Raw genomic sequence first — 47,255 nt, forward strand, 5'->3', positions numbered from 1 at the left:
CAAATAACACAACAAATATTAACAATATACAAGGTGATGTGACCAACATTAAACAGAATGTAACCAATATTCAGGGAGATATTACTAATATCAAGCAGGATGTAACCAATATGGGGCGGAATGTAGCTCGTCTCGATAAAAAGGTTAACAAATCTGTGGCCGGAGCGGCCGCACTTGCCGCTTTGCATCCATTGGATTTCGATCCTGATGCAAAATGGGACTTTGCTGCTGGTTATGGACACTACCATGATGGCAACGCCGCTGCATTGGGGGCTTTCTACAGACCGAATGAGGACTTGCAATTTAGTGTAGGATCTACTGTTGGTAATGGCGAAACTGTTGTGAATGCTGGTATGTCTGTGAAAGTAGGTGCTCACAGTAATGTATCTCGTTCTCGTGTAGCCATCAGTAAGGAAGTTTTGGAACTTAAGAAAACTGTAGCGGTACAAAATGCACAGATTCAAAAGTTGACGGCTCTTTTGAATGGATTGGCCGGGACTAATATGAAAGCAGACCGCAGCACATTATTCCCTGATGTGCCGAATAATCACTGGGCATATGCGGCAGTTAGTGATCTATCTCGACGTGGTCTTGTAGAAGGATATCCTGATGGTACATTCGGAGGGGATCGTATGATGACCCGTTATGAATTTGCTCAAATTGTGTACCGTGCTATTCAAAATGGTGTTGTCGTCGATGATCGACTCGTATCTGAATTTGGTCCTGAAATGGCGTTATTCCGTGTGGATACCATTGCCAAGAATCATGAAGGGCAACCAACTATTGAACGTGTAAGGGTCAATAAAAAATAGAATACTTTTATATATGGTTTATATTGTGAATGCCGAGGCTCTTTAGGGCCTCGGCTTTTGTCGTGTACGTGTAGATGATAATTTTTCTGTATATAAAATTATCTTATCTATGAAAGTACTAAACTGAAGAGTCTAAAAATATGAAATTGATTAAGTATTTACAATAATCGTTATATTCCGATATGTGGATTTATCGTAATAAATGATAGGAAAGATGAAGATTCTATTTCCTAAAATTAAAAAGTATTAAATTAGAAATAAATAAACGATAAAAGTGAAGAAAAGATGAAAAAGTTGTTTACAAGATAGAAATTTTTTGATATTGTATTGCCGTGGGTGAGTATATGATGAAGAATCATGAATAATTATAGTATTCAGATCGTAATTTGGAATACTAATATTTGGTGTAAGAAGTGTAGATGATAATTAATCGTTATACTTCTTCTTTTTATTATCTTTGCAATATTATGCAACACAAGTGGTGTGTTTTACTGAGTTTTCGGTAAGAAAGGATAATTATGAATCGAATTTATAATGTTATTTGGAGTAAAACAAAAAAATGCTACGTTGTAGTATCTGAAATTGTAAAAACAGGTGGCGGTAAGGTGAAATCCGTACAAAGCGGTACAACCTGGGCTCGTATGAGTGCGATTATGGCGGTGGCTGCATTATTAATGGGTGGTAATATTACTACAGTTAATGCTGCTACATATACTGCTATGACGATTAATGATGTAAATGGCGCTGGTTATGCTACTGGTAATGTAGTTTATAGTGAAGGTAGTTATTTATATAATTATCAAAACCCTGGGAACCTGACACCATTTGATAATAGTCATTTGTACAATGGTACAGATAGAGGTAACTATACAGAAAATAGTTTTGCCGGCATTGCTATCGGTAAAAATACAAATATTCAGGAAACTGGTAATCCAACTTATTATTCCGGTTTAGCTATCGGTAACTATGCTCAGGCCACAGGTGGTATTGCTTTTGCTTTAGGTCATTATGCTCAGGCTTTATCACCATCTGCTATGGCTCTTGGTACAGCTACAAAGGCGAGCGGATTTAACTCTTTGGCTATGATGCGTCAATCCGCTGCAGAAGGTGAGTTCTCCACAGCATTGGGTACTGCATCCTGGGCAAAGGGTAATGGTAGTTTTGCCATGGGTTACTCCGCTACAGCAAAAGCGGATCAATCCATTGCAATCGGTGCGGCAGAAACTATAAAATTACCTGGTCAACAACATGGTACTCCAAGTGCTAAATATAATGGCGATGGTAATACCGTAACAGAAGGGGCTCGTTCTCTTGCTTTCGGTACAAAAGCTCGTACTGCAGTTGGTGCAGATGATTCTATGGCATTCGGTTCTTCATCCAGTACTGGTGGCGCTAATGCGGTAGCTATGGGTTATAGTGCTAATGCTAGTGCAGAGAATGCCTTTGCTATCGGTAATACGGCGCAATCATCCGCACAAAATGCGGTAGCGATGGGTAAAAGTGCAAATGCAAGTGGTGTAAGCAGCTTTGCCATGGGTAGTAGCTCTAATGCTGCTGGTGCTGATGCTATCGCTATGGGTAGTTCTTCCCAAGCCAAATTATCCAACTCTATCGCATTAGGTGGTAATGCAAAATCCTTGGGTGCTGATGCGCTTGCACTTGGCGGTGCGGCTAATGCATCTAAAGATGGTGCCATTGCAATCGGTAAAGAAGCGAAAGCAAACAATACTAATACGACAGCTATCGGTCTTGGTGCTACTGTTACAGGTACTAACTCCATGGCTATCGGTACAAATGCTGTTGCAGAATCCAATAATTCCTTGGCATTGGGTACTGGTACGGAAGTAAGAGGTGCCTTGGTTAATGGATACTCTGCTTTCACTAATCAACAAAACAACAATGTTGCAAACGGTGTTGTTGCGGTAGGTAACGTAGGTTCTGAACGCCGTATCATCAACGTAGCAGGTGGTGAAAACGATACTGACGCAACAAATGTAAAACAATTAAAATTTGTAAACAGTAACTTGGCAAAATCCATCGCAGGTCCTACATATACGGGCTATGAAGCGAATGGTTCTACATATAAAGCGCCTGATTTCAATATCAAGAACAGCACGTATCATACGGTAAAAGAAGCTGTTGAAGCGGCGCAAACGAATTTCTTCAGTGCTAAAGGCACATCTGCCGATGCGAACTACGATAACACAGGTGCTACAGGCAATAATGCGACAGCAGCTGGTGTACGTACTTCCGCAGCAGGTAATTTCGCGACAGCTGTCGGTGCTGATGCGACTGCAGCTAATACGAACAGTACGGCTATCGGTTATAAAGCTAAATCCAGTGTAGATGATGGCGTTGCATTGGGTGCAAACTCCGTTGCTTCCGTTGCAGCAGGTACAGCAGGCTATAATGTGAAAACTGCAGACAGCCGTACAAACGGCTATAGCGGATTGACAGGCGCTGCGTTGACTTCCACTATGGGTGCGGTGTCCGTAGGTGACGGCGGTACAAAAACTCGTCAAATCACTAATGTGGCTGCAGGTACAGCTGATACTGACGCTGTTAACGTGGCACAATTGCGCAATGTTAATTTGAAAGTAGCTGGTAACACTGGCAAAAATGACGTTTTATTGGATAACCAAACATTGACTGTAAAAGGCGATGGTTCTTATGTTACGACATCTGTTAACAACCAAACAATCGATGTAGCGTTGACTGATGCTACTAAGAATAAAATCGACAATGCGGCAAATAAAGACTTGTCCAATATTACAGACGGCGGTAAATCCGTTATTCGTGATGAAGCACAAAAAGCCGTAAAAGTTGTAGCTGGTAAAAATACAACGATTACAGAAGGTACTGACGGTACATATAAAACATATAAAGTTGACGTAGATGCTCCTGACTATCAATTAGTTGAAAATAGCAGTGCTGCTGATAAAGCATACACTGTATCTGGCAATAAAGTTGACTTAACTGTACAAGATGCTAAAAACCCTGCGAATAAGAAAACTGTAACTATCAAGGATATTGCATCTAAAACAGAACTTGATGATACAAAAACGGAGCTTATCAATAAAGGCTTGAAATTCGATGCTGATAATGGCGGCGAAAAAACAAATAAATTAGGCTCCAAGGTAACAGTAGCTGGTGATGGTACTAACATCGACACTACAATTACACAAACTGGCGACGATACAACAATTAAGGTTGCATTGGGTCAAGACATCAATGTTAATACAGTAACTGCTACAAAAACTGTAAAAGCTGGTACTGCTACTATGGGTAACCAAGCTGTAACAGACAATAAGTCAGCTACTCAAAATGGTAACTTTGTATCCGGTTTGGACAATAAAAATTGGACATTAACTGATCCTGCCTTCGTGTCCGGACGTGCGGCAACAGAAGATCAACTTAAAATTGTCAGCGATGCTGTGAAAGCGGCTAACTCAAGTGCTACGGACTATCGTTTAATCGCTAATCCGAACAATGCGGCAGATGGCTCTTATAAAGTTGATAATAATAAAGTTGATCTACAAGTGAAGGACGATAAATCCGGTACAGTTAATACTGTGACAATTAAGGATATCGCGTCTAAAACTGAACTTGATAAAGTAAAAGATCGTTCTGTGAAATACGATGGTAATACAGGTCATGACACAGTAACATTAGAAGGTGCTAATGGTACAAAAATTACCAACTTGAAAGATGGTAACGTAGCGGCTGGCTCTAAAGATGCTGTAAACGGCGGTCAATTACATCAAGTTAAGCAGGATCTTGGTGACCAAATCACAAATACTAAAAATGATTTAAACAATAAGATTGATACAACTAAACAAGATCTTATTGATAAGGGTCTTAAATTCGACGCTAATAATGGCGGTGAAAAAACAAATAAATTGGGCTCCAAAGTAGCAGTTAAAGGTGATAACTCCAATATCATTACGGAAATCTCTCAAGACGCTAACGGTGACAGCACAATTAATGTGAAACTCGGAAAAGACCTCAATGTAGAAACAATTACTGCAACTGGTGCAAATGGTAAAGACGGTAAAATCGGCATCAACGGTAAAGACGGTGTAACAACTAACATTTCCGTTACTCGTGACGGTCAACCCGGTGTAGATGGTGCTCCTGGCGCGACTACAACTCGTATTATGTACCAAAAACCTGACGGCACGAACGAAGAAGTGGCAACTTTGAACGACGGTCTTAAATTCAAAGGCGACATGGGTGCTACATCTAATGTTAAACTTAACAAACAAGTGGACATCAACGGTGGTGTAACAAGCGCTTCTGATCTTGCGACAGGCAATAATATCGGTGTTACTTCTGCGGCTGTTGGCGCTGATGGCAATGCAAAATTACAATTGCAATTGGCGAAAAACTTGACTGGCTTGCAATCCGTAACGGCATCCGACACTGTGAAAGCAGGCACTGCCACTGTAGGTAATCATACGGTAGCGGATAAAAAAGGTGGCAACCAAACTGGTAATTTTGTAACAGGCTTAGATAATAGAGCTTGGGACATTTCAGATCCTACGTATGTAGAAGGACGCGCAGCGACAGAAGACCAACTTAAGAAGGTTAGCGATGCATTGAAAGCGTCTAATGCAAGTGCTACAGATTACCGCTTAATTGCTAATCCGAACAACGTGGCAGATGGTTCCTATAAGGTTGAAAACAATCAAGTAGACTTGAAAGTAAAAGACGAAAAATCCAGTGACGTTAAAACTGTAACGATTAAGGATATTGCGTCTAAAACTGAACTAGATAATGTAAAAGATCGTTCCGTAAAATATGACGGTAACACAGGCCATGACACAGTAACATTGGAAGGCCCGGACGGCACAAAGATTACCAACTTGAAAGACGGTAATGTAGCGGCTGGTTCTAAAGATGCTGTAAACGGCGGTCAATTACATGATGCTAAAAATGAACTTATCAATACAGGTCTTAAATTTGATGCCAATGTAGGTGGCGTAAAAACTAACAAATTAGGCTCCACGGTTACAATTCAAGGTGAAGGTACTGCAGCTGACGCTGATTATAGCGGTGAAAACCTTAAAACTTTCATCAATCAAGATGCGGCAACAGGTAACACGACGATTGACGTGAAGATGAACAAAAACCTTAAAGCTGAATCTGTGAAGGTTGGCAAAAATGGTAAGGACGGCGTAGCTATTACAGGTCCTGACACAGCGAACGGTACAGATGGCAAGGTAGCTGTGACTGATAAAAACGGTAAAGAAGCAGTTTCTATTTCCGGTAAGGACGGCGTAGGCCACATCGGCTTGACAGGTCCTGCTGGAACGAACGGCGTGAATGGTACTAATGGTATCGACTTGTCCGTGAAACCTGGTTACGACGATCCTATGACAGGCGTTAAAGGCGAAAAAGGCGTTGATGGTACAAATGGTCTTACACGTATCGTTTACAAAGACGGCAATGGCGAACACCAAGTTGCGACTATGGAGGACGGTTTACAATTCACTGGTAACAACATTGGTACCGTGAATAAACAAAAATTGAACTCCTTGGTGAAAGTACAAGGTGAAGGCGTAACTGAAGCTGAATCCGCTGCATTCAAGAGCGCATCCGGCAACATCAACGTAAAAGCTGATGGCACTGACAAATTGGAACTTCAATTGGCGAAAGACCTTAAAAATCTTGATTCCGTAACAGCCGCTAAGACTGTGAAAGCAGGCGACGCTACTATGGGTAGGCAAACTGTTAACAACGCAGCTGGCGATAGCGAAACAGGCAATTATGTAACAGGCCTTGATAATAAAGATTGGGATGCAAATAAGATTGTATCCGGTCGTGCTGCAACAGAAGATCAATTGAAAAAAGCATTGGATGCTCAAAGTGCTAACTCCACTGATTATCGTTTGATTAGAAATCAAGCGGCAGGCTCTAATGGAGACTACACTGTAGATGCAAACGGTGATGTAGCGTTGACTGTACAAGATAAGAATCATCCAGATCAAACAGAAACCGTTACAATCAAAGACGTTGCTTCTAAATCCAAACTTGATAAATTGAATGATCGTGCTGTTAAATATGATTTGGATCCTAACGGAACACCTGATAAATCCAAGGTAACTTACGAAGGCCCTACATACAATAACAAACAAGGTGGGACTCACGTAACGAATGTAGCATATGCTACAGGCAACGATGGCAGCGAAGCGGTTAATGTGGACTACTTGAATGACAAAATCAAGGATAGTGCGGACGCATTGACTAATAAAGGTTTGAAATTCAATGCTAATGTAGGCGGCGAACAAACTAATAAACTTGGTTCTACTATCACTGTTCAAGGTGAAGGTAAAGCTGATGATGCTGACTACAGCGGTGAAAATATTAAAACTTTCATCAACCAAGACAATAAAGGTAACACGACTATCGACGTGAAGATGAATAAAAACCTTAAGGCTGAATCCGTGAAGGTTGGCAAAGACGGTAAGGACGGCGTGTCCATTACAGGTCCTGACAACGGTACAGACGGCAAGGTAGCTGTGACTGGTAAGGACGGAAAAGAAGCTGTATCTATTTCTGGTAAAGACGGCGTAGGTCACATCGGACTTAACGGTAAAGACGGCCGTAGCGCTGATATTTCTGTTGAAAAAGGTGATCCGGACCTCAACGGTAACGAAATCACTCGTATTAAATACACTGATGAAAATGGTAAGACACATCAAGTGGCAACCAAGGATGATGGTATGGCATACGGTGGTGACTCCGGTAATGTGATTAAGAAAAAACTTAATGAACAATTGGACATTAAGGGTGGCGTAACAAACGAAGATGATTTGACTGAAAACAATATTGGCGTTATCAGCAAAAATAATATCCTCAATGTTCGTTTGGCAAAAGACCTTAAAGACTTGAACTCCATTACTTTCAACAATGGAGCTAATGGTGCAAATGGTAAAACTGTTGTAAACGGCGCAGGCATGACTATCAATGATGCAGCTGGTAATCCGTTGACAGCTGTTACAAAAGACGGCGTGAAGATTACCGATGGTCCATCTATGACGAAGGACGGCATCGATGCAGCAGGCAAGAAGGTTACTAATGTTCAAAACGGTACGGTTGCCAAAGATAGCAAAGACGCTGTAAACGGTGGTCAATTGCATGACGCTGTTGAAAGCCTTAAAACTAAAGGCTTTGGTCTTGAAGCGGAAGACGGTCAATCCGTGAAGAAACCTCTTGGTGAAACTGTTAAAGTTAAAGGTGATGGCACGAATATCAAAACATCCGTAGACGGCGGTGCTGTTAAGGTAGAATTGAAAAAAGACATCACTGTAGACACTGTAACAACAGGCGATACTAAGATGGATACAAACGGCGTAACTATCAAGGACGGCGCTAATGAAGCGACTAAGTTGACTAAAGACGGCTTGCAAATCAATGATGGTGGCAACAAAGCTGTTACTATCAACAAAGATGGCTTAACAATCGAAAACGGTCCTAAGGTAACAAAAGACGGTATCGATGCGGCTGATAAGAAGATCACTAATGTGGCTGATGGCACTATTGGCGCTGGTAGCAAGGACGCTGTAAACGGCGGTCAATTGCATACAGCTATCGAAGACATCAAATCCACAGGCTTTGGCCTTAAAGCGGAAGACGGTCGATCCGTGAAGAAACCTCTTGGCGAAACAATCGACTTGAAAGGTGACGGCAATATCAAAACTTCCGTGGACAACGGCGCTATCAAAATGGCATTAAATGATAAGATTACTCTTGGTCAAGATCCAGCAAAACAAGTTAACATTGACGGTTCTGCAGGTACAATTACAGCTGGCAATGGCGGTAATCAAGTTAAGATTGACGGCAATGACGGTTCCGTAACGGCAAATACTGTGAAAGCTGGCGATGTAGTTGTAGGCAAGCAAACTTCTGACGGTAAAGAAGGCAACTTCGTAACAGGTTTGGATAACAAAACTTGGAATCCTGAAAACCCTGTAGCAGTTCCTGGTCGTGCCGCAACAGAAGACCAATTGAAAGCTGTTAATGACGACTTCAATAATAAAGCAAGAACAGGCCGTGTATTCCAAGGTGACCAACCTGGCGATAGCGGTAAAGTGGTTCGTGGTTTGGGAGATACTATGAACCTTACTGGTGGTGCTGATGTGAACCGTTTGGCAGACAACAATATCGGTGTTGTGAAAAACGCTGCTGGTGATGGTTATAACATCAAGTTGGCGAAAGACTTGAAAGGTCTTGAGTCCGTAACTACTACAGATGCTGCTGGTAATACGACTGTTATGAACGGTGGCGGCATGACAATTACACCTGCTCAAGGTAATGCTGTAAGCCTTACTAAAGACGGCCTCAATAACGGTGGTAATAGAATTACTAATGTAGGCCCTGGTGTAGATGGCACTGATGCGGTTAATGTAAATCAATTGAGTAGTGCTATGCGTAGTGTGGATGGTAAAATCGCTGATGTAGGTGCTACTAGTGCAGCTATTTCCGGCCTCAAACCTTTACAATATGATCCATTGGAACCAACTCAAGTATTGGCTGCTGTAGGCCACTACAAAGGCAGCACAGCTGCTGCTGTAGGCGTAGCGCACTATACTAATGAATCTACAATGTTCCATATGGGCGTATCTCTTGGCGGTCATGACAACATGATTAATGCGGGCGTATCCTACAAATTTGGTACATCCGATGCTAAGAAAGCTATTCCAGCACGCTATAAAGCAGGCCCTATCAGCTCTGCGTATGTATTGCAAGATGAAGTGACTGCGTTAAAAGCTGAAAATGAACGCATGAAACAACATGACTTAGAGTTAACTGCTAAATACGATCAAGTACAACGCGATAATGAAGAAATGAAAGCTCAAATCGCATTGTTGATGCAACAAGTAGGACTTTCCAAATAAAAAGAATTCTTAGTCTTGTTATGTAAGGAATATGAAAGCCGCCCTTCTAGGGCGGCTCATCATAAGGAGGAAGTATGAAATTCAAAACATTTATACCTGTATTGGCACTGGCTTGTGTATGCGCGGTAGGCCAAGCGGATGCGGCTCAAGATCGATTGATGATGCCAGAACAACCAGCTGAACCATTGAATGTGCTTGAAACAGAAGTGGCACTTTCCGTACCTAGCGAAGAAGTTCGTGACGTTGTTAACGCTTTCACACAATTCCAATTGGACCAAAAGGGCAAACGTATCATGGATGATTCCCGCGTTATGACCGGTCAAGAGCGTTACCGTAACAATGTATTGTACTACATGAACGTTCGTCGCAGCTGGTACATCGTGAGCCATCGTTATAAAAACGATAGCTATGGGCGTTTGGCATTAGATCGTTTGTACAACGATTACAAACAGTTCTTCACAGAACATGCGACTGTATCTGAAGACGCTAAATTGGACTATGCGCAACAAATCATCGATATCTTGGATCGCAATACGGCCAATGTACATGATGATGAATTGCGTTTCTATATGAATGAAATGGTGATCTTCAGCTTGAACGAAGCCATGAAAGACGGCAATAATCGTGTAAAACCTGTAGATGAAAAAGTAGCTCCTGCGATGGACGAACTTCACACAGTGGACCTTCGCAAAGCGATTAATGCACCTACAATTCAATAAAATTTAGACTATATCATATGATGAAAGCCGAGGCACAAATTGCCTCGGCTTTTGTCATACATAGAGTAAATCTTTTATATATAAATATGTAAATTTAATTCCATAAATATATAGAAAAGATGAAGAATTTTTATCTTATTTTTTAAATCTATTAAATAAACTATAAAAATGAATGAAACATGAAAAAGTTGTTTACAATATTGAATATTTTTGATATAGTAGTCGCTAGAGTGAGTATCTTATAGGAAAAGATATACGTAATAGTACTTAAACTATAGTATTGAGTACTATTGTTTTATGTTAGAAGTGTAGATGATTTTTTATATCTATTACTTCTTCTTTTATTTTACTTTTTTATATGAGGCTATAAACATAATGCGTAACCGGCAAGTCCGGTAATTCGGTGAGAAAGGAATAACATGAATCGAATTTATAATGTAATTTGGAGTAAAGCTAAAAATTGCTACGTTGTAGTATCTGAGTTAGTTAAGAGCGGTGGCGGTAAAGCTAGTGTGAATTCTGCAAGAACGAGCATTACTTTTCGTGCGGCTTTATGCGCGTTTGCTATTACGGGTTGTTTAGTATCGGGAATTGCAGAAGCAAATGTAATACAAGGCCCTGGCGCTGCTGCTACTGGTAGCAATAGCGTGGCAGTCGGCGATAATGCAAAATCCGCAGGTGCTAAGTCTGTGGCGATAGGTAATGACGCGGCTACATTAGCAACAAGTGAAAATGGTATTGCCATCGGTAATGGTGCGAAGGCTGAAGGTCAACAACGAGTGAAGGTTCCATATCCTGCGGGTACTATTGCTATCGGTCAAGGGTCAGTAGCTAAGGAAAATGGCGATATTGTAATAGGTCGTCAAGCGAAGAGCACGATTTCCAAGTATCATCAACAACCTGGATCCGGTGCAGTTGTAATGGGTGCAGAAGCCGCTTCTTACGGTTCTCGAGGTGACGTAGTCATCGGTGCTGCAGCGGAAGCTAATATAATTAGAAAGAATGCTACTGTTGATGGTGACGGACAGCTGTTTTCACAATCTGTAGCTATCGGTAGCGTAGCGAAGGTATATGGCACACAATCTGTGGCTATCGGTGGTGATGTAAGATCTATTGGTCAGTCTTCTATCGCTATCGGCGGTGATGATATCGATCAGGCAAAGCCTGATTTATATAAGGCCATTCCTGATTTATCGGTGCCAGGTACGCAAAAAAACTTTAACCGTGAAGTGGCTGCATTATATCCAAGTGGATTGGGTACAGCAGGGCTTAATGATAGTAAGAACTATGTAAATACTGCTTCTATCGGAAATGCAAGCCTTGCTATTGGTATGATGACACAGTCTTTAGGCACAGGCTCTAATGCTATCGGTGCTAACTCCTTGTCAAAAGGTGTGGCTAGCTCCGCTATTGGTGCTATGGCTCGTAGCTGGGGGAATAACTCTCTTGCTATCGGTAGCCAAGCCGGTGCATATGGTGAGAAATCCACATCCCTCGGCGATGCGAATACAGTAGGCTTTGATATGACAAATGCTACTCTATCTGGTTCAGCTGCAGGCGCTCTTGGTAGAGGCAATAAGGTATATGGTAATAATGCATATGCTATCGGCAGCGAAAATACTGTAGGGTCGGCTACTGTTACAGAAACTACAGAGTCTAATGGCGATAAAATTAAAAAGGTTACTGCTGGTACAGTTAAAGGTAATAAAGCTGGTGCATTCGGTTACAAGAATACTATTACAACGGATAATTCCTATGTAGTAGGTAGTAACTCTACTATTTCCGCAGATAATGGCATGGTTTTAGGTAACAGTGCTACTGTGACAGGGGCTAACGGTTTAGCTCTTGGTAATAATACGAAAGTAGCTAATGACAATGCCGTAGCTATCGGTAATGGCTCTGAAACAGCAGCAGCTGTGGCTACTCCTTCTGCTACAATCAATGGGGTAACTCATAACTTTGCAGGCACAAACCCTGCTTCCACAGTAAGCGTAGGCAAAGCAGGTATGGAACGGACTGTTACTAATGTAGCGGCTGGTCGTATTTCTGCTACCTCCACTGATGTTATCAATGGTAGCCAATTGTTTGCAGTTAAAACGGAAGTAGAAAAAGGCGTATCTTATGCAGGCGATGTAAAAGCTGCAGCAGCTGCAGATAATAAATTCACTCATAAATTAGGCGAACAAACTAATGTTGTGGGCGGCGTGACTGATGTAACTAAATTGACAGATAACAATATCGGTGTTGTTTCCAATGGCACTGATACATTAAATATTAAATTGGCTAAAACATTGACTGGTTTGGACAGTGTTACAGCTGGCGGTACTACTATCAATAACGGCGGTTTGACCGTAGATGGTAAAAACTATGTATCTCCAAACGGTATCAATGCGAATAACCAAAAGATCACCAATGTAGCTGATGGTACTAACTCTAATGATGCGGTTAACTATGGTCAATTACAAAATGTGATTAACTCTATCGATAAAGCGCCTACTGTGAAAGCAAAAGATGCAAATGTAACTGTAACAGAAGGTACAAATGCAGCAGGTGGTAAGGAATATATTGTTGGATTAGGCAATACAATCAATGTTGGTGCTGCACATCCTGTAACTGTAGATGGTAATGCAGGACATGTAACAGGCCTTCAAAATACAGATTGGAGTGTAGACAATCCTGTTGCTGTTCCTGGTCGCGCGGCTACAGAAGATCAGTTGAAAAAGGTTAACGATACAGTTAATGCCAATAAGGATCAAATCGATAAAAATAAACAAGCTATCGCAGATAACAAACAAAATATCACAACAAATGCCGGTAATATTGCTAATAATACGCAAAATATCGCAAAGAACGCTGGCGATATCGTTACAATCAATAAAACTATTGAAAAAGGGTTGAACTTTGACGGTGACTCCGGTGCAACAATCAATAAGAAATTGGGTGATACTGTTGCCGTTAAAGGCGGTGCTACAGGCACATTGTCTGATAACAATATCGGTGTTGTATCCGATGGTACTGGCACATTGAATGTGAAATTGGCTAAAACATTGACTGGTTTGGATAGCGTTACTGCTGGTGATACTACCATCAATAACGGCGGTTTGACCGTAGGTGGTAAGAATTATGTATCTCCAAACGGTATCAATGCAAATGACCAAAAGGTAACAAATGTTGCTAATGGTGATGTGGCTCCAAACTCTAAAGATGCAGTAAACGGCAGTCAATTACATCAAGTTAAGCAAGATCTTGGTGACCAAATTACGAATACCAAGAATGATTTAAATGATAAAATTGATACTACTAAAACTGACCTTATCAATAAAGGCCTTCGTTTTAACGCGGATAATGACGATGAAAAAACGAATAAATTAGGCTCTAAAGTAACGGTAAACGGCGATGATAACATCACTACAGAAATTACTGAAACTGGTGATGATACTAAGATTGCTCTTAAATTAAAGAAAGATCTTAATGTTAGAACTGTTACGGCTACGGACACTGTGAAAGCAGGCGACGTAACAATGGGTAAACAAGCTGATGGTGCGAATCCTGGTAATACAGGCAACTATATTACAGGTCTTGATAATAAGACTTGGGATCCAGGTAATGTTGTATCTGGTCGTGCCGCAACAGAAGACCAATTGAAACAAGCTTTGGCAAATCAAACTGCAACAGGCCTTAAATTTGATGCCAATGTAGGCGGTGTACAAACTAGTAAATTAGGTTCTACAGTAATCGTACAAGGCGAAGGTAAAGCTGCTGATAGTGACTATAGCGGTGAAAATATCAAGACTTTCATCAAACAAGATGCAGCAACAGGCAACACGACCATTGACGTGAAGATGAGCAAAAATCTTAAAGCTGAATCTGTAAAAGTTGGCAAAGGTGATAATAAGGATGGTGTATCTATCACAGGTCCAGATGGTGCGAACGGAACAGATGGCAAGGTAGGCATTACTGGTAAAGACGGTAAAGATGCTGTATCCATGTCCGGCAAAGACGGTGTAGGTCACATCGGTTTAAGTGGTAAAGACGGCCGTAGTGCGGATATTACTGCTGAAAAAGGCGACCCTGATATTGAAGGCAACGAAATCACGCGTATTAAATACCAAGACGAAAATGGTAAAACACACCAAGTGGCAACCAAAGACGATGGTATGAAATACGGTGGCGATAGCGGTGCCGTAATCAACAAAAAGCTTAATGAGCAAGTAAACGTAATCGGTGGTATTACTGATGTTAGCAAGTTGACTACTGAAGATAATTTAGGTGTCGTATCCGATGGTAGCAATAACCTCAAGGTTCGTATGGCAAAAGACTTAAAAGGTCTTGAAACAGTAACAACTAAAGATACTGCAGGTAACACTACAGTTGTAAATGGCGGCGGCATGAAGATTACACCTGCTAGCGGTAACCCTGTGAGCTTAACTAAAGATGGTTTGGATAATGGTGGCAATAAGATTACGAATGTAGCTGCTGGTACAGCTCCAACTGATGCAGTCAATAAATCCCAATTGGATCAAGCTGCAGCTGCTGCGACTACAACGGTAACAGCGGGCGATAATATTAAGGTTACGCCAAGCGACAATCCGAATGGTTCCAAAAACTATGAAGTAAGTCTTAAAGACCAAGTAACATTGGGCTCCGATCCGAAGAAACAAATCGCTATCGATGGCAATGCAGGCACAATCAAAGCTGGCGACAAGGTTGAAATCGACGGCGATAAAGGGACTATTAAAGTTGGTAAAGATGGTCAAGATGGCGTATCCATCACAGGCCCAGATACGGCGAACGGCACAGACGGCAAGGTAGGCGTTACTGGTAAAGACGGTAAAGATGCTGTATCCATGTCTGGTAAAGACGGTGTAGGTCACATCGGTCTTAATGGTAAGGACGGTCGTAGTGCTGATATTTCTGTTGAAAAAGGCGACCCTGATATCGAAGGCAACGAAATCACGCGTATTAAGTACCAAGACGAAAATGGTAAAACCCATCAAGTGGCAACTAAAGACGATGGTATGAAATACGGTGGCGATAGCGGTGCCGTGATTAACAAAAAGCTTAATGAACAAGTAAACGTTATCGGCGGTATTACTGATGCTAGCAAGTTGACTACAGAAGATAATTTAGGTGTCGTATCCGACGGTACTGGTAACCTCAAGGTTCGTATGGCTAAAGACTTGAAAGGTCTTGAATCCGTAACCACTAAGGACGCTGCGGGCAACACCACAGTTGTGAACGGTGGCGGTGTAACCATTACACCTGCTAGCGGTAATGCAGTAAGCCTTACTAAAGATGGCCTTAACAACGGTGGTAATACAATTACCAATGTTGCGGCTGGTGTAAACGGCACTGATGCGGTTAACGTAAATCAATTAAAAGGTGCAACAGATAAGATGGCGAATGCAATCGATGCTGTAGCGGGCGAAACACAACGTGTAGGCGCTCATGCAGCGGCTATGGCTGCGTTGAAACCAATTCAATACGATCCATTGGAGCCAACTCAAGTAATGGCTGGTGTTGGTAATTACAGAGGTGAAACTGCGGCGGCATTAGGTGTTGCACATTACTCTGCAGAAGATACTATGTTCCATTTGGGTGTATCTGTTGGTGGTCATCACAATATGGTGAATGCTGGTGTAACTCACAAATTCGGTAACTCCGATGCGAAGAAAGCGATTCCAGAACGTTATAAAGGTGGCCCTATCAGCTCTGTTTATGTGTTGCAAGATGAGGTAACAGCATTGAAAGCTGAAAATGCACGCATGCAAGAAAGCCTTAACGAATTGTCTTCTGTGAAGGCTGATAATGCACGTATGCAACAACGTATTGATGAATTATCCTCTGTGAAGGAAGATAATGAACAAATGAAGGCTCAAATTGCATTGTTGATGCAACAAGCAGGGCTTACAAAGTAAATTTGACTTGATTAAATGGGTTATTTAGTATACTCTAGTCATGTAAGAATCATGTAAGGAATATGAAAGCCGCCCTTTGAGGGGCGGCTCGTCATTAGGAGGATTTATGAAATTCAAAACATTTATGCCTGTATTGGCACTTGCTTGTGTGTGTGCAGTAGGTCAAGCGGATGCGGCTCAAGATCGATTGATGATGCCAGAACAACCGGCTGAACCATTGAATGTGATTGAAGCGGAAGTTGCAGTTCCTGTACCTAGCGAAGAAGTTCGCGATGTAGTGAATGCTTTCACACAATTCCAATTGGACCAAAAGGGCAAACGTATCATGGATGATTCCCGCATTATGACCGGTCAAGAACGGTACCGTAACAATGTGTTGTACTACATGAACGTTCGTCGCAGCTGGTACATTGTGAGTCATCGTTACAAAAACGACAGCTATGCGCGCATGGCGTTAGATCGTTTGTATAACGATTATAAACAGTTCTTTACAGAACATGCGACTGTATCTGAAGATGCTAAATTGGACTATGCGCAACAAATCATCGATATCTTGGATCGCAATACAGCCAATGTACATGATGATGAATTGCGTTTCTACATGAACGAAATGGTCATCTTCAGTTTGAATGAAGCTATGAAAGACGGCAATAATCGCGTGAAACCTGTGGATGAAAAAGCAGCTCCTGCAATGGACGAACTTCACACAGTGGACCTTCGCAAAGCGATTAATGCGCCCACAATTCAATAATTTTAGATGATTCAATTATAAGAATTAAGTGTTGTTGTGTTGTATTTCTTATAATTGTATGACCGATAAAAAATATCGGGGTGTTGTTTGTATTAACAATACCCCGATATTTTTATGCATATAATTTTGCAATCAATGTGATTCGCTGACCTTGAATCACCTTATATGTAATTTTTTTTACGATGGCCGTAAAGTTGTGATGCAGAAATTGTAACTGATCGTTAGGTTGAACGTCCGCATCATATGTGAATACGCCTTCTTCCCCATTAAAGCGACCTTTGATTGTGAAAGTTTGATTATCTCGTGTAACTACGATATCTTCTTCTGTAACCGTATTTGGTTTATCTATATTTTGTTGTAAGATATTGAGTTCTGACATAGATTTCTTCCTCCTTTCTGCTTTCAGTATAACAATAAAAATTAAAAAACACATGGAGTAATCGTATAAATTGTTTTTATACACATATGCTCTATTTCTATAAAGCCTATAAAGCCCGCCAATACGCCTTTAGAGTGCCTTAGAATAAAAAAGGAATGACGGCGATTTGAATTTCACCTGTCATTCCTTTTACTATATAATAAAATGCTACCTTTATTGATTGTGCAATAGTTAATTGGCTTAAGTAGGTATGTAGTAATTGTGTACGTACATTGAGTCAAAATGGCAGAAACACTGTACGATATCTGTTTATGCAAAGATATCATTCTATTATATGGTTCATCATAAATCAGAATGATGAAGAGAAAATAAATTGATTATATATGAAGTGATATTGGTACATAATTATGGAGCATATTAGTATTATTTATGAAAGTTGGTGAATAATAGTAAAAAAATACAGCATTTATGTAGAATATTCAGTATATTTAATTTTATCGAAATTATTAATATCTTAAACACAAAAGTTTTATGAAAATAAAATGAAAAAAAGTTTACAATTCCTGTAATATGTGGTATTTTAGATATACACATTCAAGAATGTCGATGAATTCTCAATACATCATCGATCCATCATTGTTATTTCATTAAATATATAGGATAGTTAGTAAGTTTTATAAGTTTTATAGGAGAAAGATTAATGAATCGAGTATTTAAAGTGATTTGGAATCGCACAAAGGGCTGCTATGTCGTTGTGGCAGAAACAGCAAAGAACATGACGAAACGTTCTTCTTTGTCGGTTGTATTCTCTAAAATGGTAGGTGCTACAGCAGTTGCCGTTATGCTGACAGGCGTTATGATGCCTACCGATGCCTTAGGGGCACCTATTACAAGAGGTAACGGTGCACAAGCTGAAAATGACGGTGGTATTGCTATCGGTGATAATACGGCATCTAAGGGTGACTATAGTATTTCAATCGGTACTAATGCATCTGTAGGTAGAGGTGATACTGATGAAGGTAAAACACAGAGCGGTATTGCTATCGGACAAGGTGCAACTGTAACTGTTGATGTTGCCAAAGGGGCAGATGTTCCAGCAGATCAAAGAACAGGTGGTATCGCCATCGGTCAAGGTGCAACGACCAAGGTTGTTAATGCAATTGCTGTTGGTTCCGGTACTAGTGCTGATGGTGCACAAGCTGTAACTATCGGTCATAACTCTCGTTCGATTACCAATAACAGTGTAGCATTAGGTAATGAAACACGCGTGGCATCTCTTAATGGTTTTGCTCTTGGTAATAATGCCCGTGCCGGCTATGATGAAACCAATAAATTGATAGGTCTTCCTAATGACCAAGCCTTCGGTTCCAATGCACGTGCTTATGGTGGTTCTTCCATGGCGTTCGGTAATGATGCGAAATCCAGTGGTGGTGGTGCGGTTTCTATAGGTAACGGTTCTCAATCTAGAGGTGATTGGGCGGTAGCTATCGGTAATGGCTCTAAAGCTTTGAAACAGGGCTCTTCTGCATTGGGGACGAATGCTACAACTAATAGCTCTCACTCTACTGCACTCGGTTGGGGTAGTACTACAAATGGCTACGCTGATATCGCGGCTGGTGATGGTTCTGTTGCATCTGGTGGTAATTCCCTAGCAATAGGTGTGCAATCTTCTACATCTACTGGTGCGGTAGGTGCTGTAGCATTAGGTTTAAGCAGTAAAGCTGAGCAAACAAACTCTATGGCATTAGGTGTATCTGCTAATGCTGCACATGAACGTTCCGTTGCACTAGGTGCTAACTCCAAGACTGATGCTACAGTAAGCACACCAAATCAATTGGTAAATGGTTTATGGTATAAAAACTATGCCGGCGGTTCTGCTGATTCCACAATCAGTGTAGGTAGTGATACGGTAAAACGTACCATTACAAATGTAGCTGCCGGTCGTGTGAATGCACAATCTACAGATGCAATCAACGGTAGCCAATTATATGGTGTTGCTAATACTTTAGGTAATTTGGCAAGTACTACAAAAGGCATTTTAGGTGGCAATGCAGCGCTTGACCCTGATACGGGTAACTTGTCGATGAGCAATATCGGTAACACAGGTAAAGGCACGATTCACGATGCTATTAAATTCAATAAAGACACAATAGATAAAGGCCTTAACTTTGATGCTAATACAGGTGGCACGAAAAATAATCTATTAGGTTCTAAAGTTACCATCAAAGGTGACGGCAACAATATTAATGCCGCAATTACACAAGCTAATGGTGATACAACTATCAACATGACTTTGGGTAATACTATTAAAGTAGGTACAGCAAACCCTGTAACGATTGACGGTACTACAGGTCATGTAACAGGCCTTCAAAATAAAGACTGGAATGTAGATAACCCTGTGGCTGTATCTGGCCGCGCTGCTACAGAAGATCAGTTGAAAAAGGTTAATGATAAAGTTAACACTAATAAGGCTCAAATTGACAAGAATAAACAAGATATCGCTGATAATAAGCAAAATATCACAAACAATGCCAACAATATCGCTCAAAATAAGCAAGATATCTCTAATATTAATACAAAAATTAATAAAGGCTTGAACTTTGCTGGCGATACGGGTGCTGTAAGCAACAGACAATTAGGTGATACTGTAACTGTTAAAGGCGGTGCAACAGGCACATTATCTGACGGTAATATCGGTGTTGTATCCGATGGCAATGGCACATTAAATGTGAAATTAGCTAAAACATTGACAGGTTTAGATAGCGTTACAGCTGGTAATACTAAGATTGATAATGGTGGCTTGACTGTAGGTGGTAAGAACTATGTATCTACAACAGGTCTCAATGCGAATAATCAAAAGATTACTAATGTTGCTAATGGTAGCGACCCTAATGATGCAGTTAACTATAGTCAATTACAGGCTGCTATCGGCGGTACAGCCAAAGCATCCACTGTAAAAGCAAAGGATGCGAATGTAACTGTAACAGAAAGTACAAACGCAGCAGGTGGTAAGGAATATACTGTTGGTTTAGGTAATAAAATTACCGTAGGTACAGCATATCCTGTAACTGTAGACGGTGATGCTGGTCATGTAACAGGACTTACAAATACAGATTGGGATGTAGATCATCCTGCGGCTGTATCTGGTCGTGGTGCTACTGAAGATCAGTTGAAAAAAGTTAACGATAAAGTTAACACTAATAAGACTCAAATCGACAAGAATAAACAAGATATCGCTGATAATAAGCAAAATATCACAAACAATGCCGGCAATATTGCTCAAAACAAACAAGATATTTCCAACATTAATACAAAGATTAATAAAGGCTTGAACTTTGCCGGTGATACAGGTACTGTAAGTAACAGACAATTAGGCGATACTGTAACTGTTAAAGGTGGTGCTACAGGCACATTATCCGACGGTAATATCGGAGTTGAATCCGACGGCAATGGCACATTGAATGTGAAATTAGCTAAAACATTGACTGGATTGGATAGTGTTACAGCTGGTAATACTAAGATTGATAACAGCGGTTTGACTGTAGGCGGTAAAACATATGTATCTCCAACAGGTCTTAATGCGAATGACCAAAAGGTAACAAATGTTGCTGATGGTACTGTAGGCGCAGGCAGTAAGGACGCTGTAAACGGCGGTCAATTGCACGATGCCAAAAACGAATTAAATACTAATATTAGTAATGCAAAAACTGAACTTATCAACAAGGGCCTTCGTTTTAATGCTGATAATAACGATGAAAAAACGAACAAACTTGGTTCTAAAGTAACAGTAAATGGTGATGGTAATATCACTACTGAAATTACGCAAACTGGCGATGATACTACAATCGGCGTTAAATTGAACAAAAATCTTAATGTTCAAACATTGACAGCTACAGATACTGTGAAAGCCGGCGGTGTAACAATGGGTAAACACGCTGATTCTAACAACTATGTAACTGGTCTTGATAATAAAGATTGGGATGTGAATACAACTAATCCTGTAAGCGGTCGCGCTGCTACAGAAGATCAATTGAAAAAAATCAGTGATGTAGTTAAGAATCAAGGTGCTGCTGCTACAGATTACCGTTTGGTGAAAAATGCGGCTGCTGCAGATGGTGCTTATACAGTTGATTCTAACGGTGATGTTGACTTGACTGTAGAGGATAAAAACCATGCAGGTACAAAAGAAACTGTTAAGATTAAGGATGTTGCATCTAAATCTAGCCTCGATAAATTAAACGATCGTGCTGTTAAGTATAATTTGGATAATAATGGTGCCGTTGATAAGACAAAAGTAACTTATGAAGGTCCTACCTATGCTAATAAAATCGGTGGCACTCATGTAACAAACGTGGCGTATGCTACAGGTAACGATGGTAGCGAAGCGGTTAATGTGGATTACTTGAAAGATAAAATCAAAGATAGTGAAGATGCATTAACTAATAAAGGTTTGAAATTCGACGCTAACAGTGGCGGCATAAAAACTAATAAACTTGGCTCTACGGTTACTGTTAAGGGTGAAGGTGCTGATGCTGATGCTAACTACAGCGGTGAAAACCTTAAAACTTTCATCACACAAGATCAAGATGGTAACACAACTATCGATGTGAAGATGAACAAAAACCTCAAAGCTAATAGTGTGGCAATTGCCGGTAAAAACGGTCAAGACGGCGTTACACTTAAAGGTGGCGACGCTAAAAACGGTGTAGATGGCACAAGCATTAATCGTTTAGTGACCGAAGATAAAGACGGCAATACACATACGCTTGCAACCCTTGATGATGGTATGATGTATGGCGGCGATACAGGTAATGTAATTAAAAAGAAACTTAACAATCAAGTGAATGTTAAGGGTGGTATCTCCGATGAAAGCAAATTAGCTGCTGAAGATAACATTGGTGTAGTTTCCGACGGTTCCGATACATTGAAATTGCGCTTGGCGAAAGAATTGAAAGGCTTGACATCTGCTACTTTTACAAACGGCGGCAATAATACTGTTATCAATGGTGATGGTATGACCATCAATCGTGCTGGTGGTGATGCAGTAAGTCTTACAAAAGACGGCTTAAATAACGGCGGTAACAAGATTACGAATGTAGCTGACGGCACGGACCCTAACGATGCAGTTAATAAATCTCAATTGGATAAAGCTACAGCAGCTGCATCTACAACGGTATCGGCAGGTAATAATATTACTGTGACACCTAGCACCAATGCGAATGGTTCCAAGAACTACGAAGTAAGTCTTAAAGATCAAGTGACATTGGGCTCTGATGCTACGAAACAAATCGCAATGGATGGTACTACAGGTACTATCAAGGCTGGTGATAAAGTTACAATCGACGGCAACAAAGGTACTATTAAAGCTGGCAATGTAACAATTGACGGTGAAAACGGTACCATTAAAGCTGGCGACAAGGTAACTATCGATGGTAAAGATGGTAAGATTGCAGCAGGCAAGGTATCTGTTGATGGTAAAGACGGCTACGTGACAGGTTTGGAAAACAAAGATTGGGATCCTGACAACATCACAAGCGGTCGTGCTGCTACAGAAGATCAATTGCAAAAATCTCACAAATCCTTGGATAATAAGATTAATAACTTAGGTGATGAAATCACGAAAAAAGGTATGAATTTCGCCGGTAATACAGGTGAATTCCACCGTGATTTAGGCCAAAAGGTTACTATCAAAGGTGAAGGTACAGAGTCTGACGATAAATACTCCGGCGAAAATATTAAAACAGTAGCCGACCAAGATGGTAATGTTAATATCAAGATGGCGAAAAACCTTAAGACTGACAGTTTAACTACTGATAAAGTGAAAGTTGGCAAAAACGGTCAAGACGGCGTATCCATTACAGGTCCTAACGGTGCTGACGGTACAGACGGCAAAGTAGGTATCACAGGCAAAGACGGTAAAGATGCTGTATCCATGTCCGGTAAAGACGGTGTTGGTCATATTGGTTTAACTGGTAAAGACGGCCGTAATGCGGATATTACCGTTGATAAAGGTGATCCAGACTTAGACGGTAACAACATCACTCGTATTAAGTACCAAGACGAAAATGGTAAGACACACCAAGTGGCAACTAAAGACGATGGTATGAAATACGGTGGCGATAGCGGCTCCGTAATCAAGAAAAAGCTTAACGAACAAGTTAATGTAGTGGGTGGCATTACTGATGCTAGCAAGTTGACTACAGAAGATAATTTAGGTGTTGTATCCGATGGTACTGGCAACCTTAAGGTTCGTATGGCGAAAGACTTGAAAGGTCTTGAAACAGTAACCACTAAGGATGCTGCAGGTAATACTACTGTTATGAACGGTGGCGGTGTAACAATTACACCTGCTAGCGGTAATGCAGTAAGCCTTACTAAAGATGGCCTCAACAACGGCGGTAATACAATTACCAATGTAGGCCCTGGTGTAAACGGCACTGATGCAGTTAACGTAAATCAATTGAAAGGTGCTACAGATGGGTTAGCTAATGCTATTAACTCCGTAGCGGGCGAAACACAACGTGTAGGCGCACATGCAGCGGCTATGTCTGCATTGAAACCTATTCAATATGATCCATTGGAACCAACTCAAGTGATGGCTGGTATCGGTAATTACAGAGGTGAAACTGCGGCGGCTCTTGGCGTTGCACATTACACAGCAGAAGATACTATGTTCCATGTAGGCGTATCTGTTGGTAGTCACCATAACATGGTAAATGCTGGTGTAACTCGTAAATTCGGTACTTCTGATGCGAAGAAAGCGGTTCCTGAACGTTACAAAGGTGGACCTATTAGCTCCATGTACGTAATGCAAGATGAAATGACTGCTTTGAAAGCTAAGTATGAAAAAGTACAACGCGACAACGAAGAAATGAGAGCACAAATTGCATTATTGATGCAACAAGCGGGCTTGAAATAATATGAAATAACATATTGATACGGCAGTGCTTATAAAAGGCGCCAAAAGCGAAATGCTTTTGGCGCCTTTTTGCATGCAAGAAATAGATTCAATAGCTATTTGAGCATATATATGTCATAGTATTTTGTAATGTAATTAAAATAGGTGAGTAATAGTCAGATCATAATAGTTTACTAAGGTGAAATACATTTTTTTTATGAAGTTAATTTTATGCGAAAAAATTAGTACATTTAGCATATTCATAAGGTATATGGCGGAGTTTTTGTATATTCATAAATATTTATGATTTGGAAGTGAGTGTAGAGTGAAAATTTTTTTACTTTTAGTATAGAATATGATATGTTTAATATGATATGCATCGGTAAATAGCCATATATTAACTGTATTTTTACTTTTTAAAATAATTATAAAATATTTTATTATATTCATATAATCTGATAGTTTTATGCAAGGAGTAAGACGAGATGAACCGAATTTTTAAAGTAATCTGGAGTCGTACAAAGGGATGTTATGTCGTTGTGGCTGAAACAGCGAAAAATATGTCGAAACGATCGACAATGACATCGGTATTTGCCAAGATGTCTGGGTCTGTAATTGCTACGGCTTTATGTATGTCCATGATGTCTCCAATGATCGTGCATGGGAGTACTATTGTGCAAGGGGCTGGTGCTCAGGCTAAAAATGGCACTGTAGCGATAGGTGACAATAGTACAGCAATGGCAGATAACAGTGTGGCTTTGGGGACAGGGGCTACTGTTACAAAAACTAATAGGGCTAATGTTGGTAATGTGCAAGGCATTGCAATCGGAAGAAATGCAACCGTTGAAGTAAATAATGGCGTTGCTATCGGTAATTTGACAAAAGTAGCTTCTTTGAATGGCTTTGCCCTTGGTAATACATCTTGGGCTGGATATGATGAGGCCGGTAACTATGTGGGCGCCGATAACGATCAGGCATTTGGTACTAATGCCAGAGCTTGGGGTGGATCCTCTATGGCATTTGGTAATAATGCTAAAGCTGCTGCCGGTGGTGCCGTTGCAATGGGTAACGGGTCGCAGGCAAGAGGTAAATGGGCCGTTGCAATCGGTAATAATGCACAAGCTAAGGGCGAAGGGTCCAGAGCTCTTGGTGTAAACTCCTATGCAGTAGGACTCAACTCCATTGCAATGGGCTGGGAAAGTAATGCCCGTGAGGATTCTTCTATAGCTATTGGTACAGACTCTGACTCAGTTCAGAAAAATAGTATTGCCATCGGTAATCGTGCAGTTAGCTATGCAGAGGATAGCGTTACACTTGGTAGAAATACAACAGTAGGGAAAAATCATATTCGTTCTGTTGCATTAGGTGCAAATTCTGCAACTGCGGATACTCATAGTACACCGAATCAACTTGTAAATGGTTTGTGGTATAAGAATTTAGCGGGGGGAACGGCAGATTCTACCGTAAGTATCGGTAATGATACGGTAAAACGTACGATTACAAATGTGGCTGCAGGTCGTATGAATGCTTCGTCTACAGATGCTATTAACGGTAGTCAATTGTTTGGTGTCGCAAATAGTTTGGGAAATTTAGCCACTACAACTAAAAATATCCTTGGCGGTAATGCAGCTCTCGATCCTGATACCGGTAAATTAACGATGAGCGATATCGGTTTTACAGGTAAAAGCACAATCCACGATGCTATTAGATATAATAAAGACAATATCGATAAAGGATTGTTCTTTTATGGTGATAACTTTGTTCAGAACCAAGTAAAATTAGGTGACACAGTAAGAATAAAAGGTGGCGCTAGCGGTGCTTTGGCTGACAACAATATTGGGGTTCAAGCAGACGGAAATGGCACACTAAATGTGAAATTGGCTAAAAAAATAACTGGTTTGGATAGCGTAACAGCGGGAACTGCTACGATTGATAATAAAGGGGTGTCTGTAGGCGGTAAACTCTATGTGTCAACAGGTGGTCTTAATGCCAATAATCAACAGCTTAGAGGTGTTGCAGACGGTAGCGGTAGTCAGGACGCAGTTAACTACGGTCAGTTGCAACGCGCAATTAACGGTACAGCTAAAGAAGCCATTGTAAAAGCAAATGATGATGGTAATATTACGGTAAGGGAAAACTCAACGGCGAAAGGTGGTAAGGAGTATACTGTTGGCTTAAATTATAAGATTACTGTAGGGAAAGGGGCGGCCTCGCATCCTGTAACCATAGATAGTGGTACAGGAACGGTCACAGGTCTTACCAATACATCATGGAATGTAAATAATCCAGCACCTGTTACAGGACGTGCTGCTACGGAAGATCAGTTAAAGCGGGTTAATGAGAGAGTTAATTCCAATCAGTATTTTATTAATCAAAATACGCAGAATATCTCAGATAACTCAAGCCGTATTGGTGCCAATGCACGAAATATCACAAAAATACAAGGTGATATTACTACTAATAAGAATGATATTAACACTATCAATAATACTCTTGAAAAAGGGCTCTATTTTAGCAGCGATACAGGTGCTTCGATTAAGAGAAAATTAGGTGATACTCTAGTCATTAAAGGCGGTGCTACAGGGGCATTATCCGATAATAATATTGGTGTTGTATCCGATGGTACCGGTAGATTGACTGTAAAGTTGGCAAAATATTTAACAGGATTAGAGAGCGTTAATGCAGGAAATACTACTATTAGTAAAAATGGTTTGAGTGTAGGTGCTAGAACCTATGTAACACCTGATGGCATCAATGCTAATAATCAAAAGATTACTGGTGTTGCTAATGGTACAGCGCCTAACGATGCGGTTAATTTCAGTCAATTACAAAGTGCTATCGGTGGTACTGCAAAGGCGACTACAGTAAAATCAAAGGATGCAAATGTAACCGTAACAGAAGGTACCAATGTGAATGGTGGTAAGGAATACACTGTTGGATTGGGCAATAAACTTGCGGTAGGTACGGCACATCCTGTAACTGTGGACGGAACCGCAGGAACTGTAACAGGACTTACTAATGCTGCTTGGAATGTAAATAATCCACAAGCCGTAACTGGTCGTGCTGCAACGGAAGATCAGTTAAAAACTGTTAATACGCAAGTCAATACAAATAAGGATAAAATAGCTCAGAACACAACTGACATTGCTCAAAATGCGACTGATATCGGTAAGAATAAACAAGATATAACTAAGAACAAGACTGATATAGCTCAAAATACTACTGATATCGGTAAAAATAAGACTGATATTGCACAAAACAAGCAAAATATTACTCAGAACACACAAGATATTGCGACTAATAAAAATGCTATCTCTACAATCAATACAACTATTGCTAAAGGTCTAAATTTTGATGGAGACAGCGGTGCTGTAATTAACAAACAGTTGGGCGATAAGCTTAGCATCAAGGGCGGTGCAGCGGCTGCGAATTTGACGGATAATAATATCGGTGTCGTATCTGATGGCAGCACATTAAATGTAAAACTAGCTAAAACATTAACCGGTTTGGATAGCGTAACGGCTGGGGGTACAACTATCAATAGTAGTGGTTTGACCGTAGGCGGTAAGACCTATGTAACTCCGAACGGTATTAATGCGAATGACAAGAAAATAACTAATGTTGCTGATGGTGAAGTGGCGGCTAATTCCAAAGATGCAGTTAACGGCGGTCAACTTCATGCGGCTAAAACCGAATTAAATAACAACATTAATGATGCTAAAACTGAATTAAACAAAAATATCGGTGATGCCAAAACTGAACTCAATAAAAATATTAATGACGCTAAAACTGAACTGAATGGCAATATAGATAATGCTAAAACCGAGCTAAACAATAATATATCGACTGCGAAGAATGATGTGATTAATACAGGTCTCAAATTTGATGCGGATACAGGCGGTGCTAAGACCAATAAATTGGGTTCCAAGGTAACGGTAAACGGCGATGATAATATCACGACAGAAATCAGCCAAACTGGTGACGATACTAAGATCGGTCTTAAATTAAAGAAAGATCTCAATGTTACTACTATTACTGCTGCTGATACTGTGAAAGCCGGCACTGTGACTATGGGCAAACAATCAGGTGGTGCAGGCGGTGCAAACGGTAACTTTGTAACAGGGCTCGATAATAAGTCTTGGAACGCGGATAATCCTCAAGCTGTAAGTGGTCGAGCTGCTACGGAAGATCAGTTGAAATCCGTTAATGATAAGGTCAATACAAATGTAACCAATATCAATAAAGGATTAAACTTTAACGGCGATAGCGGTGCTGCGATTAATAAAAAATTAGGCGACACTGTTACCATTAAAGGTGGTGCTATGGCGGATCTTACGGATAATAATATCGGTGTCGTGTCTGATGGCAGCACATTAAATGTGAAACTAGCTAAAACATTAACTGGTTTGGATAGCGTAACGGCTGGTGGAACAACTATTAATGGTAGTGGTTTGACCGTAGGCGGCAAGACCTACGTAACGCCAAACGGTATCAATGCAAATAATCAAAAGATTACCGGTCTAGCAAAAGGCACAGATCCTACTGATGCGGTTAACTTCAGTCAGTTGCAGGATGCTATCGGTGGAACTGCTAAGGCAAGTACTGTGAAAGCTAAAAACAGCAACATCACTGTAGAAGAAGGTACAAATGCAGCCGGCGGTAAGGAATATACTGTCGGATTAGGGGATAAAATCACCTTAGGAACTGCTAATCCTGTATCTGTGGATGGTACTGCAGGCACGGTAACTGGTCTTACCAATACTGCTTGGGATGTAGATAATCCACAAGCCGTAACTGGTCGTGCTGCAACGGAAGATCAGTTGAAATCTGTTAATACGCAAGTTAATACGAACAAGGATAAAATAGCTCAAAACACAACTGACATTGCTCAGAATACGACTGATATTGGTAAGAATAAACAAGATATAACTAAGAACAAGGCTGATATTGCTCAAAATACAACTGACATCGGTAAGAATAAGCAAGATATAGCTAAAGGTCTTAACTTTGATGGAGATAGCGGCGCTGTAATTAATAAACAGTTGGGTGATAAGTTATCTATTAAAGGTGGCGCCGCAGCTGCAAACTTGACGGACAATAATATCGGTGTCGTATCTGATGGTACAACATTGAACGTGAAGTTAGCTAAAACATTAATCGGTTTGGATAGTGTTACAGCGGGTGGCACAACTATTAATGCTGGAGGTTTAACTGTAGGTGGTAAGACCTATGTATCTCCGAACGGTATCAATGCAAATGACCAAAAGATTACTAATGTTGCTAATGGTGATATTGCTGCAAACTCCAAAGATGCGGTTAACGGTGGTCAATTGCATGACGCTAAAACTGAACTTACCAACAAAGGCCTTCGTTTTGACGCAGATAATAACGCTGAAAAAACGAATAAACTAGGCTCCAAGGTAATGGTAAACGGCGACGACAATATTACGACGGAAATCACGCAAACCGGTGACGATACGAAGATAGGTCTTAAATTGAAGAAGGATCTTAATGTTACATCTGTTACGGCTACGGAAACTGTGAAAGCCGGCACTGTAACCATGGGTAAACAAGCCGATGGTGCAACCCCTGCTAATACGGGTAATTACGTAACAGGTCTTGATAATAAGACATGGAGCGTAACTAATCCTACTGCTGTTAGCGGACGTGCTGCAACAGAAGATCAATTGAAGACAGTTACTGAAGCTATCAAAACTCAAGGTGCTAATGCAACGGACTTCAGTCTTGTTGCTAATCCTGCGGCGGGTTCCAATGGTGACTATACTGTAGCTGCTAACGGTGACGTGGCATTGACCGTACAGGATAAGAATCATCCGGATAAAACAAAAACCGTAACGATTAAAGATGTAGCATCTAAATCCGAAGTGGACAAAGGCTTGAACTTTGACGGTGACTCTGGTACGACTATCAACAAGAAGCTAGGTGGTACTGTTGCCATTAAAGGCGGAGCTGCAGCTGCAGATTTAACTGACAATAATATTGGTGTTGTATCTGATGGCAGTACGTTAAACGTGAAGTTAGCTAAAACATTAACTGGTTTGGAAAGCGTAACAGCTGGTGGCACAATCATCAATAGTGGTGGTTTGACCGTAGGTGGTAAGAATTATGTATCTCCAAATGGCATCAATGCGAACGACCAAAAGATTACCAATGTTGCTAATGGCGATGTGGCGGCTAACTCCAAAGATGCGGTGAACGGCGGTCAATTGCATGACACTAAAACTGAGTTAAATAAAAACATTAGCGATACTAAGACCGAGTTGAATAAAAATATCAGTGATACTAAAACTGAACTCAACAAAAATATTGGTGACGCTAAAACTGAACTTACCAACAAAGGCCTTCGTTTTGATGCGGATAATAACGCTGAAAAAACTAATAAACTAGGCTCTAAGGTAACGGTAAACGGCGACGATAACATCACCACAGAAATTACACAAACTGGTGACGATACGAAGATTGGTCTTAAATTAAAGAAAAATCTTAATGTTACCACTGTTACGGCAGCGGAAACTGTGAAAGCTGGTACGGTAACTATGGGTAAACAATCCGATGGTGTAACCCCTGCTAATACGGGTAACTACGTAACAGGTCTTGATAATAAGACATGGAGTATTGATAATCCTACGATTGCATCTGGCCGTGCAGCAACGGAAGACCAATTGAAAACGGTTAGTGATGAAGTTAAGAAACAAGGTGCTAGTGCAACAGACTTTAGTCTCGTTGCGAATCCTACGGCAGGCTCTAATGGTGACTACACTGTAGATGCCAATGGTGACGTAGCATTGACCGTACAGGATAAGAACCATCCGGATAAAACAAAAACCGTAACGATTAAAGATGTAGCATCTAAATCCGAAGTGGACAAAGGCTTGAATTTTGACGGTGATTCTGGCACAACTATTAACAAGAAGCTAGGTGGTACTGTTGCCATTAAAGGCGGAGCTGCAGCTGCAGATTTAACTGATAATAATATTGGTGTCGTATCTGATGGCAGTACGTTAAACGTGAAGTTAGCTAAAACATTAACTGGTTTGGACAGCGTAACAGCTGGTGGAACAACCATCAATGGTGGTGGTTTGACCGTAGGCGGTAAGAATTATGTATCTCCAAATGGCATCAATGCGAATGATCAAAAGATTACCAATGTTGCTGATGGTAATATTGCGGCTAATTCCAAAGACGCGGTTAACGGCGGTCAATTACATGAAGCTAAAACTGAGTTAAACAAGAATATCGCTGATACAAAGATTGAATTAAATAAAAACATTGGCGATACTAAAACCGAATTAAATAAAAATATCGCTGACACTAAAACTGAACTCAACAATAATATTAATGACGCTAAGACTGAACTGACCAATAAAGGTCTTCGTTTTGACGCAGATAATAATGATGCAAAAACGAATAAATTAGGCTCCAAGGTAACGGTAAACGGCGACGATAATATTACGACGGAAATCACGCAAACCGGTGACGACACTAAGATTGGTCTAAAATTGAAGAAAGATCTTAACGTTACCACTGTTACGGCTACAGAAACTGTAAAAGCCGGTACTGTAACCATGGGTAAACAAGCCGATGGTGCAACCCCTGCTAATACAGGTAACTACGTGACAGGGCTTGATAATAAGACTTGGGACGCAGGTAAAGTCGTATCCGGTCGTGCTGCAACAGAGGATCAATTGAAACAAGCTTTGGCGGGTCAAACTGATACAGGTCTCAAATTCAATGCCAATGTAGGCGGTGTACAAACTAATAAATTAGGCTCTACTATCACTGTTCAAGGTGAAGGCAATGCTGCTGATACCGACTATAGCGGTGACAATATTAAGACGTTCATCAAACAAGATGCTGCAACAGGTAATACAACAATTGATGTAAAAATGAACAAAAATCTTAAGGCTGAATCCGTGAAAGTCGGCAAAGACGGTAAGGATGGCGTATCTCTCACAGGTCCAGATGGGGCTGGCACCGACGGTAAAGTAGCTGTTACAGATAAGAACGGCAAGGATGTAGTGTCTATGTCCGGTAAAGACGGTGTAGGTCACATCGGTTTAACTGGTAAAGATGGTCATAGTGCGGATATTATCGCTGATAAAGGCGCTGCTGATATTAATGGAAATGAAATCACGCGCATTAAATATCAAGATGAAAATGGTACAACCCATCAAGTGGCAACCAAAGATGATGGCATGGCATACGGTGGCGACTCCGGCACTACCATCAAGAAGAAACTTAATGAACAATTGGACATTAAGGGCGGTGTCACCAATGAATCTGAGTTGACCGAAAACAATATTGGAGTTATTAGCAAGAATAATATCCTTAATGTTCGTTTGGCAAAAAATCTGAAAGGCCTAGATTCCATAACTTTCAACAATGGCACTAATGGTGCAAACGGTAAAACCGTTGTTAATGGTGAAGGCATGACCGTTCAAGATAAGGATGGCAACCCGTTGACTGCTATTACAAAGGACGGCGTGAAGATTACCAATGGTCCATCTATGACGAAAGATGGTATTGATGCAGCCGGCAATAAGATTACAAACGTAGCTGACGGTACAAATCCTAAGGATGCGGTTAATAAATCTCAATTGGATACAGCGGCTAACGCTGCTAAGGCAATCGTAACAGAAGGTAATAATATCAAAGTTGATAAGACCACTAATGGTGATGGCTCTACAAATTACAAAGTGGGCCTCAAAGACCAAATAACAATGGGATCTGATGCTACGAAACAAATTGCGATGGATGGTACAACAGGTACGATCAAAGCCGGTGACAAGGTTACAATCGACGGCAACAAAGGCACCATTAAAGCAGGTGATAAAGTTGAAATCGATGGCGATAAAGGCACAATCAAGGCTGGTAATATTGCGATTGACGGTACAAACGGTACAATTAAGGCTGGCGACAAGGTAACTATTGATGGTAAAGATGGTAAGATTGGAGCAGGTAAGGTCTCTGTTGATGGCAAGGACGGTCATGTGACAGGTTTGGAAAACAAAGATTGGGATCCTAACAATATCACAAGCGGTCGTGCTGCTACAGAAGATCAATTGCAGAAGTCCCATAAAGCCTTGGATAATAAGATTAATAACTTAGGTGATGACATTACGAAGAAAGGCATGGATTTTGCCGGTAATACAGGTGATTTCCACCGTGATTTAGGTCAAAAGGTTACCATCAAAGGTGAAGGTCAAGGGGCTGATAGTGACTATTCTGGCGAAAATATTAAAACGGTAGCCGAAAATGGTAATGTTACTATTAAAATGGCTAAGAATCTTAAGACCGATAGTATTACTACCAAAACAGTTACTGCTGATACGGTCAATACTGATAAGGTGAAAGTCGGCAAAAATGGTCAAGATGGCGTTTCCATTACAGGTCCAGACGCTGCGAATGGCACAGACGGAAAAGTAGCTGTTACAGGTAAAGACGGTAAAGATGCTGTATCTATGTCAGGTAAAGACGGCGTTGGTCACATCGGTTTAACTGGCAAAGATGGTCGTAATGCGGATATTACCGCTGATAAGGGCGATTCTGATCTCGGAGGCAATGCTATTACTCGTATTAAGTACCAAGATGAACAGGGCAAGACACATCAAGTGGCAACCAAAGACGATGGTATGAAATACGGTGGCGATTCTGGTAATGTGATTAACAAAAAGCTTAACGAACAGGTAAACGTAGTCGGTGGTATTACTGATGCTAGCAAGTTGACGGCCGAAGATAATTTAGGCGTCGTATCTGACGGCACTAATCTTAAAGTTCGTATGGCGAAAGATTTGAAAGGTCTTACGTCAGTAACGACTAAGGATGCTGGAGGTAACTCTACGGTTGTGAACGGCAGTGGCGTAACCATTACTCCTGCTAGCGGTAACACCGTAAGCCTTACTAAAGATGGATTGAATAACGGTGGTAAAACAATTAGCAATGTAGGTCCTGGTGTAAACGGAACGGATGCGGTTAACGTAAATCAATTGAAGGGGGTTACGGAGGGAATGGCTAATGCAATTAATTCCGTGGCGGGCGAAACACAACGTGTAGGTGCTCATGCGGCGGCGATGTCTGCGTTGAAACCAATTCAATACGATCCGTTAGAACCAACTCAAGTGATGGCTGGTATCGGCAATTACAGAGGTGAAACCGCAGCGGCTTTAGGTGTTGCGCATTACACATCGGAAGATACTATGTTCCATGCAGGTGTATCTGTTGGTAGCCGTCATAATATGGTGAATGCCGGTGTAACTCGTAAATTCGGTTCTTCTGATGAGAAGAAGGCTATTCCTGAACGGTATAAGGGCGGTCCTATCAGCTCTATGTACGTAATGCAGGATGAAATGACTGCTTTGAAAGCTGAAAATGCACGCATGAAAGCGCAGGATGAAAAATTAACTGCAGACTATGCGGCATTGAAAGAAGACAACCTTCGTCTACAGAAAGATAACGAAGAAACTAAACGACAATTAGCTCTTATTATGAGTCGTTTAGGCATGTAAATCATATAAATTTCATTTTATATTCATGCGGTAAAATCTGTTGATGTACCAGAAAATACCCATGAAGATTAGATGATTTTAACCCTATATGGTATATAAAATGAAAGAACGAAAGTCTACTGTGAAAAGACTTTCGTTCTTTTTTTGTATTTGACTTCACAAACCTTTCATAATAGTGTATAATACAGAACATATAATTTTAATCGAAAATTATGAATATGATTAATTTACTATAAAATCATTAGTTTTAGATTATAAGTGTTGTTTGGCCCATTGTAGCAAGGGTTTTTATGATTGAAAATATATTTAAATGAGTAAGAAAATCAATTTTTAAAAGAAGTTTAAAGTTCTGAAAATAAATGAGCGAAATGTGAAAAAAATATATTTACATTCATAAACTAATCTGATATTTTATATGTATAGTAATTAAATTTTTGATGAAAATTTTATTATTTTTAGTGTTTTAGTGTTGGTTTTAGAATCCCTTATAAAACTGTGTGAAAGGTAGGTACTACTAAATGAATCGTATTTATAGGGTAATTTGGAGTCAGGTACGAGGCGCATATGTCGTTGTATCTGAAATCGCAAAAAGCCATACTCGTGGCTCCAAAAGCTTTGTTAGTAATTCCGCTAAAGCTTCGGTAAAAGTTGGCTTGGCGGCTATGGTTTTAACCTGCGGTAGTGGGTTGGTTTCGGGTGTTCAGGCAGAATCTGATCGAGGGGTTGCTTTAACACCGGCTAATGCGGATCGTCAGGAATATACTGCGGGCGGTGTGACATGGTTAACACCAAACCCTGGTGCACCAACTATTAATATGTATGATTACAAAACACCAGGGAATCCAGGACAAGGACACTTATATACCAATAATAAGGTGTTCGGCATCCAAATCGGTAATAAAGCTAATGCACGTGCTAAAGATGGATCCGTATCCGGTATTTCTATCGGCGACTATTCTCAATCTCGTGCGTTGGGTATCGGTTTAGGCCATTATGCTCAATCTGAAGAAATCGGCGCTATTGCTGTCGGTTCTGCTGCTAAAGCAAAAGGTTTTAACTCCTTGGCTATGATGAGACAAGCCTATGCTGGCAAACAATATGCGGCAGCTATCGGTACGGCTGCATCTGCACAGGGTAAAGCTAGCTTGGCTATGGGGCACTCTGCATTGGCAACAGGTGATCAATCTATTGCTATCGGTTCTGCAAATCCAACTCCTAAATATGATGATAATGGCACACCGTATACAGCATATGACGAAACTACTAATACCCAAGCTAATGCAGCTCGTTCCATTGCTATTGGTCAAGGTGCTAAATCAGATACCGAAGATAGCGTAGCTATGGGTACTAGTGCGTATGTAGCATCAGGTTCAAATTATAAAGGTGAAGGTTATGTAAGAGGCGTAGCCATCGGTAATCATGCGACATCTCAAGGTATTCAAGGCGTGGCTATCGGTAACGGTGCAGCACATTATCGTGATAACGGGGTTGCTCTTGGTAACAATGCCAAAACTCGTGCAATGGACGGCATTGCCATTGGTAACAATGCTGAATCCGGTATTCAAAATGACCCTCAATATAAAGTAAATAACTCCGTTGCCGTAGGTAACTCCGCGCGTGCTCATGGTGGTTCCGGCGTGGCATTGGGTAATGATACTTATGCATTGGGCGGTTCCTCTGTGGCTGCAGGTAATGCGGCATGGGCATTAGGCGAACGTTCTACAGCTATCGGTAACAATGCTCATTCCGAAGGTTACGGCTCTATTGCTATGGGTCGTGAAGCAAGTGCGTTAAGTACTCAAGATGGGGACAAGAAAAATGTTGTGGCTATCGGTGATGATGCACAAGCAACCGGTTCCCGCTCCATCGCATTGGGCGTAAGCGCTCAAGCTGGTACATTAGAACGTGTACGTGATCGTAGCGTTTACAAAGATAATCCTGAATTAATCACTAAACTTAAAGCTCAAAAAGAAGTAACTGATGCGGTAGCAATCGGTAGCGAAGCAAGTGTACAAGAAAACGAAGGCTTAGCTCTCGGTAGCAAAGCAACAGTAAATAATGTTCGTGGCGTTGCATTAGGTGCTAATTCTGCAACAGCTGCTCCTGTAAGCACTGCTAGTGAAACTATTAACGGTTTGCAATATAACTATGCTGGTGGTACTGCTGATTCTACCGTTAGCGTAGGTAATAACTCTACAAAACGTACAATTACTAACGTAGCAGCTGGTCGTGTGAATGCACAATCTACAGATGCTATTAATGGTAGCCAATTATATGGCGTTGCTAATGCAGTAGGTAATGTAGCTAAAAGCACTAAAAATATCTTAGGCGGTAATGCTAAGGTTGACCAAAACGGTACTATCACCATGACTAATATTGGTGATACAGGTAAAAACACTGTTCATGAAGCAATTCAATCCGTAAACCAAGGTTGGGAACTTCAAGTTAATGGCCAAAAGGTTAAAGACGTAAAAGCTCCAAACCGTACAGTGAACTTTAACGCTGGTAAAAATATTAAATTAGAAGGCGCCGGAGACAATGTTACAGTTGCAACAGTTGATAATGCAAACTTCAACTCCGTTACAACTGGTAGCGTATCTATGAGCAAAACCGGTATCAATGCTGGTGGTTATCAAATTACCAATGTGCAATCTGGCGGTGATACATTAACTAATGCGGCTAATATTGGTGATATTTCTCGTATTGCTGCAAAATACGATAAATACTTGCAACGTGGTTCTGCAACGTATGAAGCAAACGGTAACGGCAAGATTAACATGACCGGTACAAATGGTTTGACTGCTGAAGTAACAGGTTTGAAAAATACGTATGTTACATCCGGTACAGTATCCAATGACGGTAAGAGATTGACATTGACACGTAATGACAATCAAACATTCGATGTTGATATCTCTAAAATCTCTAATGGTCTTTCCAAAACTGACTACCGTTTGATTGCAAACCCTGCAGCAGGTAGCAATGGCGAATATAAAGTAGCTGCTGATGGTAGCATGACATTGACTGTTGCTGATGCTGATGGTTCCAACCCTAAACAAGTTAAGTTGACGAACCTTGCTTCTAAAGAGCAACAAGATATCAATACTACTAATATCACAAATAACACTAACAAGATCGCTAAAGGCTTGAGCTTCCAAGGCGATAACAATGTTAAAATCAATAAACAACTTGGTGATACTTTAGGTATTACTGGTGGCGCTACAGGTGCTTTATCTGACAATAACATCGGTGTTGTAGCTAAAGACGGAAACCTTAATGTTAAGTTAGCAAAAGACCTAACAGGTTTGAACAGCGTAACTGCAGGTTCTGTTCGTGTAGGTAAACATAGCGACAATAAAAACTATGTAACTGGTTTGGACAATAAAGAATGGAATGTTCAGAATCCTACCATCACATCTGGTCGTGCAGCAACTGAAGATCAGTTGAAAAAAGTGTCTGATGAAATCAAGACTACTAATGCGGCTAAAACAGATTACCGCTTGATCAATAATACAAATTCTGCAGATGGTTCTTACTCTGTAGAAAACAACAAAGTTGATTTGAAAGTTAAAGATGAAGCTCATCCTAACAACCCTGCTAATACGGTAACAATCAACAATATCGCATCCAAAACTGAATTGGATAAATTGACAGAACGTGCTGTTAAATATGATCTTAACGGTACTACTGTTAATAAAAACAAGGTTACTTTGGAAGGCCAAGGCGGTACAACAATTACTAACTTGAAAGCTGGTGAAGTATCCTCTACTTCTACAGATGCTGTAAATGGCAGCCAATTACATGATGTGAAAATCGAAGCAGGCAAACATTCAAAAGTAACTGTTTCCGATGATAACCTTAAATTGACAACAACTCCTGCTACAAGCACTGAAGGCGCTAAATATGATCTTCGTTTGAACAACAAAGTGACATTGGGTAGCGGTAACAATCAAGTAGTTCTTGATGGTACAGCAGGTAGAGTAACTGCTGGTGCTGTTGTAATGGGCGCTCAAACTGTTCAAAATACGAAACATGCAAGTGAAACTGGTAATTATGTAACTAACTTGAGCAATAAGAACTGGGATTCCACATCTATCGTATCTGGTCGTGCAGCGACTGAAGATCAGTTGAAAAAAGTTAGTGAACAAATTACTCAACAAGGTAGCAGTGCAACTGACTATCGTCTTGTAAGAAACTCTAGCGCTGACGGTTCCTACAAGGTAAACGACAATGGTGAAGTATCCTTGACCGTAGAGGATAAAAACCATGCAGGCGTTAAAGAGCAAGTTACAATCAATAACATTGCATCCAAGACTTCTGTAGATAAATTGACAGATCGTGCTGTTAAATATGACATCAATAACGGTGTTGTTGATAAGACTAAGGTAACATTGGAAGGTGCTGACGGCACTACAATTACAAATGTAAAAGATGGTGCTGTAACAGCTACATCTAAAGATGCTATCAATGGCAGCCAATTGTTCAAGACTAAAGAAGAATTGATCAATAAAGGCATGAAATTCGGTGCTGACTCCGGTAACGTAATCAATAAAAAACTTGGTGAACAAGTTAACGTTAAAGGTGGCATTACTGAAGCTTCCAAATTGACTGCAGAAGACAATATCGGTGTTGTATCCGATGGTTCTAACGATTTGAAAGTTCGTTTGGCAAAAGACCTTAAAGGTTTGAACAGCGTAACTGTAGGCGATACAAAAGTTACTTCCAACGGTGTAACTATCAGCAACGGTGCTACAAACAATGCATCTGTATCTCTTACTAAAACTGGCTTGGATAATGGTGGTAACAAGATTACTAACGTTGCTCGTGGTACAATCGACAGCGATGCAGTAAACTTGGCACAATTAAAAGAAGTATCCAACAGTGCATCTGCAGCAAATACAAAGGTAGCTGAAGGTAAAAACATTAAAGTTGATGAAAGTATCGACAATGTAACTAAAGCTAAAACATATACTGTAGGCTTGAAAGATGAAGTAACATTAGGCTCTGGTAATACAGCTATCAATATTAACGGTACAACAGGTATCGTGAAAGCTGGTACTGGCGATAATGCTGTGACTATCAACGGCACAAATGGTATTATCAACTCCGGTAAAGTAACAATCAATGGTACTACAGGTACTGTTAACGAATTGACTAACAGAACTTGGAACCCTAAAGCTATTACTAATGGTCAAGCTGCTACAGAAGATCAATTGAAAGTAGTAGATAATAAAATTGATACTACAAAAACTGAAATCGTAGAAAAAGGCTTGAACTTCCAAGGTGATGCAGGTACTGCAATTCATAAAGACCTTGGTCAAACTTTGAAAATCTCTGGCGGTCAAGCTGACGCATCTAAACTTTCAGAAAATAACATCGGCGTAGTTAATAACAACGGCGTATTGAATGTTAAACTTGCTAAAGATTTGACAGGCTTGAACAGCGTAACAACTGGTGCTACAACTATTAACAACAATGGTTTGACAATCGGTGGCAACACATTTGTTACAAGTAATGGCTTCAATGCTAACGATACTCAAATCACAAATGTGAAAGCTGGTACAGAGGATAACCATGCAGTTAACCTTAAACAGTTGAAAGAAGTATCCAACAACGCAGCGGCAGCTAAAACAGTTGTAAAAGCAGGTAAAAACATCAATGTAACTGATTCTGAAGATCCACTTACTAAAGCTAAGACTTATACAGTTGGTTTACAAGACACAGTAACATTGGGTTCCGGCAATACAGCTGTTAACATCGATGGTACAAAAGGTATTGTAAAAGCCGGCGAAGGCAACAATGCTGTGACTATCAACGGTACAAACAGCACAATTACTGCTGGTAACGTAGCGATTGACGGTGTAACAGGCAATATCAATTCCGGTAAAGTTCTTGTTAACGGTGCTAAAGGTACTGTTAACAACTTAACAAATATCACTTGGGATGCTAATAACATCACAAGCGGCCAAGCTGCAACAGAAGACCAATTGAAAGTTGTTGATAAGAAAATCACTGACAACGGTAGCAACTTGACTAAGAAGGGCTTGAACTTCAAAGGCGATGATGCTACAAGCATTCATAAAGACCTTGGTGAAACATTAGACGTTGTAGGTGGTACTTCCGATAAAGCTAAATTGTCCGACAATAACATCGGTGTGGTATCTGAAAACGGTAAGTTGAATGTTAAACTCGCTAAAGAGTTGACTGGCTTAACAAGCGTAACAACTGGTGCTACAACAATTAATAACGAAGGTTTAACAATTGGTGGTAAGAAATTCGTTACAGCTAACGGTTTTGATGCTAACAACACACAAATCAAAAACGTAAAAGCTGGTACTGATGGCAATGATGCAGTTAACTTGAATCAATTGAATGAAGTTAAAAATGCATCTAACACTACAGTTGAAGGTAGCGAAAACATCAATGTTAACTCCACAGTAGATCCTAATACACAAGCTAAAACTTACAAAGTAGCATTGAAAGACAATGTAACTTTAGGTTCCGGCAATAATGCAATCAACATCAACGGTACTACAGGTATCATAAAAGCTGGTGACGGTGCTAATGCTGTAACTATCAATGGTACAAACGGCACTATCAACTCCGGTAAAGTGACTGTCAACGGTACTGCTGGTACTGTAAATAACTTGACAAACATCACTTGGGATGGCAAAAACTTCACAAGTGGTCAAGCTGCAACAGAAGACCAATTGAAAATTGTTGATAAGAAAATCACTGACAATAGCACTGACTTGACTAAGAAAGGCTTGAACTTCCAAGCTGATTCTGGCGAATTAATCCATAAAGATCTTGGTCAAACATTGGATGTTGTAGGTGGCATTACTGAGAAATCTAAATTGTCTGACAACAACATCGGTGTGGTATCCGAAAACGGTAAGTTGAATGTTAAACTTGCAAAAGACTTAACAGGCTTGAACAGCGTAACAACTGGTCAAACAACTATCAACAACGATGGCTTGACAATTAACAACAAACAATTCGTTACAGCTAATGGCTTTAATGCTAACAATACGCAAATCAAAAACGTAACTGCTGGTGTAGAAGACAACGATGCTGTTAACGTTAAGCAATTGAACGATGTAAAAGCTGCATCTAATACAAAAGTAGAAGGTAGCAAAAACATCAATGTTGATGAAACTGTAGATAATGTAACAAAAGCTAAAACCTATACAGTGGCATTGAAAGACACTGTAACATTAGGTTCCGGTAATAATGCAGTCAACATCGACGGTACAAAAGGTATCGTAAAAGCTGGTGAAGGCGCTAACGCAGTGACTATCAATGGCGTAAACAGCACAATCAATGCTGGTAAAGTAGCGATCGATGGTGTAACAGGTAACATCAATGCTGGCAAAGTTCTAGTTAACGGTGCAAATGGTACTGTAAACAACTTGACTAACAGAACTTGGGATCCTAATAACATCACTAACGGTCAAGCTGCAACAGAAGATCAATTGCAATCTGTAGATCAAAAAGTTACAGACAACAGTAAGAAAGGCTTGAACTTCCAAGCTGACTCTGGTGATTTAATTCATAAAGACCTTGGTCAAACATTGGATGTTGTAGGTGGTATTTCTGATAAAGCTAAATTGTCTGACGGCAATATCGGTGTTGTATCCGAAAACGGTAAGTTGAATGTTAAACTTGCAAAAGATTTAACAGGCTTGAACAGCGTAACAACTGGTCAAACAACTATCAACAACGATGGTTTGACAATCAACAACAAACAATTCGTTACAGCTAATGGCTTCAACGCTAACAATACGCAAATCAAAAACGTAACAGCTGGCGTAGAAGATAACGATGCTGTAAATGTTAAACAATTGAACGATGTAAAAGCTGCATCTAATACAAAAGTAAAAGGTAGCAAAAACATCGACGTTGATGAAGCTGTAGATCCAACTACAAAAGCTAAAACTTACACAGTTGCATTGAAAGACACTGTAACATTGGGTTCCGGTAACACAGCTGTTAACATCGACGGTACAACTGGTATCGTGAAAGCTGGTAACGGTGCGAACGCAGTAACTATCAATGGTGTAAACAGCACAATCAACGCTGGTAAAGTAGCAATCGATGGTGTAACAGGTAACATCAATGCTGGTAAAGTTCTTGTTAACGGTGCAAACGGTACTGTAAACAACTTGACTAACATTTCTTGGGATCCTGCACACATCACAAGTGGTCAAGCTGCAACAGAAGATCAATTGAAAGTTGTAGATAACAAAATTGATAAGAACACTGAAAACTTGACTAAGAAAGGCTTGAACTTCCAAGCTGACTCTGGTGATTTAATTCATAAAGACCTTGGTCAAACATTGGATGTTGTAGGTGGCGTTTCTGATAAAGCTAAATTGTCTGACAACAATATCGGTGTTGTATCCGAAAACGGTAAGTTGAATGTTAAACTTGCAAAAGATTTAACAGGCTTGAACAGCGTAACAACTGGTCAAACAACTATCAACAACGATGGTTTGACAATCGGTGGTAAGAAATTCGTTACAGCTAATGGCTTTGACGCTAACGATACTCAAATCAAGAATGTAAAAGCTGGTACTGATGGTACTGATGCAGTTAACTTGAATCAATTGAACGAAGTAAAAGCTGCGTCCGATACTAAGGTAAAAGCTGGTAAAAATATTGATGTTGAGGAAGAAATCAACGCTATTACAAAAGCTAAGACTTTCACTGTAGGCTTGAAAGATACTGTAACATTAGGTTCTGGTAATACAGCAGTTCACATTGATGGTACTAAAGGTATCGTGAAAGCTGGTGAAGGTACTAATGCAGTAACTATCAATGGTACAGAGGGCTCAATCAATGCTGGTAAAGTTTTAGTTAACGGTGCAAACGGTACTGTAAACAACTTGACTAACAGAACTTGGGATCCTAATAACATCACTAACGGTCAAGCTGCAACAGAAGATCAATTAAAAGTTGTAGATAATAAAATTGATAAGAACACTCAAGACTTGACTAAGAAAGGCTTGAACTTCAAAGGCGACTCCGGTGAAGCTATCCATAAAGACCTCGGTCAAACATTGGAACTCAAAGGTGGCGAATCTGATGCTTCTAAACTTTCAAATGGTAACATTGGCGTAGTTAATGAAAACGGCAACTTGAACGTTAAACTCGCTAAGAACCTTAAAGGTCTTGATTCCGTAACTGTTGGTTCCGATCCAAACAAACAAGTTGTTCTTGATGATAAGGGCGTATCTGTAGGCGGTAAAACTTACATTTCTAACGAAGGCTTAAACGCAAATAATCAAAAGATTACTAACGTGGCAGCTGGTGTAAATGATACAGATGCAGTTAACGTTCAACAGTTGAAGAGCAGCATGGCGGCAGCAACTACAACAGTGAAAGCTGGCGATAGCGGCAATACAACTGTAGAAACTACAGTTAATGCAGATAAGTCTAAAACATACACTGTAGATATCAAAAAAGACTTGAACTTACGCAGTGTGATTACCACTACTGACGATAAGAAATTCTCTACTGTAACAAACGGTGTAGGTGTTACAAGCACTGATACATTTGGTAATAAGACTACTCTTACTGCAGATAATGTGAAAGTATCTGATGGTCAAAATAATACAACTCAAACAACAGCTAAAGGTGTACTTGTAGATAATCCAACTAAGTCCACTGAGTTGACTGTTAACGGTGTTGTAACTACTGACAAAAAGACTAAGAGAACAAGCACAACTGCAGATGGTGTGGTTGTTACATCTGGCATGGGTAGTGAAAAAGTAACTACTACTGTTAGCAGCAACGGTGTTGCCATTACTACTCCTCCAGCAGGTCAAGGTTCCCCTAAAGATGGTACTGGTGCAGTAACATTGACTAAGGACGGCTTGAACAATGGCGGTAATAAAGTTGTTAACATGGCAAGTGGTTATGCCGAAGGCGAAGATATTAACAATATCGCTGATAATAGCAGCAGCTTAACAAATGGTGCTAACATCGGCGACTTGAAGAAAGGTATCGACGGCCTTAAGAAAGCTGGTTTAGACTTTGCAGGTGATAAAGGTGAATTCCATCGTGACCTAGGTCAAAAAGTGACTGTTAAAGGTGGCGTTACTGATGAAAGCAAACTTTCCACTGCAAACAATATCGGTGTTATCTCTGACAACAACGGCAGCTTGAATGTTCGTTTGGCAAAAGATATTACTGGTATCAATTCCATTACAACTATGGATAACTCCGGTCATACAACTGTGACAAACGGTAACGGTATCACAATCAAAAATAATGGTGGTGGCAGCGTATCCTTAACAAGCTCTGGTTTAAACAACGGTGGTAATAAGATTACTAACGTAGCACCAGGCGAAATTAGCTCCACTTCTACTGATGCTGTTAATGGTTCCCAACTTAATCGTGTTGCTAACAGCATGAATAATGTTGTAAACGAAGTTCGTCAAGTTGGTGCGATGTCCTCCGCGTTGTCCGCATTGAAACCTATGGCTTATGACCCTTACGAACCTACTCAAATTATGGCAGGTTACGGTAACTACCGTGGCGACTCCGCATTGGCATTAGGTGTGGCTCATTATAAAAATGAATCCATGATGTTACATGCTGGTGTTGCTTGGGCAGGCAGCAATAGCCATATGATGGCAAATGCTGGTGTAACTTGGAAAGTAGGTAACAGAGACGGCGAAGCAGAAACTGCAGATCGTTATCGTAAAGGACCTATCAGTTCTACATATGCAATGCAACGTGAACTTGCTGCAATGAAAGCTGAAAATCAAGGATTAAAAGGTGAAGTAGCTGATTTGAAAGCTGAAAATGAACAAATGAAAGCTAATATTGCTGCAATGATGGCAAGACTAGGTTTATAATACGTTCATACTGAACATTACGGGTTGAGGATTCCCCTTTAGGGAATCCTCCCACCCGATTTAATTCGTTGATAGAAAAGAGGAATATATAATGAAAAAATCCACTTTGCTTGCTTTCACAGCGGCAGTATTATTCGGCAGTGGCGTATTACATGTTAATGCGGCATCTGCTACATTTGATGATCCATTGCTTTTACCAAATCCGGCTAAAGCGCCTACAACAGGTTCTGTTGTATTGGTTCCTGTGGCTAGCCCTCAGGCGGTGCAAAGTATCCATGAATTTGTGAAAGCATGGGAAAATGCGGAAAAACATATTGCTTTAGCTGAAAGCAAAAAGAATAATCATCAAGCGTTAACTAAAGAAGAAGCTAAATGGTTACATTCTAAAGATAAGCATAACTATGCTGATTATTTCCGTAAACATTCTTTAGGTTATGTACATGGCCAAGAAACTGCATTGAACTGGAATGGTGAAAACCGTAATAAAAACGAGTATAGCTATTACACATTCCCTAAATATGATAAGGACCAAGGTTATACAAATAGCTATGGTTACAATGTATTGCGCAGCATGGTTGATCGCATGAATGAATTGCTTCAAAAACAAAAGGCCGTTGGCGGTCCTTTGACTGATGAAGAAGCACAAGCATTGGAAGATGCTATGCTTGATATCATGGCTCAAGATCAAGAACATGTATCTAATGAAGAATTGCGTTATTACATGAACGAAGCAGTTTGGTTTGCTACAAAACAAACTGTGAAGAATATGTCTACAGAAGAACCTTCTGTTGGCGATATGCACGAAATTAACCTTCGTGAAGCGATTCAGACAGATAACTAATCATCTAAATACACATATAATTAAATCTTTATATGTATAACTTTTGCTGTATAGGAAATGCAGATGCAATACCTTATATATAAAAGTTTTTAATATACAGTGTTGAAATGCAAATAAGGGATTCTATAAACACACTGTTATATAGGCAAGAAGCCGCAACTGAATGCAATATATGCATTCTTGTTGCGGCTTTTTTTTGCTTTAAATTCTCGTTATATGATATGTCTAAAAGAGTGATATAACTCAAGTTTCGAATCTGTAAAATTAGGCCGTGAAATTGTGCAAAAATAATGGTAAAAATTTTCTGAAATTTGTAGTAAAATTTGTCCAAATTTTGTTGACATGAGTATATGGAAATGTTATTATATTCAAGTACCCCATATGAAGGGGCACAGATCTTTGAAAACTGAACAATGATAGGTAATCAATCAAAACGATTGAACATATGCCAGAGTGCGGGTTTTGACATAGTCAAAACCAACCATAATTCAAAGCTACTTCAATGTAGCGACAACAAAAACAAATGAGCTATTCAAATAGCTTCAAGATATCTTGGAGAGTTTGATCCTGGCTCAGGACGAACGCTGGCGGCGTGCTTAACACATGCAAGTCGAACGAAGAGCGATGGAAGCTTGCTTCTATCAATCTT

9 protein-coding genes, 1 rRNA gene and 1 pseudogene (1 of these 11 only partly in view) are annotated in these 47,255 nt (G+C 40.3%); 10 read left to right on the forward strand and 1 reads right to left on the reverse strand.

What is annotated here, in order from left to right; translation table 11 throughout:
* The 5 genes and pseudogenes from AAA071_RS08195 to AAA071_RS08215 all read left to right on the forward strand — a co-directional run.
* Window positions 1-812 (forward strand): annotated as a pseudogene (locus AAA071_RS08195) (S-layer homology domain-containing protein) (it extends 1,614 nt beyond the left edge of the window).
* Between the two features lie 518 nt (window positions 813-1,330).
* Window positions 1,331-9,712, forward strand: coding sequence for a YadA-like family protein (locus tag AAA071_RS08200; RefSeq protein WP_349234130.1), 8,382 nt, complete (start codon window positions 1,331-1,333; stop codon window positions 9,710-9,712).
* 74 nt (window positions 9,713-9,786) lie between these two features.
* Window positions 9,787-10,431 carry a hypothetical protein gene (locus AAA071_RS08205; RefSeq protein WP_287525864.1) on the forward strand — a complete coding sequence of 215 codons (645 nt, stop codon included), beginning with the start codon at window positions 9,787-9,789 and terminating at the stop codon, window positions 10,429-10,431.
* Between the two features lie 419 nt (window positions 10,432-10,850).
* Window positions 10,851-16,349 (forward strand): ESPR-type extended signal peptide-containing protein, encoded by a 5,499-nt coding sequence (locus AAA071_RS08210; protein WP_349234131.1) that lies wholly within the window; start codon window positions 10,851-10,853, stop codon window positions 16,347-16,349.
* 106 nt (window positions 16,350-16,455) lie between these two features.
* Window positions 16,456-17,100 (forward strand): hypothetical protein, encoded by a 645-nt coding sequence (locus AAA071_RS08215; protein WP_316072915.1) that lies wholly within the window; start codon window positions 16,456-16,458, stop codon window positions 17,098-17,100.
* Window positions 17,101-17,212: 112 nt separating this feature from the next.
* On the opposite strand, the gene AAA071_RS08220 is transcribed toward AAA071_RS08215, so the two are convergent.
* Complete coding sequence (locus AAA071_RS08220; RefSeq protein WP_004692901.1) at window positions 17,213-17,479, reverse strand: hypothetical protein; 267 nt, start codon at window positions 17,477-17,479, stop codon at window positions 17,213-17,215.
* Between the two features lie 700 nt (window positions 17,480-18,179).
* Between AAA071_RS08220 and AAA071_RS08225 the strand changes: the two genes are divergently transcribed.
* The 5 genes from AAA071_RS08225 to AAA071_RS08245 all read left to right on the forward strand — a co-directional run.
* Window positions 18,180-24,398 carry an ESPR-type extended signal peptide-containing protein gene (locus AAA071_RS08225; protein ID WP_316072914.1) on the forward strand — a complete coding sequence of 2,073 codons (6,219 nt, stop codon included), beginning with the start codon at window positions 18,180-18,182 and terminating at the stop codon, window positions 24,396-24,398.
* 464 nt (window positions 24,399-24,862) lie between these two features.
* Entirely contained in the window at window positions 24,863-34,903 is a 10,041-nt protein-coding gene (locus AAA071_RS08230) for an ESPR-type extended signal peptide-containing protein (protein WP_349234132.1), read from the forward strand.
* A gap of 518 nt (window positions 34,904-35,421) precedes the next feature.
* Window positions 35,422-45,765 (forward strand): ESPR-type extended signal peptide-containing protein, encoded by a 10,344-nt coding sequence (locus AAA071_RS08235; RefSeq protein ID WP_349234133.1) that lies wholly within the window; start codon window positions 35,422-35,424, stop codon window positions 45,763-45,765.
* Window positions 45,766-45,856: 91 nt separating this feature from the next.
* Window positions 45,857-46,606 carry a hypothetical protein gene (locus AAA071_RS08240; RefSeq protein ID WP_156697417.1) on the forward strand — a complete coding sequence of 250 codons (750 nt, stop codon included), beginning with the start codon at window positions 45,857-45,859 and terminating at the stop codon, window positions 46,604-46,606.
* 549 nt (window positions 46,607-47,155) lie between these two features.
* A 16S ribosomal RNA gene (locus AAA071_RS08245) occupies window positions 47,156-47,255 on the forward strand; the annotation flags it as partial.

This window comes from Veillonella parvula (assembly GCF_040097785.1).
Taxonomy (GTDB): Bacteria; Bacillota; Negativicutes; order Veillonellales; family Veillonellaceae; genus Veillonella; species Veillonella parvula_D.

Excerpts from the sequence above, each read along its gene's own strand:
- AAA071_RS08200 (WP_349234130.1), top strand. The coding sequence starts at position 1,331 with ATGAATCGAATTTATAATGTTATTTGGAGTAAAACAAAAAAATGCTAC.
- AAA071_RS08205 (WP_287525864.1), top strand. The coding sequence starts at position 9,787 with ATGAAATTCAAAACATTTATACCTGTATTGGCACTGGCTTGTGTATGC.
- AAA071_RS08210 (WP_349234131.1), top strand. The coding sequence starts at position 10,851 with ATGAATCGAATTTATAATGTAATTTGGAGTAAAGCTAAAAATTGCTAC.
- AAA071_RS08215 (WP_316072915.1), top strand. The coding sequence starts at position 16,456 with ATGAAATTCAAAACATTTATGCCTGTATTGGCACTTGCTTGTGTGTGT.
- AAA071_RS08220 (WP_004692901.1), bottom strand. The coding sequence starts at position 17,479 with ATGTCAGAACTCAATATCTTACAACAAAATATAGATAAACCAAATACG.
- AAA071_RS08225 (WP_316072914.1), top strand. The coding sequence starts at position 18,180 with ATGAATCGAGTATTTAAAGTGATTTGGAATCGCACAAAGGGCTGCTAT.
- AAA071_RS08230 (WP_349234132.1), top strand. The coding sequence starts at position 24,863 with ATGAACCGAATTTTTAAAGTAATCTGGAGTCGTACAAAGGGATGTTAT.
- AAA071_RS08235 (WP_349234133.1), top strand. The coding sequence starts at position 35,422 with ATGAATCGTATTTATAGGGTAATTTGGAGTCAGGTACGAGGCGCATAT.
- AAA071_RS08240 (WP_156697417.1), top strand. The coding sequence starts at position 45,857 with ATGAAAAAATCCACTTTGCTTGCTTTCACAGCGGCAGTATTATTCGGC.